We start from the raw sequence: 41648 nt of genomic DNA on the forward strand, positions 1-41648 counted from the left end.
GTTAGAATGGTTTTGAGTCATCGTGAATTACCTCCGTATGGTTTGTGTTTTTGTCAACCTTAATTATACGTGGTTTCACGATGGCTTTCTATTTATTTAGCTGTTGCATTTCATTTTACAATGAACCCGAGATTAAGTTTTAACTTTAATATGCGGGCAATGTTTAGAGAGGATTTCAATGAACTCATCTCTATCATAGGGAGAGATAAGTACAGAATCATATACACCATATTCAATTTCAAGTCTTTTTAATGACAATGCAGGACTTGATAATGAGCTTGTCGTTTTTTTGACAGATTTAATAGAATCAAATGAAACTTTTTTCTTATATGGACCACACTTTATGACTAAATTGTTTGCTTCTATGACATAAAAAGTAGTTAACCACATCCACAACACAAAAATTGGTAATATAATGGCAAATAACAAGGTGAAAAAAACATTGATAACAGTTATATTTTCATTAAGAGCATTAACGCTAGTTCCTATGACAAAAAGCATACTTCCCCAAACAATTATAGTTAACCACAAATCTTTTCTTGACTTATATTTCAGAAAGCTCACCTCCAAAAAGCAGTAAAAATTCTACAACTATTTTAACACGAAACGAACCACGGCAACTTTACTAATATCGGCAATTTTAGCCAGCTTTTCCCCTGTTAAAAACCCGGCAGAGTGCTGTTTTTTAAAATTGGCTTATGCCATTTCAAATGATCAGACTTCTCAATGGCGAACGTATATGCCATAATAAGGGAGAATAAATATTCTTTATGGGAGCTGTAGTCTTGTCAAAAAAGAATCCAACGTTTTATTATAAAACAGATCAAATTTGGACTAATCCGTATCCATACTTCAACCAGATATGTCAAAGTGCAAAAAACATGTATAATGTAGTTAATTTATACATCAGACAGGTTTTCACAGGATTAAAAGCAGAAAAACTGCAACCCTTACACTAGGAAGTCTTGGAAACTATTCGTCAAAACTTAGATCCAATGAATGACAGGCAACGACAGGCATACGAGCGCAGGCTAGAAAAAGAAAGTCAAAAACCTGTAAAAAAAGCGAAAAGATGTCACATGCAATCTGTTTGAAGCACCAAAAAAAATGAAACCTTATCTTCATTATAACTTTTAAACAGCTTATTCCTTTCACGTCAAAACGGTTGGAACGGCTTCATCAGGTTAGGCATCGAAAGCTAAAAGACATCTTCCATAATATCAGACGTAAAATTGTGAATTTTGCCTCGGAAGAAAAGGTAGACACAATAAATATCGGGAAATGCTGGAAACAGGAAGTAAATATGGGTAAAAAAGGTAATCGAGCATTTGTCGGCATTTCGCATGCGATGTTGATCAACATGATTACATATAAAGCTGAAAAGTGCGGGATTCGTATCATTACGATAGAAGAATCGTACACATCAAAAGCAAGTTTCGTAGCTGGGGATAATATTCCTGTCTTCGGTGAAACAAAGGGCACTCCAGTATTCATTGGGCTTTATCGTACTTCTAAAGAATTACTATTAATGCCGATATAAACGGAGCAGCAAACATATTGAGAAAATATGTGAGCAAGTTACCAAAAAACAAGCATTGGCTGCAGACTCTGTGAATGTTTGTCAACCCAGGATTATTTAAAAGAAGTACCAATGGCGAGACCAATGGTATAGAGGGGGCTGGGTGTAAATAATTCACCTATTTGACAGTTCCACTGACGTTAAGCGGCTAATATAAAGATACGTTAGAAACCCCCACTTCAAATTTTCGAATAGAAAATTAAGTGGTGGAAATATTCATTATGGTATAATCGACAGAAACTATATTTTAATTCATCAAGAAGCAGGTTTAACCACGGCAAGAAAGGGGAATGTATATTTACTGTTTATATAATGGAAACTAAATCATAGAGCGAAAGGGGGTATCAAATGGAAAAGAAAGCCGGTAATGTAGTTCTGTTTCCAAAATGGAAGAAAAACCTGGAGGAAAGCAGCCTGCAGGCAATGAAAGAGAAGAGACATGAAGACGCATTGGAGAAGTTGGATGAGTTATTAAGCTATAAAGTGAATCATTATGAAATAGTTATTGGCAAGATTATTTGTTTGATGGAACTAAACCGGTATGACGAGGCACAAGAAATTTGTGAAGAACAGCTGCAGTATGAATACGACGATTATTTTCAATACTTACATATTTATTTAACACTGCTATTTCAAACCAATCAATATGAGTTATTAATGGAACAGGTGGAAGATGAATTATCAAAAGGCTCTTTACCGCCATTATTGGAAGAGCAAAGTAATGAACTATATGAGCTGAGTAAAAAAATGAAAGCAGATGTCACGATGAGCCGGACTGCAGCATATATAGATGAATTTAAAGAGGCAATACATAATAAAAAACACCTGGAGCAATGGAGTTTAGTGGAAAAGATGCGAAAATCAAATGCTAAACCCGACAAACATACAAAATTTATCTTACAAAAGGAACATATCCATCCAGTGGTGAAAACTGCAATCTTTCAATGGCTCCAGGAAGCAGATGTGAACGAAAAAATACATATTCAGAAACTCGGTCTAGCGTTAGAAGTGAAACCAATGGAAGTAACAGCGCTAAAAAAGCAAAAGATCCTGAAAGAAACAGTTCTTCACCTGGAGGAGATGGAGCAGCAAAATCCAACCTTAATGGCGCTTTTAAATAAAATGCTATACCGGTATATTTATGTACGCTACCCAATCATGCCGCCGATAGAAGATGCCGGAGTAATTGCTCAAGCTCTAATACATATTGGAAAAGAATATGTGGAATCCAGACATAGCGCTATAACAGAACCGGATGAATTAATTGCGTCATATCTGACAGAAATAAATCTATGTGAATCGTTATTTCTAAGCATTATAGACGAGTAGGGATGAATTTAGCCTAATTTTGAGTTTACCTAAAAATAATGGTTGACTTTAAATAAGCTGTTTTCGTAAGCTTTATTGCTTTTATTGTACGGAGTTGAAAGTAACTGAAAAGTAATTTTAAATGATATTGGAGCATCAACTATCGCTCCGGAAATACACTACGCTGTCCGCGGGCGGCTGGTGAGCCTCCTTGCCCCGACAAGGGGTATGCCGAAGTTGCCCGCAAAGGGCGGTTTTAGTCGGCCTTCATTATTATCGCACTGTGGGGTATCACTGAAGCCTTTTCCCCGCAAATCTTTACGGTGGGGCGAGTAATCGCAGTCCCAGCACGTGTCCTCAGCCGCCGCAGAGTGGTTTTCTCTTCGGAGGCTGAGGCTGTGCCCGCGGAAAGCATCCGCCCGGAGCGATTCCAGACGGTAAGCGTTACTCAAATCTTTAAGAAAACACGCATGAATATAATTTTAAGGATTCTTAATTATGGAATAAATTATGTTTTTCTTGAGAAAAAAGGTGAACTCAAATAGCCTAAATGGTTGAAAGGGATATGAATTATGTTATAATAAGATGGTTGTAAATTTGAGATCGTTTATATATGAATGAAAGACGTGAAAATATGTATGGAAACAATAGATTTTGGAGGGAATTGTTATGACAGCAAATTGGGAAAAGAAAGAAGGAAATGAAGGAGTATTAACGTTTGAAGTATCAGTAGAGGATTTTGATCAGGCATTGGATCAAGCATTTAAGAAAGTATCCAAGGAAGTACAAATTCCTGGATTTCGTAAAGGGAAAATTCCTCGCAAGCTTTTTGAAAGCCGCTTTGGTGTAGAAGCTTTGTATCAGGATGCAGTAGATATTGTACTGCCAGATGCGTATACGAAAGCAATTGATGAAACTGGTATAGAGCCTGTAGCACAGCCAGATGTTGATATTGAAACAATCGAGCAAGGAAAGCCTTTGGTTTTCACAGCCAACGTTACCGTAAAACCAGAAGTTACGCTTGGTGAATACAAAGGGCTGGAAGTGGAAGAGCAATCTGTAGAAATTACAGATGAAGATGTCGATCATGAAATTGAGCATCTGCGTGACCACCATGCTGAACTTGTTGTAAAAGAAGAAGGCAAGATAGCAGAAGGCGATACTGTCGTTATGGATTTTGAAGGATTCATGGACGGGGAAGCTTTTGACGGCGGAAAAGGAGAAAATCATTCGCTGGAAATTGGCTCGAATCAGTTCATTCCAGGATTTGAAGAAGAATTAATCGGAAAAGAAACAGGAGAAGATACAGACATTCAGGTAACATTCCCTGAGGATTATCATGCAGAGGAATTAGCTGGAAAAGAAGCAATATTTAAGGTGAAAATTCACGAGGTGAAATACAAAGAATTACCTGAGCTCGATGATGAATTTGCCAAAGATGTAGATGATGAAGTGGAAACATTGGATGAACTTAAGAAAAAGAAAAAAGAAGAACTGGAAACACAAAGAACACAGGATGCTGATAATCAAAAGAGAGAAACATTAATTGAAGAAGCATCCGCAAACGCTGAAGTTGATATTCCTGCTGCGATGGTAGATACAGAACTGGATCAAATGATGAAGGAATTTGAACAGCAGCTGCAAATGCAAGGAATGACAATGGAAATGTATTCACAGTTTTCCGGCCAGGATCAAGACGGATTAAAAGAACAAATGAGAGAAGATGCGGAAAAACGCGTGAAAACAAATCTTACCCTGGAAGCTATTGCAAATAAAGAGGAGCTTGAAGCTTCAGAGGAAGATATAAATGCTGAATTGGAAAAGATGGCTTCCATGTATGGGGCGGAAATAGAGCAATTAAAGCAAATGCTTGGTGGCAATACGGATGCTCTCAAAGGTGATCTGAAAATGAGAAAAGCAATAGATTTCCTTGCAGATGAAAGCAAAACAGTCAGTGCTGCTGAAGCAGAATAGGGACACAGGGACGAAATTTACGGTGGGGCGCACATTCAATTGCAGTCCCCAGGTTCTTTGTCCAGCATTGTCGGTAAATTAAGGGGACAGTGTACTTGCCCCTATTTCCCAACAAGGTGCGAAATTTATTTTCGCACCTTGTTTTACATTATTGTCATCCTGTATAAACTATTTTTCATATGAGCTAATTATTTTTCAGGATGTAACATATAGATAAATAGTACAGGCATAAAAAGTATATTGTTTTGTTTTTTTATTTTCATCTGATATGATGACTATAATGTTGAATCAAGATTGCATGACTAGGGAAAGATATAGATCTTTTAGGGGTGAAATGAAATGTTTAAATTTAACGAAGAAAAAGGACAATTAAAGTGTTCATTTTGTGGTAAAAGTCAAGAACAAGTCCGTAAACTTGTAGCCGGACCTGGTGTATATATATGTGATGAATGTATTGAGCTTTGTACTGAAATTGTAGAAGAAGAATTAGGTACAGAGGAAGAAACAGAATTAGAAGAGATTCCAAAGCCAATGGAAATCTGTGAGACATTGGACGATTACGTCATTGGTCAGGAACAAGCAAAAAAGAATTTATCTGTTGCTGTGTATAACCATTACAAACGGATTAATTCATCGAAAGGTACGGATGATGTAGAGATTGCTAAAAGTAATATTGCAATGCTTGGGCCTACAGGAAGCGGTAAAACATTGCTTGCTCAGACAATGGCAAGGATCCTGAATGTACCTTTTGCCATGGCTGATGCAACATCCTTAACAGAAGCTGGCTATGTCGGAGAAGATGTGGAAAACATCCTTCTGAAACTGATCCAGGCAGCTGATTATGATGTGGAAAAAGCAGAGAAAGGCATTATATATATTGATGAAATTGATAAGGTTGCCCGTAAATCGGAGAACCCTTCCATTACCCGTGATGTATCCGGAGAAGGGGTACAACAGGCGCTTCTGAAAATCCTTGAAGGAACTGTTGCCAGCGTACCTCCACAAGGTGGAAGAAAGCATCCGCACCAGGAATTCATTCAAATTGATACAACGAATATCCTGTTTATTGTCGGTGGGGCATTTGATGGTATCGACCAGGTCATAAAACGCCGTTTAGGCAAGAAAGTGATTGGCTTTGGTTCCAATGAAAAACAGCAGGATTTGGATACAGGCGAACTGCTGGAAAAAGTTTTACCGGAGGATTTATTGCGCTATGGATTGATTCCAGAGTTTATCGGAAGAGTGCCGGTTATCGGAAGCCTTACGCCATTGGATGAAGAAGCACTGGTGGAAATTTTAACGAAACCGAAAAATGCATTGGTAAAACAATATATTAAGCTTTTCCAAATGGATGATGTAGAACTGGAATTTGAAGCGGAAGCGCTGAAGGAAATTGCCGTAAAAGCAATAGAAAGAAAAACCGGCGCACGCGGCTTACGTTCCATTATTGAAGGACTTATGGTAGATGTCATGTTTGAACTGCCATCAAGGGAAGATATTGAAAAATGTATCATTACAAAAGATACGGTAATCGAGGAAGATGGGAGCCCTAAACTGATCTTTAATGACGGAACCATAAAAGTAGGCAATAAAAAACATCCAAAAGAAAGTGCATAATAATTAGAAGGTGTATGAAAAGAGACTAACGTGACATTACAAAGCGTAGTGCATCGCGTTAGTCTCTTTTTGGCGATTATAAAATAATTACAGTGGTTCAATAATTACCTTTAACAAACCTTTTTCCGATTCAATTCGGACTAATTCTTAAGTTTAGTATAGCTTTTAACGGAAATACTATCGGTAAGAAAGGTATTTTCTCTCCTCACGGAAATCCGCATTTTTCCAATTATATAATTTTACAAATGACAGGGTTTTCTATAAACTTAAGAATACATGTTTTTACTTTACATAATTATAGGGAGGTACCCGCAATGACAAAACAAAACATACAAGTTCCCCTCCTTCCATTACGCGGAATGCTCATATTTCCATCAATGGTGCTTCACCTTGATGTGGGACGAGATAAATCAATTGCAGCATTGGAAAAAGCGATGATGGGTGATCAATCCATTTTTCTGGCTGCACAAAAGAAGGTTAGTATGGAAGACCCTAAACCAAAAGACATATATAAAATAGGCACACTTGCCAAAGTAAAACAGATGTTAAAGCTTCCCAATGGAACCCTGCGTGTACTTGTAGAAGGATTAGACCGGGGAGAAATAGCTCTTTTTACGGAAGAAAAAGATGAATTCATGGTGGATATCCAAAAGCTAGAAGATGTTCATGGTGAGGAAAATGAAGAAGAAGCGTTGATGCGCTCTTTACTAAAACAGTTTGAACAATATGTTAAAATTTCCCGAAAAATCACCAATGAAACATTTGCCACGGTTTCTGATATTGACGAGCCCGGCAGACTTGCAGATATAATTACCTCCCACTTATCGCTAAAAGTGAAGGATAAACAGGAATTACTGGAAATTGTGGATGTGAAATCCAGGCTGCAGAAACTAATTGAAATTATTTCAAATGAGAAAAAAGTGCTGGATTTGGAGAAAAGAATTGGACAACGTGTTAAAACCTCCATGGAAAAAACGCAGAAGGAATATTATTTGCGGGAACAGTTAAAAGCAATCCAGCGGGAGCTTGGTGAAAATGATGGTAAAACCGGTGAAGTTGGTGAACTGCAGGAAAAGATCGAGCAGTCGGATATGCCGGAAAATATTAAGGAAATAGCGTTAAAAGAACTCGGCCGGTTTGAAAAAGTTCCCCAAAGTTCTGCCGAAAGCTCTGTCATCAGAAATTATCTGGAATGGCTGCTTGCTTTGCCATGGACAAAAAAATCCGAGGACAATATTGAAATTAAGCATGCAGAGGGAATTCTTGACGCCGACCATTACGGTCTGGAAAAAGTAAAAGAAAGAATCCTTGAATATTTGGCAGTACAGAAATTAACCCAGTCGATAAAAGGGCCGATTTTATGTCTCGTTGGCCCCCCTGGAGTCGGTAAAACATCACTGGCAAAATCAATCGCTCGCTCTATCAACCGGAATTTTGTCAGAATATCTCTTGGTGGTGTGCGCGATGAAGCTGAAATTCGCGGACACCGAAGAACTTATATTGGCGCCATGCCAGGTAGAATTATCCAAGGTATGAAAAAGGCAGAAACGGTCAATCCGGTATTTCTGCTTGATGAAATAGATAAAATGTCCAATGACTTCCGGGGGGATCCTTCCTCCGCGATGCTGGAGGTTTTGGATCCTGAACAAAACAGTGCATTCAGTGATCATTTCATTGAGGAAACCTATGACTTATCCAATGTATTATTTGTAGCTACTGCGAATTATGTGAACAATATTCCATCGCCGCTTTTGGATCGCATGGAATTAATTTCGATCGCGGGATATACGGAAGTGGAAAAAATGAATATAGCCAAAGATCATCTTTTACCAAAACAGCTGAAAGAGAACGGATTAAATAAAGGAAACCTGCAAATCCGTGATGAAGCTTTATTAAAACTGATCCGCCGGTACACAAGAGAAGCAGGTGTCAGAGGATTGGAACGCCAGCTGGCAACCATTTGCAGGAAAGCAGCTAAAATTGTTATTTCCAAAGAAAAAAAACGAGTCATCGTTACCGATAAAAGCATGGAGGAATTGCTCGGTAAACCGCTCTATCGTTACGGTATGATGGAGAAGGAAGATCAGATTGGTGCAGCGACCGGCCTTGCTTATACTACGGCAGGCGGTGACACATTATCGATCGAGGTTTCCTATTATCCCGGCAAAGGAAAGCTGACACTCACCGGGAAGCTTGGAGAAGTAATGCGGGAGTCAGCCCAGGCAGCCTTCAGTTATATCCGTTCACGGGCAGATGAATTGAATATTGACCCTGACTTTCATGAAACGAATGATATTCATATCCATGTTCCTGAAGGAGCTACACCAAAAGACGGCCCTTCAGCAGGTATTACAATGGCAACAGCACTTGTCTCTGCTTTCACTGGAAGAGCAGTCAGAAAAGAAGTAGGAATGACAGGTGAAATCACACTAAGGGGTCGTGTACTGCCCATCGGCGGATTAAAAGAAAAATCGTTAAGCGCCCATCGAGCCGGTATTACAACGATAATTATGCCTGAAGAAAATGAAAAAGATATAGATGATATTCCGGAAAGTGTGCGTAATGATTTAACATTTATTAAAGTGAGCCATTTAGACCAGGTTTTGGAACATGCATTGGTGGAGAAGCATCATGAAGATCACTAATGCAGAGATTGTCATCAGTGCAGTAAGTAAAAAGCAGTACCCCAATGAGGGCCTGCCGGAAATTGCTTTAGCCGGCAGGTCAAATGTGGGGAAGTCGTCGTTTATCAATAAGCTGATTAACCGGAAAAACCTGGCTCGGACTTCATCTAAACCGGGAAAAACACAAACATTGAACTTTTATAAAATGAATGAAGCCTTTTATTTTGTTGATGTTCCTGGTTACGGTTACGCAAAAGTTTCCAAGAAGGAAAGGAAAAAATGGGGCTTAATGATGGAGGAGTATTTTGAAACGAGGCATACACTTCAGGCAGTAATTTTAATCACGGATCTCAGGCATGAACCGACAGGCGATGATTTACAGATGTATGATTTTTTAAAGCATTATGAACTCCCGGTAATCATCGTAGCTACAAAGCTTGATAAGATTGCCAAAACGAAAAGAATCGCACATATAAAGCGTACCAGCAGTGCTTTTCAAATCGAACAAGGTGACGTGCTATTACCATTTTCCGCCGAAACAGGTGAAGGAAAAGAGGAAGCATGGAGGCTATTGAAACAGTTTTTGTAATGGGACAGAGGCGTTGAACCTCTGTCCTGCTATTTCCCTCTTCTAAGCAGATAAATCCCAACAACAATTAAAATAATCGCCCAAAATCTTTCCACAAAACCAAGCAGAATATATATCCAGTTTAACCAGTTTGGCAGATTAATAGGAAAAATCAGCAGAAGGGCGAGTCCGGTTAAGAAAATACCGTATAAAAAACCATCCTTCGTTTTTGTATATCTTATCAGAAATGCAATGCCTATAATGAGAATATAAACTGCCCAATGATCAATCCAGTAGGAATAGTGCTGCAGTCCATGAAAATGAATGCCTATCCCTAATATCACAATGGCGCTGAAAATATTTTGATAGCTTTTTGTTTTATAACTATGTATTAAAAGGGCCAATCCAATTATAATGACAATCGTCTGCCAGGAATAAAAGTTTGTGAATATAGGTACCTTTAACTGTCTAAGCAGAAAGAAGATACCGATCCCAATTAATATATAAGCCCCGATGGAATGCTGTTTTTTCAAAGAACCCCGCCTCTCACACGATTTCTTGCTTCTTTATTTTTCTTATGATAAAGTACAGTCGTATTCATATACAATACGATTTGATTTAATAAATGTTTCAGACTCTGTTCACATTTTAACAAAAAATTGCTTGCTAGACATGTTATAATATAGAAGAATGTGTATAAAATAATAATCATTTTAACTTTGGAAAATGAAATATGTTTTCTTCAACAGAAGGGGTAGATCATGTGCATATATTGAAAGTCGGCTTTAATTATAAAACAGCCCCTGTAGAAATTAGGGAAAAACTTACATTTAATGAAGGATCACTGCATGAAGCAATGATGGAATTAAAGGAAAGAAAAAGTATTTTGGAAAACGTGATTATTTCCACATGTAATCGTACCGAAATTTATGCTGTTGTAGATCAGCTTCATACCGGACGCTATTATATTAAACAATTTTTATCTGACTGGTTTCAAATCGATAAATCTCAATTTTCATCCTATCTTCGTATAACAGAAGATGATGGAGCGATGGAGCACTTATTCCGCGTGTCCACCGGTCTTGATTCTATGGTTCTGGGTGAGACACAAATTCTCGGACAGGTTAAAAATTCCTTCTTTAGTTCTCAACAGCTGAAAACAACCGGAACAATTTTTAATGAACTGTTTAAACAGGCAATCACCTTTGGAAAAAGAATGCACAAAGAAACAGCCATTGGCGAGCAGGCGGTTTCCATCAGTTATGCAGCCGTGGAGCTTGCAACAAAGATATTTGGTGACCTGAAAAATAAACATATTGTAGTGCTGGGAGCTGGTGAGATGGGAGAGCTCGCGCTGAAAAACATTCATGGTGCCGGAGCAACCAACATTACTGTAGTGAACCGGACGTTGGAAAGAGCTAAAAAAGCAGCAGAAAAATATAAAGCAGAAGCAAGAACGCTTGATGGGCTTGAAGATCTTCTGAAAGACGCAGATATATTAATCAGCTCTACAGCTGCAAGTGACGTTGTTCTAACGAAGGAAACCGTAGCACAAATTCAGAAGAAAAGAAAAGGCAGTCCATTGTTTTTAGTGGATATAGCTGTGCCAAGAGATCTTGACCCGAAAATAAGTGAACTGGATAATGTATTTTTATATGACATCGATGACCTGCAGCATGTGGTTGATAAAAATATGGAATCCCGCAAGGCGGCTGCCGAGAAAATTGAGCTTCTTCTAGAAGAGGAAATTGTTAATTTTAAAGAATGGGTAAAAACATTAGGCGTTGTGCCAGTGATTTCTGCATTAAGGCATAAAGCCCTTTCGATTCAAGCGGAAACAATGAAAAGTATCGAAAGAAAAATACCTGACTTAACAGAACGGGAAAAAAAGGTGCTGCGTAAACATACAAAAAGCATCATTAATCAGATCTTGAAAGAGCCGGTCACACAGGCAAAAGAATTTGCAGCAAGTGAAGGGGCAGAAGAATCCTTGGAGTTGTTTATAGATATTTTTGGCATCGAAGAAGAAGTAAAAGAGGAATTTGCAAAACAAGCAGAAAAGAATGAAACAATGGTCAAGTTGAAAGCCAATGAGCGTGCTTTTGCTTTACGGAAAAAAATACAAACCACTTAAGCAGGAGGATGCTCCATATGGTAGAGGGGAAATGGGTTTTTGAAGTTATCCTTATTTTGTATGGTTTAAGCCTGATCATCTATTTCTATGACTTTATCTGGAATAACCGGAGGGCGAAAAAATCAGCCTTCTGGTTACTTAGTATGGTTTGGGTGATTCAAACCGTTTTTTTATTATATCAGGCATTGATAGAAAACAATATCCCACTTCTTTCGCAAAATGCGGGATTGTTTTTTTATGCTTGGGTGCTGCTTACTTTATCACTTATAATCAATCGGTCATTTTCCGTTCATTTTATCGTATTTTTTACGAACGTTTTCAGCTTCTTTGTTTTTTTATTGTATACGTCCACCGTTGCACAGGAAACGATACAGCCGCAAGGGGAGCAATTTGTTCATGAAATCCTGATCTCTCATATTGCTTTATCTATCCTTTCCTATGGATTTTTTACAATATCATTTTTGTTTTCTCTTATGTATTTGGTACAATATCGGTTGTTAAAGGAAAAAAAAGCTGTGAAATGGATCTGGCGGTTTGGAGATTTAAGTGCATTGGACAGACATGCTATCCGTGCTGTTTCGATCGGCGTGCCAATATTATTGATAGGAATCATATTAGGTATTGTTTGGGCATATGTTTCAGGATCGGAATTTTATTGGCTTGATGTAAAAACAATCGGTTCGATACTGGTACTTGCGGTATATAGTATATTTTTAATTCTGCGGCTCATTAAATATAAAGGAAAATCCATTGCGGTTTACAATTCAGCAGCATTTTTATTTATGCTGATTAATTTCTTTTTATTTAGCCTGCTGTCAGGATTTCACATTTAACTGCAGACATTTTTAGGAGGACAAATTCATGCGTAAAATTGTTATAGGTTCAAGAAAGAGTAATCTGGCGCTTACTCAAACAAATTGGGTCATTGAGCAATTGAAAAAAGCCGGTGTTAAAAATGAGTTTGAAGTAAAAAAAATAGTCACGAAAGGGGATAAAATTCTCGATGTGACTTTATCAAAAGTGGGAGGAAAAGGACTTTTTGTAAAGGAAATTGAGCAGGCAATGTATGATAAGGAAATTGATTTTGCCGTGCATAGTATGAAGGACATGCCTTCAGAAATGCCGTCGGGACTCATGATTTCTTCGATCCCTGTAAGAGAAGATCATCGGGATGCTTTTATTTCAAAAAATAATGTGGCCTTACATGATTTGCCTGAAGGAGCTATTATTGGAACGAGCAGCCTCAGGCGAGCTGCACAAATGTTGGCGGAAAGACCTGATGTTCATATTCAATGGATTCGCGGAAACATAGAAACTCGTCTTAGAAAATTAGATGAGGAAGATTATGATGCGATCATATTAGCTGTTTCCGGTTTAAAACGAGTAGGCTTAAATGAAGAACTGATTACCGAATACCTGGAACCGGATATATGTGTACCTGCAGTCGGCCAGGGGGCTCTCGCTATTGAATGCCGTGAGGATGATCAGGAATTGCAGGAAATTCTGGAAGCTATTAACGATGCACATACAACTAAAACAGTGAGTGCGGAAAGAAAGTTTCTTCATTTATTGGAGGGCGGCTGTCAGGCTCCAATTGGCGGTTATGCTTACTTGGACAAAGATGAAATTGTGCTGACTGCGTTAGTTGGTACACCGGACGGTAAAACGATGCTGAAAGAAGAGGTGCGCGGTACAGAACCGGAAGCGGTAGGAACCGAGGCCGCAAACCGATTAATTAAGCAAGGGGCAAAAGAGATTGTTGATAAAGTAAAAGAGGAGCTTGACGACTGATGGAGATGTCACTACATGAAAAAAATATTCTTATTACAAGGGAGGAACAACAGGGAAAACAATTCGCGGCAAAAATTCGTGCGTGCCAAGGAAACCCTGTCGAAGTACCTCTTTTAAAAATTTCATGTAAGGAACACCAGAAAAACCAGGCTGTTTTTCAGCAGTTGGCGAGCTATCAATGGATCTTTTTTACTAGTGCTAATGGGGTAAGATGTTTTTTTCAATTAGCTAAAGACTACCAGGTAAATACAAATGTATTGGAAACTGTAAATATAGCTGTAGTAGGACGTAAAACGGAAAATGCATTAAAAGAGTATGGGAATAGTGCCTCTTTTATTCCATCAGTTTATAATGCAGAAGTAATGTCAAAGGAATTCTTTCAGGTTTATCAAGATGTATCTCCTGTACTAATTGTCAGAGGGAGCAAATCCTTGGATATTCTTCCAGTGGAATTTGAAAATCGCGGGATTGCCTATGATGCCATTGAAATTTATGAAACCACATTTCGAACGGATATGAAGGAACGTTTAAATGAAATATTAAAAACAGGTGAGATTGATTTTATTACATTTACGAGTCCTTCTTCCGTGGAATCCTTTCGTAGATTGACACAAGTGAGTGTAGATGTTCCCGTAGTTTGCATTGGGACGACTACAGAAAAAAGGGCAAACCAATTGGGTTTTCAATCTATTTTAGTTCCTGAAGAATTTACAGTAGAAGGCATGATTTATCGTATGGGTATGTATGTTTTGAATAAGGAGTTGGAGGACAATGACAAATAAACACAAATTTAACCGGCATCGCAGGCTGCGTTCATCCAGTGCAATGCGTTCGTTGGTAAGAGAAACCCACCTTCATGTGGATGATTTTATATATCCGTTATTTGTGGTCGAAGGTGAGAATGTAAAAAATGAAGTGCCTTCCATGCCGGGGATTTTTCAAATATCACTTGATCATTTGCGTGAAGAAGTGGAAGAAGTACAGCGTTTGGGTATTAAAGCTTTGCTGCTGTTTGGTGTGCCAGTGGAAAAGGATGAACAAGGCACCGGGGCTTTTGCTTCAGATGGGATCGTACAAGAAGCAAGCCGATTTTTGAAAAAGGAATTTCCAGATATGCTTATTGTCGCAGATACATGTTTATGTGAGTACACTTCACATGGTCACTGCGGGGTCATTCACGATGGGGATGTGGATAATGATGCATCACTGAAACTGCATGCGAAAACGGCTGTATCACAGGCTGAGGCTGGAGCGGATATTATTGCCCCATCCAATATGATGGACGGGTTTACAGCGGCAATCCGCGAAGCATTGGATGAAGCAGGATTTCAAAACATCCCAATCATGTCCTATGCGATAAAATACGCATCCGCTTTTTATGGTCCATTCCGTGATGCAGCCGACAGTACACCACAATTTGGTGACCGTAAAACATATCAAATGGATCATGCAAACCGGCTCGAGGCAATGCGTGAGGCGGAATCAGATATAAAAGAAGGTGCAGATTTCCTTATTGTTAAGCCTGCTTTATCTTATCTTGATATTGTACGGGATGTACGAAATAAATTTGAAGTACCGGTTGTCGCCTACAACGTAAGCGGTGAATATTCAATGGTAAAAGCTGCTGCATTAAATGGCTGGGTTGATGAAAAAGAAATTGTCCTGGAAAAATTAACTTCCATGAAACGGGCAGGTGCCGATTTGATTATCACATATTTTGCAAAAGATGCAGCGAAATGGTTGAATGAATAATATAAACTAATGAAATTAGGGTGATAAAATCTATGAATAATTTCGATCAGTCTGTTGATGCGTACAAAGAGGCAGTAGAATTAATGCCTGGCGGGGTGAATTCCCCGGTACGTGCATTTAAATCTGTTGGTATGTCGCCGATTTTTATGGAGTCAGGTAAAGGATCAAAAATCAAGGATATTGATGGTAATGAATATATTGATTACGTATTGAGCTGGGGGCCCCTTATTTTAGGACATGCCGATGATCAGGTGGTTGGCAAATTGCAAGAAACAGCGGCCAAAGGAACGAGCTTTGGCGCCCCGACCATTTTGGAAAATAAGCTGGCACAGCTCGTAATTGACCGTGTTCCATCAGTGGAAATGGTTCGCATGGTGAATTCAGGGACGGAAGCAACGATGAGTGCATTGCGTCTTGCCCGCGGCTATACCGGCAGAGATAAGATCTTGAAGTTTGAAGGAAATTATCACGGGCATGGCGATTCTCTGCTTATTAAGGCTGGATCGGGTGTTGCTACACTTGGGTTGCCGGATAGTCCCGGCGTGCCGGAGTCCATTGCCCAAAATACAATCACTGTTCCATATAATGACATGGAAAGTGTAGCGTATGTATTTGAAGAATATGGTGAAGATATTGCAGCTGTGATTGTCGAGCCAGTGTCAGGGAACATGGGAGTTGTCCCACCGGTAGATCAATTCTTGGAAAAGTTAAGAAAAGTTACTGAAGATAATGCTACTTTACTTATTTTTGATGAAGTAATGACTGGCTTTCGTGTCGGTTATAACTGTGCACAGGGCCATTTTGGCATTACGCCTGATTTAACTTGTATGGGTAAAGTGATCGGCGGCGGTCTCCCGGTCGGAGCCTATGGTGGAAAGCGGGAAATCATGGAAAGTATTGCACCAACAGGAAATATTTATCAGGCGGGAACACTATCCGGTAACCCGCTGGCCATGACTGCAGGCTATGAAACGTTAAATACGTTGAATGAAGCGTCGTACACAGAGATAAATAAAAAAGTGGACCGATTAGTGGAAGGCTTTGAGCAGGCTGCAAAAGAATATGATATTCCGCTTTATATAAACCGGGCTGGTTCTATGGTTGGAGTTTTCTTTACAGATGAAAAAGTGATTAATTATGAAACAGCACAGACATCCAATCTGGATTATTTCGCAAAGTATTACAGGGCAATGATTGAGAAAGGCGTATTTTTGCCACCGTCCCAATTTGAAGGGCTATTCCTGTCAACAGCCCATACGGATGAAGATATCGAGAAAACGATAGAAGCAGTCCGATATGCATTTTCCGGGTTGAAATAAATATATTATGAGTAAAACTTGAGTTAATAAAGCTATTCCTTCGTCAGGTGTAGCTTTATTTTTTTGGAGTTTCTGGTTTTGCAACAGTAAAGTCAGACAAGAGATTTCAAATGTTTCATGTGTCTGGTAATGGTTTGGAGGATCAGGAAATGCAAATACAGCGCAGAATAGATCTCCAGAACCACCGCAGTTGTGTTGAGTGTTGTTGTCAGTGCCATTTGGGTTGGATTTCCTTGTTGAAATGCCCCTGAGAGGTGCTGTCAGTGACATTTAGATTGAAATTTTGCTTTGAAAAGTCTCAGAGAAATGTTGGTATAAGGAAAAAACGTCAAAATCCTAAACCAACTGCTGCAATCTCTCTCCGTTTTGTGACCTTCCTTCCCGATGCTGCACTTAAATTAGCATATTCTCCTTTCCATGTTCATATAGTTAACTTAGACAGGAATATTTGGAGTATATTTGGAAGGGAGGAAATCCGTTGTCACAGGGTAATCAGACATTCCGTTTTGAACTGAATGAGTCCATTTATTTTGAAAAGGGACAGGAAGTAACTGAAATGAAGGGAATTTCACTTGACCCGGATATAACCATCGAACCATTTCATGATTATATTTCGATAAGAGGGGTCATTGAACTGCAAGGTGAATATGAAAAGAAAACATATGAAGAACAGGGCGAGGAAGATGTATTTAATCTGGATAATTTTGAGTCGAAACATTATGTGGAGCGGGTCGTTGATTTAGAGGATGGTGATGCGCAATTTACACATCGTTTTCCTGTGGAAATTTCTGTACCAACGTATAGAGTTACAGATTTAAATGATGTGACAGTGCATATTGAATCATTTGATTATGAATTGCCTGAGGAAAGTCTGCTGAAGCTGTATTCCACAATTGAAATTCATGGCATTCATGAAACGATGAAAGAACGGGATACGGAAAGTGTTGAAGAAGCCGGTGAAAAATCTGAGGAAGACCCCGATACACTACAAAGGCCTGAAAATGCCAGTTTTCAATTTGAGGTGAAAGATCAGGCTGATGCTCCGCCTGAGTTAGAGTCCTTTAATACAGATCATTTGCCGGTTCTTGAGGAAGAGCAAACTGAAGCGCCTGAAGAACCCGTGGAAAAGGACAGGTGGAAATATAAAGAAACGAAAACATTAAAAGAGTTTTTTTCACAGTTATCTTCCAGTGAATCAAAAAGTAGTTCGGCCTCAAGCGAAGAAAGCAGTGATTCTTCAAGTGAATGGTTTGAAACATCCGTCGATGAATCCTCATCAGTACCTTATGAGTTAAGCAGTGATGATAGAGAGGAAGAAACAACGGAAGAAGTAAATTATTTATCCGCAATGTTTCGCGGGGAAGATGAAGAAGGCCATACAAAACTAAGACTTTGCATTGTCCAGGATAAAGACACAATCGAATCCATTGCAGAACGTTATCAGATTAGTGCATTACAATTAATAAAGCAAAATGGCCTTGACGATGAATTTGAAATCAGGACAGGACAACTGCTGCATATACCTAATTAACTATTCTCTAAGCTACCACGCTATTCAAGCCGTAAAGATGAAGTCACTCAGTTCGGGCGGTAACCGAAAATTTATTGAGTAAGCAAAAGCTGCTCTGCTTTGTGATAATTGAAAGACTTTTATATGCTAAAAATTCCCCCCTTGCGATAAACAAGGGGTACCTGTTTTTTTCGGTAAATACAAAAGGTCGAGTTACCCAGCTTTCACTGAGATTCTAATGTAAAAGAAGAAACTGCTATTTAGGGGGTGAATTCATATGGAAGTTATTCAAAAAGTACTCACAGCTTACAATATATATCCATTGCATGTTGATAAAATTACTGACAACGTGCATAAAATTAACGATGGAAACAGGGATTATGCCCTGAAAAGAAGCAGCTTTATCAGTGAGCGGGAAACAAGGGTATGGACACATGTATATGAACAGGCATATCATCAGAATCTCGTGTCAGTTTTACCGGTTTATCTGACAAAAGAAGGGGAAATGTATACAGTTCAAAATCAAAACGTCTACTACTTGACTCCCTGGCTGGAAGCAGCTGTAACGCAAATAGAAAAGCGAACAATAGAACAATTTTACCGTGTGATCGGGAATATTCATACAAAAACAAGGCAAGTACATACTGTTCCGTCATCTGACTTTCTCCCCGGGTTCCAGGAATATGCCTCCTATTGTGATCACGTTCAAGAAGAGCTGCTCGGTTTTGTGGAAAGATTTGAGAAAAACAGATATATGTCCCCGTTTGAACTAACTGTTTGTACCCATTACCGTGACGTGAATTTTGCGTTAAAGGAAATGAAAAGACGTATCGAGTTATTAATGGATATAAAAGAGGATACGATCTCCTGGAATGCCAGCCTATGTCATTTTAACTTACAGTTTGACCATATGCTCGAGACACGACAGCTTCATATAATTAATTGGGAGAAAGCGCATTATGAAAATGCAACCCTGGATTTGGCGGCTTTTTTTAAAAATGAAACGAAAAATTTCAATGCACCAACAAATGATGTTATCGATTTATTCAACATATATATGAGCGAAAACGAATTGACTAAAACAGAACTTTATATGCTCTCTATTTACTTACTGGATCCAACCCCGTATATATCCAATGTTCAAAAATATAATGACCGCACATCCGGCAGGTCCATAATAAATCAAACAAAAATGCTTCAGCATACATACCGGCAAATCATGTTTGCGCTGCAATGGTCAAAATATGTGGAAGATGAATTTGAAACGCTGGAGCTTGACGATCTGGAAAGTTAAATCCAGCCTAAAGTAAAAGAAATATAGATAAACACAAGGATACCGAGCAGAAAAACATCGAATGTGGTCGGAAAAAATAACGTGCGCAGCAGCTGGAAAATCAAAATAGGCAATGTTACTTTTTCTGCTATGAGAATACATTTTAACCCCCATGGTGGCAGACGGTAACGGTAATATCGTGCCATTTTCTCACCTCGTTTCACTTTCTAAAAACTTTATAATATACTATGTATATGGAGAGGTATTTTGTGCAACAACTTATAAAAAGACTTGACGCTTTTGAGCGTTGCCGATAAAATATGAGATATAATAGATAAAGGAAATGTTATGAGAGGGAAGAGTACAGGAAAAACACCAACAGAGAGGGAAAAAATGCTGAAAATTTCCCGGAATTGTTTTACTGGAAGGTCGCCCTTGATACAGCTTCTTTGAACTTACAGTATGGTGCATACTGTATCATTAGAAGAATGCCGGTAAATTTACCGTTACAAAGAATGAAGTGTACAGATCTGTATGCACAGATCTGTAAACAAAGGTGGTACCACGGAAATAATACCTTTTTCGTCCTTTCTGAAGGATGAAAAGGGTTTTTTTATAGGTCAGATAATATTGACCCGAAATGAAAAGGAGGCAATTTTTATGGATCATGAGCAGAAAACATCACTGTCACCAAAGTATCACCCGCAAGAAGTGGAGAAAGGTCGTTATCAATTTTGGCTGAAAGGCAAGTATTTTGAAGCAACCGGGGATGAGAATAAAGAGCCATTTACGATCGTTATTCCGCCGCCGAATGTAACTGGAAGGCTGCACTTGGGTCATGCATGGGATACAACGATGCAGGACACGATTTCCCGCATGAAACGGATGCAGGGTTATGATGTGCTGTGGCTGCCGGGGATGGATCATGCCGGTATTGCTACACAAGCAAAGGTAGAGGCAAAACTGAAGGAGCAAGGGACGAACAGACATGAGCTTGGCAGGGAGAAATTCCTGGAACAATCATGGGAATGGAAAGAAGAATACGCGGACTTTATCCGGTCTCAATGGGAAAAGATGGGTCTTGGCCTTGATTACTCAAGGGAGCGGTTCACATTGGACACAGGTCTCTCTAACGCGGTTAGAGAAGTATTCGTTAAGCTGTATGAAAAAGGGCTTATTTACCGTGGGAAGTATATTATCAATTGGGATCCTAAAACAAAAACAGCACTTTCAGATATAGAAGTAATTTACGAAGAAGTACAAGGGAAGTTTTATCATATGCGTTATCCAATCAAGGATAGTGATGAAACGATTGAAATAGCGACAACAAGACCAGAAACAATGCTCGGTGATACAGCGGTTGCTGTAAATCCGAAAGATGAGCGTTACCAGCATTTCATTGGGAAGAAAGTAATACTGCCGATTATCGGCAGGGAAATGGAAATTATTGCTGACGATTATGTGGATATGGAATTTGGTTCCGGTGCTGTCAAGATCACACCGGCGCATGATCCGAATGACTTCGAAATCGGAAACCGTCACATGCTTGAAAGCGTGCTGATCATGCATGAAGATGGAACGATGAATGAAAATGCCGGAAAATATGAAGGAATGGATCGCTTCGAATGCCGAAAACAAATTATAAAAGATCTTCAGGAGCAAGGTGTGTTGTTTGATATCGAAGACCATACACACCAGGTTGGCCATTCAGAAAGAAGCGGTGCGGTTGTCGAACCTTATTTGTCAACCCAATGGTTTGTAAATATGCAGCCGTTGGCAGATGCTGCGATTGATTTACAGGAGCGGGAGGAAAAGGTAAACTTTGTCCCTCCAAGATTTGAACGAACCTATTTAAACTGGATGGAAAATATTCGTGACTGGTGTATATCCCGCCAGCTTTGGTGGGGACACCGGATCCCTGCCTGGTATCATAAAGAAACAAATGAACTTTACGTTGGCAAAGAAGCACCAGAAGATATTGAGAACTGGGAGCAGGATGAAGATGTGCTTGATACATGGTTTTCTTCTGCACTATGGCCATTTTCAACGATGGGGTGGCCTGATGCAGATTCTGAAGACTTTAAGCGTTACTTCCCAACGGATGTACTCGTTACCGGATACGATATCATTTTCTTCTGGGTTGCCAGAATGATTTTCCAATCAAAACAGTTTACCGATCAACGTCCATTTAAAGATGTGTTAATTCACGGTCTCATACGTGATGCGGAAGGCCGCAAAATGAGCAAGTCCCTCGGCAACGGTGTGGATCCAATGGATGTGATCGAAAAGTATGGTGCAGATTCACTAAGATATTTCCTGTTAACAGGTTCCACGCCTGGTCAGGATTTGCGGTTCCATTGGGAAAAAGTGGAATCCACCTGGAATTTTGCCAATAAAGTTTGGAATGCTGCTCGTTTTTCCTTAATGAATATGGAAAACTTCACGTATGAAGATATCGATCTATCTGGGGATTTATCACTTGCCGATAAATGGATCTTAACTCGTTTAAACGAAACGATTGAACATGTAACGAAGAACACGAATAAATATGAATTTGGCGAAGCTGGACGCCACTTATACAATTTCATTTGGGATGAGTTATGTGATTGGTATATCGAAATGGCAAAACTTCCGTTGTATGGAGAAGATGAACAGAAAAAACAAACAACTCGTTCAGTACTAGCGCATGTTTTTGATCAAACAATGCGGCTGCTCCATCCGTTTATGCCATTTATTACCGAAGAAATCTGGCAGCAGCTGCCGCATCAGGGAGATTCCATTACTGTCAGTGAGTGGCCAAAAGTTCGTAAAGAATTTCATGATGAAAAAGCTTCAGGGGAAATGAAGCGGCTTGTATCCATCATTAAATCCGTAAGAAATATCCGTGCTGAAGTGGATACACCGATGTCCAAACAAATCAAACTGTGGATCCAGGCTGAAAATAAATCCATTGCAGATAAACTGGAAATCAATCGTGCGTATTTAACGCGCTTCTGTAATCCGAGCGAGCTGGTGATATCTACCGATGTGGAGGCACCTGAAAAAGCAATGACACAGGTAGTAACCGGGGCAGAATTATTCCTGCCGCTAGAAGGATTGATTGACATCGACCAAGAACTGAAACGTTTGGAAAATGAACTGAATAAATGGACGAAAGAAGTAGATAGGGTCCAGAAAAAGCTGGCCAATGAAAAATTTGTTAATAAGGCACCGGAAAAAGTGGTGGAAGAAGAACGCACGAAAGAAAAGGATTATTTGAATAAACAGGAGAAAGTAAAGGCTAGGATAGCGGAATTAAAAGGGTGAGGGAACGCCTGTTTAGCGACGTGTGGACTGCGCTAAGTGCTCGCCCTGCCATAAAGATTCGTTCTCACGGAGCACTGGAGCTGGATGAGGAAAAAGCGGAATTTCAGTTAACTGCTGAAATTCCGCTTTTTCAACGCTGTCGTAATATGAAACACATATTTTTTCAGTATATTTATGTCGCTGACAGCAGATAGCGTTCTAGAGCCTACCACATCTTCAATTTCATTAAAAAGGAATTCTCCATTTTTCCCTATTAAAAAATCTATACCTGCCATACCAAAATCGAATGTGTGTATTATTTTTTCAACGAGCTTGCGTTCCTGATCACTCAAATGATAAAGAGCTGCAGTGCCTCCAAGCTTAAAGTTAGCCCTGAAATCATGATTGTTTTCTCTCAGTACTGCTCCGACAATTTCTTTGCCGACAATAAATGCTCGTACGTCTTTGCCAAGCTGCACATTAGATTTCTGCACGATAAAATCAGCATGGTCTAAGTTATCAATGCATGCCAATAGATCTTTTTTATGTTCAATATAATACACTCCTTTTCCCCCTCTGCCGGCATTCTTCTTTACAATAAACGGATAACCAAACGGCTGCTGTTGCATTATTCGATCTTTATTGGAAAACACCATATCTACCATCGGGATAGAAAGTGTGGATACATGCTGATGGGTCAATGCTTTATCATTACATATCCGGGAAACATGGGAGGAGTTAAAAACAGAAATACCGCAAGTTTCCAAATGACTGCTCAAAAAAGGATTCATTGTCCTAACAATGGCAACATGTGGCACTTCGGCTATTTCTCCATTCAGGTGGATGATTGGCTTATTGTCCATGATTCCAATTGTTAAATCTTCCTGTAAAATCAATATGAGAGACAAATTTTGAAGATGTGCCTCTTTTATAAACCATTCAATAAATGTTTTATTTTGTTCCGCATCTTCTCTGGCGTATATGAGCCAGCCTGTATACATATTCATCATCCCTCGTTCACCTAATGGTCTATTTTCTCCAAAATATAATCGATGATATAATCAGCAACATTTATATTGGTACATTCATACATATTTCTTATATGCGCATTGGAATTTACTTCACAAATGATCGGTGACTCGTCTGTACCGAATAATAAATCAACCCCTGCAAAATCAGCATCAATTGCCTTTGTTGCTTGAATGGCTAATTCTTTTTCTTCATCACTTGCCGCGTAGGCTTCCATCTTTCCGCCTGAAGTAACATTTGCCCTAAAATCACTGGAGGAAGTTCGTTTCATACTGGCAACGACACGATTTCCGACGACATGCAGGCGAATATCTCTGCCGTAGCTTGATGCAATGAATTCCTGAAAAACAAATGCTTTATCATTTAGTTCATTAACTTTACGGGTAAGTTCTTCTTCCGAGTGAATAAGATAAACTTGTTCGCCGAATGATCCAAATGCTTCTTTTACCACCATCGGAAAACCAAGTTTTTCGATGGCCGTGGTTAGAATATTTTTATCCGTGAATCCATGTCTAAATACCTTTGGATAAATTACCGTTCTTGGAATTGGCAGTTTTTGTTTAATTAATTCCAGGTAAGTGGCAATTTTATCGTCGCTTATCTCTATTGTACTTGCTGAATTAAAAACAGGGATACCTAGCAATTCAAGCTGCCTTGCCAAATAAATATCCTTATCGGTAAAAACGACATAATCCGGGAGATTTTTATTTTCAATTAATTGAAGATCCGTTTTACCTATGATAGATAAAAGCTCATTATTTTTATAAATAGATGCTGAAGTCTTTCTTTTTAACGCTGCTTGCTGTATCCATTCTGCAAAATCGAGAAATTTATTACCCGAAAGACTGCCATTATAAATGATCCATCCATGAGTATGCATTGTGATTATCCTTTCTGATATACTATAATAATTATTCAGTTCAAAGGAAAGGGTTGTTCGTATGTTTCAAAACCTTCAGCAGGCAGAGGAGTTCTTGTCTGCCAGAAAATCACTGGGAATTAAACCCGGGCTGGAGCGGGTGTATGCATTGCTGCAAAAAGTTGGCCACCCGGAGAAAAACATCCAGGCTATTCATATTGCAGGTACAAATGGCAAAGGCTCCACGTTGCAATTTATAAAGCATGCACTTCTGGCCAATGGCTATAATGTAGGTGAGTTTACTTCTCCGAGTCTGGAAGGTTTGCCCGGGCATATTAATCATAACGACAAACCTGTTGATGAAGCTGTTATTGTGGCATTATTCAATCAGCTTTACCCGGTTATTGAACAATTGGACCGGGATGGTATCTGCCCTACTGAATTTGAAATTATTACAGTGCTCGCTTTTATGTATTTTTCAAAATATGTTGATATAGCACTTATTGAAGCTGGTATGGGCGGAAGGCTCGATACGACGAATTGCTTCCAGCCTATTCTCTCCATTATAACAAATGTATCTATTGACCATACGAGATTTCTCGGTTCGACTATATCAGAAATAGCCTATCATAAAGCAGGGATTATCAAAAGAAATAGACCTGTAATCATTGGGGAAATGATAAAAGTTGCATACAACGAAATAGAAAAAGAAGTAAAAAATTCACATTCTCCTTTATATCGGCTTGGACAGGATTTTACCTGGGGAAAGATAGAGCGAATTCAGGGAAAACAGCGTTTTATATGGAATGAAAAACAGCATATAGAAATTTCCATGCTTGGAAAGCATCAAGTCAAAAATGCATCCATTGCATTTATGGCGCTGATGCTTTTGAAGGAGCTGCAGTATAATATAGATTTGGATAAGATATTGGAAGCTTTTTCACTAGCCCACACACCTGGCAGGTTTGAAATTATTCAAGAGGAGCCTCCGCTAGTACTGGACGGGGCACATAATATGGAGGGGATAGAAGCATTTTTAGATACCGTCCTGTCAGTTTATAAAGACAGGGAAAGACACCTGGTATTTGCAGTATTTAAGGATAAAGAACTTAAAGAAATGCTGCAGTTATTATTGCCGTATTTTACTTCCGTAACACTGACGACGTTTGATCATCCTCGGGTGGCATTACTGGAAGATTTAGAATATTTTTCAACAAAGGATCATGTTTATCTTGCAAATGATTGGGAGGACATAATCACAAACAGGAAAGAGCCTCATGCAGCATACTTTGTGACTGGTTCGCTAGAGTTTATATCAAGAGTGAGAAAACACGTTTTAGACTAAGTGCTGTCAATTTGCGTGGATTGTTTGGATAAAATCACTTAAATTGTAGAACGATTCTTTTTGTACATGACAATAGTCGTCTTACTTTTTATATCACCTGTGCTAGAGTTGGTTTACAAACAAGCAGGGGGATGTGAGAAAGTGGAAATAAAAAAGATAAAGAGTAAATTTAACAAGAAGAGGCCAAAGCTGCGTAATAACGATCTGGATGTCGGCAAAAAAAAAGATGAACAGGCTGCAACACTTGAAAATGCTAACAAACCATTAGGGACATTTAAGAGAATATCCAATCATTCCAAAGCAGCGAAAATCGGACAGCACAAAAAAGTATTAAAACCTGTTATGCTTGCAGTCATTTCCGCGTTGGTCATTGGCTCTTTATTCGGTGTCATCCTGCTGCGTATGTTTGTTACCATGGATGGGACGCCTGAAATCGGCGGTAATCCAAATCCTGCGGCAGTCACTGCGGATGATGCTGAAGAAGACAACACTGAGGATTCATCGGGACAAGATGTACGTTCAGTCGAAATGGAGTCTATTACCGCTTATGTATTACAGGGGGGGATTTTTTCGGAAAAAGAAAATGCGGATACATGGGCGGTAAACTTTGAAGAAGCAAATATTCCTGCAATGATCTGGCACAGGGATGATCAATACTTTCTATTTACCGGAGTGAACAGTTCGGCGGAGGAAGCATCACAAGCAGCTGACGAACTGGAGACGGAGGAATTGGAAATTTACAGTAAAGAATGGAATACGCCTCCGGTGGAAATATCATTAAGTGCAAATGAAGAAGAATGGTTAAATTCTTATCTGGCATGGTGGAAAAAGGCTTTATCATCATCCGGGGAAGCAAGTGGTGAGTTGGAGCAGCTGAAAGAATCATATCCGGAAGAATCAAATTTGCTGGCGCCCTTATATGACAAACTGGCTGAAGTAAATGAAATCGACGATAAAGTACTCCTGGAATTATGGTATATGTATGGAACATTGCACGATTAAAAGCAGGTAACTAAAAATACCTGCTTTTTTCAATTTTTAGGTTCGTTATTAACCTGGAAATTCTATTTTACACTAGAGAGATTTTGAAAATCTGAGCAATTTTTTCTATTAAAGTAGCTTTTTATCAGCTTGTTAAAAGCAAGCTTTACCTCTAAACTATATTTATCTTAAAAAGGGAGGTAAAGCAAATGTCTGTTTCAACCATTATGATCAAAGATGTGCCCAAGGATGACCGTCCCAGGGAACGGGTGTTAAAAATGGGTGCCAGTCACTTATCCAACCAGGAATTGTTAGCCATTCTGCTAAGCAGCGGGACGAAAGATGAATCTGTCATGGCCCTTTCCAATCGCGTTCTCATGCATTTTGAGGGCCTGAGTCTGATGCAGGATGCAGCCATCGAAGAATTAACTGCTATCAAAGGGATAGGACCTGCAAAAGGTGTACTGATTCTTTCGGCTATTGAGCTTGGAAAAAGAATGAATGAGTATAAACCAAATGAGCGCTACGTGATTCGCTCGCCGAAAGATGGGGCAGATTATGTGATGGAGGAAATGCGGAGCTTAAGGCAGGAACACTTTGTTGTTCTGTTTCTAAATACGAAAAATCAGATCATCCAGAGGCAGACTATTTTTATTGGGAGCCTAAATGCCTCCATTGTTCATCCAAGAGAAATCTTCCGCGAAGCAGTAAAACGGTCTGCTGCCTCAATTATTGTCGTTCATAACCACCCTTCAGGCGACCCCAGTCCATCCCAAGAAGATATTCATGTAACGAGACGTCTTTTGGAATCCGGAAAAATGATTGGAATTGATCTTTTAGATCATCTGATTATCGGTGACAGGAAGTTTGTATCCTTAAAAGAAAAAGGATACTTATAAATACTATCTATTTTACTATTTTTTTCGTATAATTGAATAGAAGAATGAAAGGAAAGCGCCATTTTTCAATATGCTGAAAGTGGCGCTTGTTCATCTTGATGATAAAAAATACTTTTGATAAAACGCATTACATATTATAATGATGCTATTGTTACACACATAAATTGACCAGAAATAGTAAAGCTACAAATAGGTTAATGAATTGAATGCAGTATGGAGAGGAAGATTTTTTTGGGTATTTTCAATTTTTCACAGGATATAGGAATTGATTTAGGTACAGCAAATACGCTTGTATTTTTAAAAGGAAAAGGGGTTGTATTAAGTGACCCTTCTGTAGTTGCAAAAAATAAGGAAACCGGAGACATTGAGGCAGTAGGAAGGGATGCTTATAATATGATCGGAAGAACACCCGGCAATATTTCAGTCATCCGGCCAATGAGAGACGGAGTTATTGCTGATTACGATACAACTGCAGCCATGATGAAATATTATATCAAAAAAGCAATGCGGAAACGCTCGTTTTTAGCTAATAAGCCAAATATTATGGTATGTGTTCCATCGGGGATTACGATGGTGGAGGAAAGAGCAGTCATTGATGCGACAAAGCAGGCAGGGGCTAAAGATGCTTTTCCGATTGCAGAACCTTTTGCAGCAGCAATTGGAGCGGGATTACCTGTATGGGAACCTACTGGAAGCATGATCGTTGATATTGGTGGCGGAACGACAGAAGTAGCGGTTATCTCGTTAGGCGGAATTGTAACAAGTGCTTCCATACGAACTGGTGGAGATAATATGGATGAGGCGATAACAAATCACATCCGAAAAACGTATAGTTTAATGATTGGTGAAAGATCGGCGGAATCCATCAAATTTGAAATTGGAGCTGCCGGTACCGTTACAAACAATGAAGAAATGGAAATCAGAGGACGTGACCTGTTAACAGGTTTGCCAAAAACGATTACAATTACTTCAGAGGAAATTGCTGAAGCATTGGAAGATACAGTGCAATCTATTATTGATGCAGTAAAGGATACGCTGGAAAAAACGCCACCGGAACTGGCAGCTGATATTATGGACCGTGGTATTGTCCTATCCGGAGGCGGTTCTTTACTGAAGAATATTGATCAAGTTATTAGTGATGAGACGAGAATGCCTGTATTTGTTACAGAAAACCCATTGGAAAGTGTGGCAATCGGGACAGGGAAATCATTGGATTACATGCAGCACTTCCGGTCCAATCCGAACGTTTCCTCTCAGTCTATAGTCAAATAAGCAGGTGTTTACATGAATTTATTTCGAAAAAAAAGACTTTTTATTTTTTTGATTGGATTTATCATCCTTGTGGTGCTGATTGGTTATTCCATCAGTGAAAGAGATGATTTAACGACGGCAGAGCAATTTATCAATGATACGGTTGGATGGGGACAGCGTATCATACATACACCGGTAAACTTTGTTACGGATGTGTTCACAAATATAAATGATATTCGAAATACGTATAATGAGAATCAACTGTTAAAGGAAAAACTGGCAGAATACACGGGACTCATTTATGAAAATCAACAACTCAGCGAAGAAAATGAAGAGCTTAGAAATTTAATGGAATGGATGGATGACGAAACCATTAGAGATTTTAACCCCATTCAAGCGACGGTAATATCCCGTTCGCCGGAACGTTGGGTGGAACAGGTTACAATAAATAAAGGAACACAGGACGGAGTGGAAACCAATATGGCAGTCATTACTGCCGAGGGAATGATTGGAAAGGTTCAATCTCACTCCCAGTCTACCTCAACGGTCCAATTGCTTACAGGTTTTGATCAATTCAACCGTATATCAGCGACAATTTCCCGTGAAGATAGTGATGATGTTTTCGGGATGATTGAAGGCTATGATCAGGAGTCAGATTCGCTTGTATTTCGGATTATTGAAGAGTCAGACCAAGGTCTGGAAGAAGGGGAACTGGTTGTGTCATCCGGTATGGGTGGCGTTTTTCCAGCCGGTTTGCCAATTGGTTCTGTAATAGAAGTAGGTTCTGATCAATACGGTTTAACGCGTACAGCACTGATTGAACCGGCGGCGGAAATGTATAACATTAATCATGTCGTTGTTGTAGACCGGGAATTGCCTGATGGAGATGATGAAGAAGATGAGGAGGAAAATGATTGATGAAACGCATTTTTATTCCTCTTATACTCTTCTTTTTCCTTATGCTTGAAGGAGTAGCTCTTGATTTTTTGCCGGTCAGTATACTTACAAGTGATTTGTTGATTGTTCCTCATTGGGTACTATTATTTTTAGTCATGACAGCCGTATTTTACGAACGGGATACAACCTATTATTCCATTATTTATGCCTTGATATTTGGTTTATTAATAGACGTTGTTTATACCGGGATTCTTGGTGTGTATATGTTTTCCTATACACTTGTCGTCTATTTAGTGCTTGGGCTAAGAAAAATTTTTCATGGAAATATTTACGTAACGCTATTATTAGGTATAATAAGTGTTATACTCGCAGACGTGGCGATCCACGTTATTTATTCAGCGGCAGGCATTATCCAAATGATGTGGAATGACTATGCAATAAATAGATTACTGCCAACTATTATTTCAAATATTGTATTTTTACTTATTCTGTATCCCTTAATGGCAAAAAGGCTCATCAGATGGAGAGAAGCGCATTTGACCGGAAGAGATACATTATAAAAGCTAAACTATAATGCCATGGTGATCGTGGGGTGAAAAATAAGTGCTTGATAATAAACAGCTAATTACAATAAAAGGTACCAGGGACGGTCTTACATTTTTTATTGACGACTCCTGCTCCTTTGATCATGCTGTTCATGAGCTTGATGAAAAAATTAAAAGCAGCCGTCCGAAAGAGGATGAGCCGGTGATACCGGTAATAGTGAAGCTTGGTAATAGGTATTTAATAAAAGAGTCTGAAGAACAATTAGTGAAATTATTTACGGAAGATAACCGGTTTCGTGTTGACAGAATTGAATCTGAAGTGATTCTTAAAGAAGATGCGATGGATTGGAAGGAAGAAAGTGAGATAAAAGCTGTTAACCAAATTGTTCGCTCTGGTCAAGTATTGGAAATGACAGGCGACTTATTATTAATTGGAGATGTAAATCCCGGCGGAAAAGTTGCAGCTACCGGCAATGTCTACATATTGGGAAGTTTATATGGAATTGCTCACGCAGGGGTAAATGGTGACCGAAAATCCTTTGTAGCCGCATCATATATGAACCCAAGCCAACTCAGGATTGCTGATTATATCAGCCGTGCTCCGGATTATGAATCTGATGGTGTCTATATGGAATGTGGTCTCATTGATGAAGAACAGGATAAAATAGTTATTGATCGACTACAGATGCTGTCACGTAAAAGAAAAGAAATCAGCGGATTCGAAAGGAGAATGCAAAATGGGTGAAGCAATTGTCATTACTTCCGGTAAAGGCGGTGTTGGAAAAACAACTACATCTGCGAATATCGGAACAGCACTGGCACTGATGGAGAAAAAAGTGTGTTTAATAGATACGGACATCGGCCTGCGAAACCTGGATGTCATCATGGGATTGGAAAACCGGATCATATTTGATATAGTCGATGTCATTCAGGAAAGATGCAGGTTAAACCAGGCGCTCATAAAAGATAAGCGTTTTGAATCCCTTTCTTTACTACCAGCCGCGCAAACTAGTGATAAAACAGCAGTTACGGAAGAGGGAATGAAGCAAATAATCAGTGAATTAAAACCGGAATATGATTATATTATCATTGATTGTCCTGCCGGTATTGAACAAGGATTTCAAAATGCTGTAGCCGGTGCAGATAAAGCTATAGTAGTAACAACACCGGAAAAGTCCAGTGTTAGAGATGCTGATAGAATCATAGGTTTGCTGGAGCAAAAAGATATAGAATCACCAAAATTAATCATTAACAGGATTCGTAACCATATGATGAAAAATGGAGACATGATGGATATAGATGAAATAGTGCAAATTCTTTCTATTGATTTAATTGGAATTGTTGCCGATGACGAAGAAGTAATTACAGCTTCCAATAACGGAGAACCTGTTGCAATGCAGCCAAAATCAAAAGCTTCCATTGCCTACCGTAATATTGCTAGAAGAATACTTGGAGAAAACGTTCCCTTACAATCTCTGGAGGAAGATAAAGGGATGATGCAGCGCATGAAGAAGTTTTTTTGGGGGATGCGATCATAAAATAAGATTAGTTTTGATAGCAGAAGGATGTGAACCCAAGTACTTCTGCTTTTTTGTGTAAACAAGATTAACCACTCCGCCTCTTCTTTTCATCATAACTTGTACAACCTTCACATATAATGGAGCAAAAGCATGTGAAGGAATGAAGGTTAATGAAAAAAGGAGTAAAAAAGGTTCGCAAATCAATTGAACAGCGAAAAAAAACACGCGGTCTTCCCTATAAGGAAGGAAGTAAAAAACAAATCATTTCAAATCTGCCTCAAGAGGAAGAAAAGCATGGATATCTTCCGGTTTTTACAGATGTGGCACCAAGCAGCAAGAAGGATAAAGCAGTCTCCGGCATTTTCCTGAAAAGTACCTTATCTGTCATGCTTTTTTTTGGTGCCGCCTTATTGTGGCAAACAGATACAGAGGTAATGGAGTCGCCAAAAAAGTGGTCAAGGATGGCCTTAACCGAGGAATTCCCGTTTGCTACAGTACATCAGTGGTATCAGGAAACGTTCGGAAGTCCATTGGCTTTTACACCGCCAACCGAACAGGCAACTAATTCAACGGATGTGCTGGCTTTACCGGTTAGCGGAAATGTAACGGAAACATTTCAGGTGAACGGAAAAGGGATTATGATTGAACCGGGAGAAACGACACAAGTGGCTGCATTGCAAGAAGGGATCGTTATTTTTGCCGGGAATAACCAGGAAACAAATCAAACTATTATCATTCAGCATCCGGATGGGAGTAATACTACTTATGGAAATTTAAGTTCCATTGATGTTCATTTATATCAATATGTGGGAAACAATCAGCAGGTTGGGCAGTTTTCTCCAACGGATGATAGCGAAACCGTTTATTTCGCTATTGAAAAAGATAATGATTATATTGATCCGGTACAGGTGATCCAAGTCGATGATCAAGAATAATTTAAAAAAAGTTCATATTCATCCCATCCTGATTGTATTTATACTTATCTCCTTTCTTACAGGTACTTTTGTTGAATTAAGCATTATTTTGTCCATCGTACTGATCCATGAATTTGGTCATTTTATGATGGCTTCTTATTTTAAATGGCGGATACGGAGAATTATGCTATGGTCCTTTGGTGGTGTGATGGAAACGGATGAGCACGGGAATAGACCAATATGGGAAGAAGCGCTTGTGATCATTGCAGGACCTTTTCAGCACCTGGTCATTTATGCTGCCATTTTTTTAATTTCCGGTATGCAGCTTATGCCTTCCTCGGTCGTGAATCTTATGTTTTACTATAACACCATCATTCTTTTATTTAACTTATTGCCGATTTGGCCACTCGACGGGGGAAAGCTGCTGTTTTTATTTCTATCCAGTCAATTTCCTTTTAAATCTGCTTATCATTTTATCATCCTTTTTTCCATGTTCACTAGTATTTTGCTCCTTATATTGCAATTATGGCTCCTCCCTTTTACATTAAGTGCGCTTTTTATTATGCTGTTTTTATACTTGGAAAACAGGATGGAGTGGAAACATCGTTATTTTGTTTTCATGCGATTTCTATTAAAACGCTATGAAGGGAACAGCTCAATCAGTGGAATTACATCCATTGTTTTACCGCATAATAGTTCACTAATGGAAGTGTTTTCTCATTTTAAACGGCAAAAAAAGCATGCGATTTATGTGACATATCCTAATCAAAAGAGAAAAATGATAGATGAAACTGAATGTTTGCGTAACTATTTCTACTATAAATATTATAATAAGACAATGGGGGAAATTGCGGATTATACCAGCTGAGCGATAAGTCTTCCTATGCGGCTTCAGAAAGGAAAAAATTTCGGTATGTCATTGACAAATATAGCCTAAACATGGTAATATCAATACGTTATTCATCGTAGCACCGTTGCTACAACCGCACAGAGCAGGTTTTAAATCCGGATAAAGGGTACCTGTATGGCGAGTCTTAGTTTATTAAGGAGGTGCAGAAATGTACGCAATTATTGAAACAGGCGGTAAACAAGTGAAGGTAGAAGAAGGTCAGGAAATTTTTGTAGAAAAAGTGGAAGCAGAATCTGAGGAAACTGTTACATTCGACAAAGTGCTTTTCGTAGGTGGCGATGATGTAAAAGTAGGCGCACCATATGTGGATGGCGCAACTGTTACAGCTAAAGTGGAAAAGCAGGGCCGTCAGAAAAAGATTACTGTATTCAAATATAAGCCAAAGAAAAACTATAAGCGTAAACAGGGCCACAGACAGCCGTATACGAAACTGGTTATTGATAAAATCCAGGCTTAAAGGGAACTTTTTATGATAAAGGTCATTGTATCCCGAACACGTAATGAAATAACAGCATTTGAATTATCCGGACATGCTGAGAGTGGTCCATATGGTTATGATTTAGTATGTGCTGCTGTTTCAGCAGTGTCAATTGGCACATTAAATGCTGCGTCAGAATTAGGTGAGACTGATCTCGAAATCAAGCAAGGGGATGAAGGTGGTTACCTTCATGTGCAGATTCCAAACGCTCTCCCAGAGGAGAAAATGGAAAAAATACAGCTCTTGTTTGAAGGTATGATCATAGCATTAAAATCAATTGAAGCTGAATATAATAAATTTATTAAAGTTTACAGTGAATAAGGAGGTGCACACGCATGCTACGTATGGATTTGCAATTCTTTGCGCAGAAGAAAGGTGCAGGGAGCACAAAAAACGGTCGTGATTCAGAGTCTAAACGTCTTGGTGCTAAACGTGCTGATGGCCAGTTTGTAACTGGAGGATCTATCCTTTACCGTCAACGTGGTACGAAAATTTATCCTGGTGAAAACGTAGGCCGCGGTGGTGATGATACGCTTTTCGCCAAAGCAGATGGCGTTGTTAAATTTGAACGTTTTGGCCGCAATCGCAAAAAAGTAAGTGTTTATCCGATTGCACAGGAAGCGTAAAATAATTGATGCATTGTTATAAAAGAGAGGCTGTTGAAAATATACAGTCTCTCTTTTCTTTATTTCAGTGTAAGTATTGATTTTTTTGACATGACCTTTACCGGTTTTTCTGCTATACTTCTTGATACGTATACGAGGGGGAAGGATAATGGAAGATTCCGATGTAGTAAAACTCTTGCAGCATTATCGCCATGATTTAATGAATCATTTGCAGATTGTTAATGGATACATGAATTTGAAAAGGCCGGAGAAAGCGGAAGAGAAGATAAAAGAAACCATGGAATACTATCATGAAGAACGTAAATTAATGCACGTAATGCCTCCCCAATTTATTCTGTGGGTGATGCAAGTGAATATTATGTTTGACCACATAAAGCTGGAATATCAAATTTTAACGGAAAAGAAACTACATCACGTGGAGCATGATTTATCAGCCAGGTGTGAAAAAGTGATTTCAGCTGTTAATAAAACGATTGGAACGGATAGTTTACATGACATAAGCTTACAAATAAAGGATGCAGAAAATGAACCATGCTGCGAAGTAAGTTTTCTCATTAAAGGGGAGAGTAGTCAGGAAGCGGTGTTAAGTAATTACTTAAATGACGATAGTGTAGATGTAAGACAAACACAGTCCGGGCTGGAATGTAGTTTTCTAATTCAGTAATTTACTTGAGGTGAGAAATTTTGTTTATAGATCAGGTTAGTGTTTTTGTAAAAGCAGGAGATGGGGGTAATGGTCTTGTTGCCTACCGCCGGGAAAAGTATGTTCCAAAAGGCGGCCCTGCAGGTGGGGATGGCGGAAATGGCGCGGATATTGTTTTTAAAGTGGATGAAGGTCTCAATACGTTAATGGATTTTCGCTATAACCGCCAATTTAAAGGGAAACGCGGAGAAAATGGCATGAGTAAAAATATGCATGGAAAAAATGCCGCCCCTTTTATTATTTCAGTGCCTCCGGGTACAACAGTAATTGATGAAGAAACCGATGAGACTATTGCCGATCTAACGGAACATGGACAAGAGGCCGTCATTGCTAAAGGGGGAAGAGGCGGCAGGGGTAACAGCCGATTTGCCACACCGAGAAATCCTGCCCCTGATATGGCAGAAAATGGAGAACCAGGTATAGAAAGAAAAATCAAAGTAGAACTAAAATTGATTGCCGATGTTGGCCTTGTTGGTTTTCCAAGTGTCGGAAAATCTACTTTCCTTTCTGTTGTTTCAGCGGCAAAGCCAAAGATTGCCGATTACCATTTCACGACATTGGCGCCTAATCTTGGTGTTGTGGAAACAAGTGATCAGCGCAGCTTTGTGATGGCAGATTTGCCTGGTTTAATTGAAGGAGCTCACGAAGGAATCGGACTTGGACATCAGTTCCTTCGTCACGTAGAACGCACGAGGGTGATTGTCCATGTCATTGATATGGCTGGAATGGAAGCGCGGGATCCCTATGAGGATTTTCTTAAAATTAATCAGGAAATAAAGGAATACGACGAAAAGCTGATGGATCGCCCGCAGATTATTGCTGCAAATAAAATGGACATGCCGGACGCGGAAGAACATTTGATGAATTTTAAAGCAAAATTACCGGAAGATTTCCCTGTTTATAAAATCTCAGCACTGACAAAAGATGGATTAAGGGATATTTTGTTTGCTATAGCTGATGTGCTGGATACTATTCCTAAGACTGACCCTATTACCGAAGAAGCGGAGGAGAAGGTCGTTTATCGTTATCAGAAGCAGGAAGCCCCATTTAAAATTGGCCGTGATGATGATGGCGCCTACGTGTTATCCGGTGAAAGAATAGAAAAACTGTTTAAAATGACCGATTTTAACCATGATGAAGCGGTTCAGCGGTTTGCAAGGCAATTACGGAAAATGGGCGTGGATGAAGCACTTCGAGAGCGTGGTGCGGAAGACGGGGATACCATTCGTTTATTGCATTATGAATTCGAATTTATCGAGTAACTATGGTAACATGTATGGAAAATACGAGGAGGAGAAATGTTGGCAACGAAGATAGGTTATTTAGGTCCAAAAGGAACATTTACGAAATTAGCAGTAGACACAGCATTTAATGGAGAAATGAAAGAAAGCTTTGATACGATACCGGAGTGCATCGATGCAGTTGAGGATAACCAGATTGATATAGGGGTAGTACCGCTTGAGAATGCCATAGAGGGCACCGTACAGTTGACTGTTGATTATCTTGTTCATCAGGTACGTCTGCCCATTATGGCAGAGATCGTTGTGCCTATTCAGCAGCATTTGCTTGTCCAGCAAGGCTTCAATGGGGACTTAAAAAGTATTACTGCAGTTCATTCTCATAGTCATGCGATTGCACAGTGTCACCAATACTTACATAAAAATTTGCCAAATGCAAAACTTCAATTTGAATCCTCTACAGGAAAAGCTGCGGAAATAGTGGGAGACAGTGAAAACCCTATTGCAGCAATTGGCAATTACCTGGCAGCAGAGGAATATGGATTAAGGCTGTATGAGGCAAACATTCATGATTTTCCAAACAATCACACACGATTTCTTGTATTAAGCAAAAACAGCAATCAGCCCCTTCACATTAACCATGATGTGCAACTGGAAAAAACAAGTTTACTCATTACGCTTCCAAGTGATCAGCCAGGGGCGCTTCATCAGGTACTATCCGCGTTTGCCTGGAGAAGGATGAATTTATCCAAAATTGAATCCCGCCCGATGAAAACAGGCTTGGGAAATTATTTTTTCATTGTTGATGTAAATCAGCCCTATGATGACGTGCTTTTTCCCGGTGTAAAAGGTGAACTTGAAGCTTTAGGCTGTAAAGTAACTTTTCTTGGAAGCTATCCAGTTTATCAAATGCAAATATAATAACGAAGTAAAATTGCCAATTTATTGTAGGATTGGCGATTTTTTTGTATATACTATATGCCACGATAAAACGTAAAAAAAGAAAACGACAAACATGACCCATCTCTAACCATGCCTCTGCTCTTATAGACAACTCCTGGTCTTTCACCATTTTTATGCACGCCATTTAGTATGGAATTTAAAAAAACGTAAATTTGGTTCAACTTTTACCCATTTTATGCATATGTTGATATAGAGTAATTAGCCCAGTGATTAACGAAAGGAGATTAGATTGTTTTGAAAATACACGTAGTCCAAAAGGGAGATACATTGTGGGAAATTTCACAAAAATACGGGGTGGATTTTGAAGAAGTAAAACAACTCAATAGCCACCTATCCAGTCCGGATATGATTATGCCAGGCATGAAAATTAAAGTGCCGACGAATTCAAAAGCTGTTAAGCATGAGAGCAAACCGGCCAAGGAGACAAAGAAAGAGCAGGTTAAACAGCCATATCAAGATATATCGCCAAAACCTATGCCCGTCATTAAAGAGGATGATAAAGCGCCACCGAAGAAAGTTCAGCCAGAGATGCCGAAAATGCCACAAATGCCAATTCAGCCGATCGTTCAAATGCCAATACTTGAACAGGATTTCGATTACCATACTACAGTAAAATTTCCTGAGAAACCAAAAGAGCCCGAAGTGAAAAAGGAGAAGCCTAAACCACAGCCAGTAAAAGAAGAGAAAAAGGTGGAAGCAGTAATGCCGCCCCCACAGCCAATGCCGATGCAAATGCCCATGACACCTTGCATTTATATGGTTCATCCATGTTGTCCGCCTGCACCATATCCAATGGCGGCTCCGGCATTGGATCAGCATCAGCATCCAATGGGGAAACATGGAAAAAAAGATTGTGGCTGTCAGGGAACAGAAATGCATTATCAAAATATGATGCCGTACCCAGTGTATGGGGGAGTAAATAATCAAAATATGATGCCGAACACGATGTATGGAGAAGCAAACAATCAAAATATGATGCCATACCCAATGTATGAAAGAATGAATAATGAAAATATGCCGCACTCCAGCTATACTACTCCACCAAATCAGCAGCAGCAATCCAACTTGTATCCGCCGCCATTTTCACCGGACATGACTCAAGCTTATCCAAGCCCGCCGGGATATCCGCAAAACTATTATAGAAATGATAAGGAACAAACAGATAATGAGTAAAGAAGATAAACTAAGAGACGAATTTATAAATCGTCTCTATTCTTTTTTGTTAAAAGAAGGGGGGATCAGCATAAGCCAAGCATCGCGAATAAAGTCTCACGTATTATGTATTAAGACAATAAATAACAAAAAATACATTTTAAAAAAACATAAAAATAAAGAAATTCTTTATCAACAATGGGAGTTTTTCAAGGCCACAGATAACGGGGTACTTATTCCCTTCCATCCATTTCCAAATGGAAGGGGATTCTTAACATACAAAGATAGTTATTATACCATCTCACCATATGTAGAAGGGAAAAAATTAAATTATAAATTTTCCGAGGACAGGAAAGCAGCAGTGGCAACAGTAAAAAAATTTCATAGGAAAGCTAGAAATATTTATATAAAAAGGCCAGTTAATAAAAAACCTTTTTTCATCAAATGGTATGACCGTTTGCTGGCATTTAAGCAAACAGAAGCATTATTTAATAAATATGGTTTTGATTATTTATATAGGGATATAGTAAAAACGACCGGGGTTCAATTACGACTTCTGTCCGGATTTCCCTGGGATAAGCTGGAGAGGGATGCAAAATGGAATGGACACTGGGTTCATGGAGATGTTGCTTCCCACAATTTTATTAAATCCGCACAAAATACCTTCATGATTGACTTCGATTTATTGCATTGTACAACACAGCTGTATGATTTTATTCAACTTGGCCAAAGGTTTGTCCCGCACGAAAATTGGGAAATAGAAGAACTGAGAAAGTATAATATGGTGGATGAGGACGAGATAAGAATCTGGGCTTATGCTATGGCTGTTCCAAGTGATGTGTTAAGGGAATGGCTTCACTTTTTAAATAAGAAGCCGTCAGGGATTCCAGATTATTTGAAGCGACTTGATAAAGAATGGGGCAATCGGCGATATTTTTTAAAAAGTATTGAAAAAGTGCTAAACTAAATAAAAGATAGATTTTACAACAGGGGTGGTAATTATGGAAGAATATGTAAACGACATTGTTAAATGGTTGCAGCATCAGGTAAAGGAAACCGAAACAAAGGGATTGGTCGTTGGTGTAAGCGGAGGGCTGGATTCAGCTGTCGTGGCTCATTTAATTAAACGGGCAATGCCGGAGAATTCATTAGGTGTTTTGCTCCCGATTCACACATCCGAGAAAAATTTAGTTCATGCCAGGGATGTGATAGATAGAAGCGGAATTGACACCATTACGCTCGATCTTACGGAGACGCATAAAACAATGTATTCAGAAATTAAAAGTAAGTTACAAGAAAGTAATGCATTTATTGATGCAAATGATCGGTTGGCTTCAGCAAATTTAAGAGCAAGATTGCGGATGAGTGCATTATACGCATTAGCAACCAATTATAATTATTTAGTGGTCGGTACCGATAACGCTGCTGAATTTTATACAGGATATTTCACAAAATACGGGGATGGCGGCGTAGATATTTTGCCGATTGTCGAATTCACAAAGGAAGAGATACGGGAGATGGCAGCATATTTAGGTGTGCCATCAGACATTGTCAAAAAGAAACCAAGTGCCGATTTATGGGAAGGGCAAACAGATGAAGATGAAATGGGCACAACCTATGACTATATCGATGATTATTTAAAAGGAAAAGAAATACCGGAAAAAGATAAGGATATCATCGAGGCCATGCATGCTAAAACAGCACATAAGCGCGCCCCGCTGCCACAATACAAAAGGGATAATTCCCTGTAATTAACAGTGTAAAAAAACCTCCCTTATGCAAACTATGTATAAGGGAGGTTTCATGTATGGCTAAATTAATGATTATACCGTTCAGCTTATTACTAATCTTCATTGCAGGCTGTGCAGATACTGCTGAAGAAGAAACAAGAATGAACAGGGAAAGTCCAACTCAGCCCATTCACTATGAATCAGAACGGGAGCAAAAAGACCGCTTGAATGTCCGTGATCAATCGATCGGTGAGCGGGGCGGATATCCGCAAAGTAAACTGGATAATATCAATGATGCAGATTTTGAAGGCGGATATTCTGATGAGTATACAACAGAAAGAACAGAGGAAATTACCGACTATTTAAAGCGCAAACAGGAAATAATCCAGGCGCAGGTTGCAGAAACAGATGAGCGTATCGTTATAGCTGTTATGACCCCAGAGCGTCCAAACCACGATACAGATATAAGCGGGGCAATTAAGGAAGAAGTGGAAAATATATTACCCGGTACGGATAAAGAGATCGTTGTGTATACGGATGATGCATACTGGGAACGTATGAAGAACATTGATGCTCGATGGAAGGCAAGAGAGACTGGCGAAGATATTGGTGAAATGCTTGAAAACTTTTTTAATATAGATGATGACTAAAAGCCTTTGTTGACACAAGGGCTTTTTATCATATGGGGTTTGCAAAATTATTTCTTTATCGCAGTGTAACTGGCTGGCCGACAAAAACGCCACGTCCTGTGGCATTGTCGGCACTAGCACGTCCTGTACGTCGTAAGACTCCCACTTCAAGCATGAAGGAAACATGAAAATGCTAAGTGGGAGATCCAACAGCCAGTAACGGCCCGATTCGTTCAAGGGCCTTT

Annotated in this window: 40 protein-coding genes and 2 other annotated features; of the genes, 35 read left to right on the plus strand and 5 right to left on the minus strand. The window is 39.3% G+C overall.

The window, feature by feature from the left end; genetic code table 11:
• Positions 1-132: 132 nt before the first annotated feature.
• A complete protein-coding gene (locus ACDX78_RS20565; protein ID WP_486030349.1) occupies positions 133-501 on the minus strand; it encodes a PH domain-containing protein in 369 nt (122 codons plus the stop codon).
• A gap of 664 nt (positions 502-1165) precedes the next feature.
• Here ACDX78_RS20565 and ACDX78_RS20570 point away from each other — a divergent pair.
• The 6 genes from ACDX78_RS20570 (at position 1166) to yihA (ending at position 9691) form a co-directional block, all read left to right on the plus strand.
• On the plus strand, positions 1166-1540 hold the full coding sequence (locus ACDX78_RS20570) for an IS200/IS605 family accessory protein TnpB-related protein (RefSeq protein WP_486030350.1): 375 nt from the start codon (positions 1166-1168) through the stop codon (positions 1538-1540).
• 387 nt (positions 1541-1927) lie between these two features.
• On the plus strand, positions 1928-2908 hold the full coding sequence (locus ACDX78_RS20575; RefSeq protein ID WP_486030352.1) for a tetratricopeptide repeat protein: 981 nt from the start codon (positions 1928-1930) through the stop codon (positions 2906-2908).
• 648 nt (positions 2909-3556) lie between these two features.
• Positions 3557-4861 carry a trigger factor gene (gene tig / locus ACDX78_RS20580; protein WP_486030354.1) on the plus strand — a complete coding sequence of 435 codons (1305 nt, stop codon included), beginning with the start codon at positions 3557-3559 and terminating at the stop codon, positions 4859-4861.
• A 339-nt stretch (positions 4862-5200) separates the two neighbouring features.
• A complete protein-coding gene (clpX, locus tag ACDX78_RS20585) occupies positions 5201-6478 on the plus strand; it encodes an ATP-dependent protease ATP-binding subunit ClpX (RefSeq protein WP_486030356.1) in 1278 nt (425 codons plus the stop codon).
• A 314-nt stretch (positions 6479-6792) separates the two neighbouring features.
• The gene (lon, locus tag ACDX78_RS20590; RefSeq protein WP_486030358.1) at positions 6793-9123 is read left to right on the plus strand and encodes an endopeptidase La; all 2331 of its coding nucleotides are present in this window, start codon (positions 6793-6795) and stop codon (positions 9121-9123) included.
• Positions 9110-9691 carry a ribosome biogenesis GTP-binding protein YihA/YsxC gene (yihA, locus tag ACDX78_RS20595; protein WP_486030359.1) on the plus strand — a complete coding sequence of 194 codons (582 nt, stop codon included), beginning with the start codon at positions 9110-9112 and terminating at the stop codon, positions 9689-9691. Before lon ends, yihA begins: the two co-directional genes overlap by 14 nt.
• 29 nt (positions 9692-9720) lie before the next feature.
• Here yihA and ACDX78_RS20600 read toward each other — a convergent pair whose 3' ends face one another.
• On the minus strand, positions 9721-10203 hold the full coding sequence (locus tag ACDX78_RS20600; protein ID WP_486030361.1) for a LiaI-LiaF-like domain-containing protein: 483 nt from the start codon (positions 10201-10203) through the stop codon (positions 9721-9723).
• Between the two features lie 230 nt (positions 10204-10433).
• Here ACDX78_RS20600 and hemA point away from each other — a divergent pair, with 230 nt between their 5' ends.
• The 8 genes from hemA (at position 10434) to ACDX78_RS20640 (ending at position 19470) form a co-directional block, all read left to right on the plus strand.
• Positions 10434-11804 (plus strand): glutamyl-tRNA reductase, encoded by a 1371-nt coding sequence (gene hemA, locus ACDX78_RS20605; protein WP_486030362.1) that lies wholly within the window; start codon positions 10434-10436, stop codon positions 11802-11804.
• Positions 11805-11821: 17 nt separating this feature from the next.
• Complete coding sequence (locus tag ACDX78_RS20610; protein ID WP_486030364.1) at positions 11822-12637, plus strand: cytochrome C assembly family protein; 816 nt, start codon at positions 11822-11824, stop codon at positions 12635-12637.
• Positions 12638-12665: 28 nt separating this feature from the next.
• A complete protein-coding gene (gene hemC / locus ACDX78_RS20615) occupies positions 12666-13595 on the plus strand; it encodes a hydroxymethylbilane synthase (protein ID WP_486030366.1) in 930 nt (309 codons plus the stop codon).
• Positions 13595-14377, plus strand: coding sequence for a uroporphyrinogen-III synthase (locus ACDX78_RS20620; protein ID WP_486030368.1), 783 nt, complete (start codon positions 13595-13597; stop codon positions 14375-14377). Before hemC ends, ACDX78_RS20620 begins: the two co-directional genes overlap by 1 nt.
• Positions 14367-15347 (plus strand): porphobilinogen synthase, encoded by a 981-nt coding sequence (gene hemB / locus ACDX78_RS20625; protein ID WP_486030370.1) that lies wholly within the window; start codon positions 14367-14369, stop codon positions 15345-15347. Before ACDX78_RS20620 ends, hemB begins: the two co-directional genes overlap by 11 nt.
• A gap of 32 nt (positions 15348-15379) precedes the next feature.
• A complete protein-coding gene (gene hemL / locus ACDX78_RS20630; protein ID WP_486030371.1) occupies positions 15380-16666 on the plus strand; it encodes a glutamate-1-semialdehyde 2,1-aminomutase in 1287 nt (428 codons plus the stop codon).
• 478 nt (positions 16667-17144) lie between these two features.
• Positions 17145-18197: a stage VI sporulation protein D gene (gene spoVID, locus ACDX78_RS20635; protein WP_486030373.1), complete on the plus strand. Its 1053-nt coding sequence runs from the start codon at positions 17145-17147 to the stop codon at positions 18195-18197.
• A 256-nt stretch (positions 18198-18453) separates the two neighbouring features.
• Positions 18454-19470, plus strand: a complete 1017-nt coding sequence (locus ACDX78_RS20640; protein WP_486030375.1) for a hypothetical protein — start codon at positions 18454-18456, stop codon at positions 19468-19470.
• Here ACDX78_RS20640 and ACDX78_RS20645 read toward each other — a convergent pair.
• The gene (locus tag ACDX78_RS20645) at positions 19467-19655 is read right to left on the minus strand and encodes a hypothetical protein (RefSeq protein WP_486030377.1); all 189 of its coding nucleotides are present in this window, start codon (positions 19653-19655) and stop codon (positions 19467-19469) included. The two genes, ACDX78_RS20640 and ACDX78_RS20645, sit on opposite strands and share 4 nt — an antisense overlap.
• Positions 19656-19788: 133 nt before the next feature.
• Positions 19789-20042: a binding site (T-box leader), on the plus strand.
• A 67-nt stretch (positions 20043-20109) separates the two neighbouring features.
• On the opposite strand from ACDX78_RS20645, the gene ACDX78_RS20650 reads away from it, so the two are divergent.
• Complete coding sequence (locus tag ACDX78_RS20650) at positions 20110-22755, plus strand: valine--tRNA ligase (protein ID WP_486030379.1); 2646 nt, start codon at positions 20110-20112, stop codon at positions 22753-22755.
• 107 nt (positions 22756-22862) lie between these two features.
• On the opposite strand, the gene ACDX78_RS20655 is transcribed toward ACDX78_RS20650, so the two are convergent.
• Both ACDX78_RS20655 and ACDX78_RS20660 read right to left on the minus strand, forming a co-directional pair.
• Positions 22863-23744, minus strand: a complete 882-nt coding sequence (locus ACDX78_RS20655; protein WP_486030381.1) for an ATP-grasp domain-containing protein — start codon at positions 23742-23744, stop codon at positions 22863-22865.
• A gap of 11 nt (positions 23745-23755) precedes the next feature.
• Complete coding sequence (locus tag ACDX78_RS20660) at positions 23756-24643, minus strand: ATP-grasp domain-containing protein (protein ID WP_486030383.1); 888 nt, start codon at positions 24641-24643, stop codon at positions 23756-23758.
• Between the two features lie 61 nt (positions 24644-24704).
• On the opposite strand from ACDX78_RS20660, the gene ACDX78_RS20665 reads away from it, so the two are divergent.
• From ACDX78_RS20665 to ACDX78_RS20760, 20 genes are all read left to right on the plus strand, one after another.
• Positions 24705-25967: a bifunctional folylpolyglutamate synthase/dihydrofolate synthase gene (locus tag ACDX78_RS20665; protein WP_486030385.1), complete on the plus strand. Its 1263-nt coding sequence runs from the start codon at positions 24705-24707 to the stop codon at positions 25965-25967.
• A gap of 141 nt (positions 25968-26108) precedes the next feature.
• Entirely contained in the window at positions 26109-26969 is an 861-nt protein-coding gene (locus ACDX78_RS20670) for a hypothetical protein (protein WP_486030387.1), read from the plus strand.
• A gap of 188 nt (positions 26970-27157) precedes the next feature.
• The gene (gene radC, locus ACDX78_RS20675) at positions 27158-27847 is read left to right on the plus strand and encodes a RadC family protein (protein WP_486030389.1); all 690 of its coding nucleotides are present in this window, start codon (positions 27158-27160) and stop codon (positions 27845-27847) included.
• A gap of 231 nt (positions 27848-28078) precedes the next feature.
• Positions 28079-29119 carry a rod shape-determining protein gene (locus ACDX78_RS20680; RefSeq protein ID WP_486030391.1) on the plus strand — a complete coding sequence of 347 codons (1041 nt, stop codon included), beginning with the start codon at positions 28079-28081 and terminating at the stop codon, positions 29117-29119.
• 12 nt (positions 29120-29131) lie between these two features.
• A complete protein-coding gene (mreC, locus tag ACDX78_RS20685) occupies positions 29132-30016 on the plus strand; it encodes a rod shape-determining protein MreC (RefSeq protein ID WP_486030393.1) in 885 nt (294 codons plus the stop codon).
• Positions 30016-30555, plus strand: a complete 540-nt coding sequence (gene mreD, locus ACDX78_RS20690) for a rod shape-determining protein MreD (RefSeq protein WP_486030420.1) — start codon at positions 30016-30018, stop codon at positions 30553-30555. The genes mreC and mreD overlap by 1 nt, the downstream gene beginning before the upstream one ends.
• Positions 30556-30598: 43 nt before the next feature.
• Positions 30599-31285 carry a septum site-determining protein MinC gene (minC, locus tag ACDX78_RS20695; RefSeq protein ID WP_486030395.1) on the plus strand — a complete coding sequence of 229 codons (687 nt, stop codon included), beginning with the start codon at positions 30599-30601 and terminating at the stop codon, positions 31283-31285.
• Entirely contained in the window at positions 31278-32078 is an 801-nt protein-coding gene (gene minD / locus ACDX78_RS20700; protein ID WP_486030397.1) for a septum site-determining protein MinD, read from the plus strand. The genes minC and minD overlap by 8 nt, the downstream gene beginning before the upstream one ends.
• A 152-nt stretch (positions 32079-32230) precedes the next feature.
• Entirely contained in the window at positions 32231-32995 is a 765-nt protein-coding gene (locus tag ACDX78_RS20705) for a peptidoglycan DD-metalloendopeptidase family protein (protein WP_486030399.1), read from the plus strand.
• Positions 32982-33842 carry a site-2 protease family protein gene (locus tag ACDX78_RS20710; protein ID WP_486030400.1) on the plus strand — a complete coding sequence of 287 codons (861 nt, stop codon included), beginning with the start codon at positions 32982-32984 and terminating at the stop codon, positions 33840-33842. The genes ACDX78_RS20705 and ACDX78_RS20710 overlap by 14 nt, the downstream gene beginning before the upstream one ends.
• A 103-nt stretch (positions 33843-33945) precedes the next feature.
• Positions 33946-34019, plus strand: a sequence feature (ribosomal protein L21 leader region).
• Positions 34020-34032: 13 nt separating this feature from the next.
• A complete protein-coding gene (gene rplU, locus ACDX78_RS20715) occupies positions 34033-34341 on the plus strand; it encodes a 50S ribosomal protein L21 (RefSeq protein WP_486030402.1) in 309 nt (102 codons plus the stop codon).
• A 12-nt stretch (positions 34342-34353) separates the two neighbouring features.
• On the plus strand, positions 34354-34683 hold the full coding sequence (locus tag ACDX78_RS20720; protein WP_486030404.1) for a ribosomal-processing cysteine protease Prp: 330 nt from the start codon (positions 34354-34356) through the stop codon (positions 34681-34683).
• 14 nt (positions 34684-34697) lie between these two features.
• Positions 34698-34988 carry a 50S ribosomal protein L27 gene (gene rpmA, locus ACDX78_RS20725; protein WP_486030406.1) on the plus strand — a complete coding sequence of 97 codons (291 nt, stop codon included), beginning with the start codon at positions 34698-34700 and terminating at the stop codon, positions 34986-34988.
• Between the two features lie 148 nt (positions 34989-35136).
• On the plus strand, positions 35137-35652 hold the full coding sequence (locus ACDX78_RS20730; protein ID WP_486030408.1) for a Spo0B domain-containing protein: 516 nt from the start codon (positions 35137-35139) through the stop codon (positions 35650-35652).
• Between the two features lie 20 nt (positions 35653-35672).
• Positions 35673-36953 carry a GTPase ObgE gene (gene obgE / locus ACDX78_RS20735; RefSeq protein WP_486030409.1) on the plus strand — a complete coding sequence of 427 codons (1281 nt, stop codon included), beginning with the start codon at positions 35673-35675 and terminating at the stop codon, positions 36951-36953.
• 36 nt (positions 36954-36989) lie between these two features.
• Positions 36990-37850, plus strand: a complete 861-nt coding sequence (gene pheA / locus ACDX78_RS20740; protein ID WP_486030411.1) for a prephenate dehydratase — start codon at positions 36990-36992, stop codon at positions 37848-37850.
• 276 nt (positions 37851-38126) lie between these two features.
• On the plus strand, positions 38127-39065 hold the full coding sequence (locus tag ACDX78_RS20745; RefSeq protein ID WP_486030413.1) for a LysM peptidoglycan-binding domain-containing protein: 939 nt from the start codon (positions 38127-38129) through the stop codon (positions 39063-39065).
• A complete protein-coding gene (locus tag ACDX78_RS20750; RefSeq protein WP_486030415.1) occupies positions 39058-40011 on the plus strand; it encodes a hypothetical protein in 954 nt (317 codons plus the stop codon). The genes ACDX78_RS20745 and ACDX78_RS20750 overlap by 8 nt, the downstream gene beginning before the upstream one ends.
• 34 nt (positions 40012-40045) lie before the next feature.
• Entirely contained in the window at positions 40046-40795 is a 750-nt protein-coding gene (gene nadE / locus ACDX78_RS20755; protein WP_486030416.1) for an NAD(+) synthase, read from the plus strand.
• Between the two features lie 56 nt (positions 40796-40851).
• A complete protein-coding gene (locus ACDX78_RS20760; RefSeq protein WP_486030418.1) occupies positions 40852-41424 on the plus strand; it encodes a YhcN/YlaJ family sporulation lipoprotein in 573 nt (190 codons plus the stop codon).
• The last annotated feature ends 224 nt before the right edge of the window (positions 41425-41648 follow it).

Source organism: Virgibacillus oceani, from assembly GCF_041521345.1.
Classification (GTDB): Bacteria; Bacillota; Bacilli; order Bacillales; family Amphibacillaceae; genus Virgibacillus_N; species Virgibacillus_N oceani_A.

What these genes read in the sequence shown, in the direction of transcription:
- ACDX78_RS20565 (WP_486030349.1), bottom strand. Translation starts at nt 501, where the DNA reads ATGCTTTTTGTCATAGGAACTAGCGTTAATGCTCTTAATGAAAATATA.
- ACDX78_RS20575 (WP_486030352.1), top strand. Translation starts at nt 1,928, where the DNA reads ATGGAAAAGAAAGCCGGTAATGTAGTTCTGTTTCCAAAATGGAAGAAA.
- tig (WP_486030354.1), top strand. Translation starts at nt 3,557, where the DNA reads ATGACAGCAAATTGGGAAAAGAAAGAAGGAAATGAAGGAGTATTAACG.
- clpX (WP_486030356.1), top strand. Translation starts at nt 5,201, where the DNA reads ATGTTTAAATTTAACGAAGAAAAAGGACAATTAAAGTGTTCATTTTGT.
- lon (WP_486030358.1), top strand. Translation starts at nt 6,793, where the DNA reads ATGACAAAACAAAACATACAAGTTCCCCTCCTTCCATTACGCGGAATG.
- yihA (WP_486030359.1), top strand. Translation starts at nt 9,110, where the DNA reads ATGAAGATCACTAATGCAGAGATTGTCATCAGTGCAGTAAGTAAAAAG.
- ACDX78_RS20610 (WP_486030364.1), top strand. Translation starts at nt 11,822, where the DNA reads ATGGTAGAGGGGAAATGGGTTTTTGAAGTTATCCTTATTTTGTATGGT.
- hemC (WP_486030366.1), top strand. Translation starts at nt 12,666, where the DNA reads ATGCGTAAAATTGTTATAGGTTCAAGAAAGAGTAATCTGGCGCTTACT.
- ACDX78_RS20620 (WP_486030368.1), top strand. Translation starts at nt 13,595, where the DNA reads ATGGAGATGTCACTACATGAAAAAAATATTCTTATTACAAGGGAGGAA.
- hemB (WP_486030370.1), top strand. Translation starts at nt 14,367, where the DNA reads ATGACAAATAAACACAAATTTAACCGGCATCGCAGGCTGCGTTCATCC.
- hemL (WP_486030371.1), top strand. Translation starts at nt 15,380, where the DNA reads ATGAATAATTTCGATCAGTCTGTTGATGCGTACAAAGAGGCAGTAGAA.
- ACDX78_RS20640 (WP_486030375.1), top strand. Translation starts at nt 18,454, where the DNA reads ATGGAAGTTATTCAAAAAGTACTCACAGCTTACAATATATATCCATTG.
- ACDX78_RS20645 (WP_486030377.1), bottom strand. Translation starts at nt 19,655, where the DNA reads ATGGCACGATATTACCGTTACCGTCTGCCACCATGGGGGTTAAAATGT.
- ACDX78_RS20650 (WP_486030379.1), top strand. Translation starts at nt 20,110, where the DNA reads ATGGATCATGAGCAGAAAACATCACTGTCACCAAAGTATCACCCGCAA.
- ACDX78_RS20655 (WP_486030381.1), bottom strand. Translation starts at nt 23,744, where the DNA reads ATGATGAATATGTATACAGGCTGGCTCATATACGCCAGAGAAGATGCG.
- ACDX78_RS20660 (WP_486030383.1), bottom strand. Translation starts at nt 24,643, where the DNA reads ATGCATACTCATGGATGGATCATTTATAATGGCAGTCTTTCGGGTAAT.
- ACDX78_RS20665 (WP_486030385.1), top strand. Translation starts at nt 24,705, where the DNA reads ATGTTTCAAAACCTTCAGCAGGCAGAGGAGTTCTTGTCTGCCAGAAAA.
- radC (WP_486030389.1), top strand. Translation starts at nt 27,158, where the DNA reads ATGTCTGTTTCAACCATTATGATCAAAGATGTGCCCAAGGATGACCGT.
- mreC (WP_486030393.1), top strand. Translation starts at nt 29,132, where the DNA reads ATGAATTTATTTCGAAAAAAAAGACTTTTTATTTTTTTGATTGGATTT.
- mreD (WP_486030420.1), top strand. Translation starts at nt 30,016, where the DNA reads ATGAAACGCATTTTTATTCCTCTTATACTCTTCTTTTTCCTTATGCTT.
- minD (WP_486030397.1), top strand. Translation starts at nt 31,278, where the DNA reads ATGGGTGAAGCAATTGTCATTACTTCCGGTAAAGGCGGTGTTGGAAAA.
- ACDX78_RS20705 (WP_486030399.1), top strand. Translation starts at nt 32,231, where the DNA reads ATGAAAAAAGGAGTAAAAAAGGTTCGCAAATCAATTGAACAGCGAAAA.
- ACDX78_RS20710 (WP_486030400.1), top strand. Translation starts at nt 32,982, where the DNA reads ATGATCAAGAATAATTTAAAAAAAGTTCATATTCATCCCATCCTGATT.
- rplU (WP_486030402.1), top strand. Translation starts at nt 34,033, where the DNA reads ATGTACGCAATTATTGAAACAGGCGGTAAACAAGTGAAGGTAGAAGAA.
- ACDX78_RS20720 (WP_486030404.1), top strand. Translation starts at nt 34,354, where the DNA reads ATGATAAAGGTCATTGTATCCCGAACACGTAATGAAATAACAGCATTT.
- rpmA (WP_486030406.1), top strand. Translation starts at nt 34,698, where the DNA reads ATGCTACGTATGGATTTGCAATTCTTTGCGCAGAAGAAAGGTGCAGGG.
- ACDX78_RS20730 (WP_486030408.1), top strand. Translation starts at nt 35,137, where the DNA reads ATGGAAGATTCCGATGTAGTAAAACTCTTGCAGCATTATCGCCATGAT.
- pheA (WP_486030411.1), top strand. Translation starts at nt 36,990, where the DNA reads ATGTTGGCAACGAAGATAGGTTATTTAGGTCCAAAAGGAACATTTACG.
- ACDX78_RS20750 (WP_486030415.1), top strand. Translation starts at nt 39,058, where the DNA reads ATGAGTAAAGAAGATAAACTAAGAGACGAATTTATAAATCGTCTCTAT.
- nadE (WP_486030416.1), top strand. Translation starts at nt 40,046, where the DNA reads ATGGAAGAATATGTAAACGACATTGTTAAATGGTTGCAGCATCAGGTA.
- ACDX78_RS20760 (WP_486030418.1), top strand. Translation starts at nt 40,852, where the DNA reads ATGGCTAAATTAATGATTATACCGTTCAGCTTATTACTAATCTTCATT.